We start from the raw sequence: 47,849 nt of genomic DNA on the forward strand, positions 1-47,849 counted from the left end.
GAAATATTTCTTGCCGTACATCGGATCGGTCGGCGCGACTCCGCTTTTCGTGTAGACGCCGAAGCAGTCGTGATTGCCGATCGTGTGATGCACGGGGAGGCTCAGGTCGTCGGCGGTGCGGCGGTAGAGATCCATCAGGGCGTTGGCGCGCCCGGCATTGACGCCGAGCGCGTCGAAGACATGGTCGCCGCCCTGTATCGCGAAATCCGCGTTGATTCGCCGCGCGCGCGCGAAGGCCATGTGGCAGCCCTTCGCCGCGTCGAGTTCCGGCTGGATATGGGTGTCGGTGATGAAGAGGAAGGTGAAGGGCTCATGAGCGAGCAGGGGAGGCCGCGCGGGAACGTCCGCCCGGGCGGCCCCGTTCGCGGCGAGCAGCGTCGCGCCGCCGAGCGAGAGGAAGTGGCGTCTCCTGAGCACTGTCATGGCGGGGCTCCGGTTCTGTGGGAAGGCCGGGAAACTGAGCCCTCATCCGCCGCGCGCGATCAAGATTTCCTGTGGTCGGTCACAAAACTTTAAAGGAATCGTGGGAGCGCCGGACATCGAACCGCAACTCGGAGCCCGACTGTCGCGCGGCCTGGGTCTGGCTCCGAGCCGCGTCATGTATATAAGTCACCTTTCCGCCTCTGGAGCCGTTTCCACAAGGAGGGCCGACAGTGTCGATTCTGCGCCTGCTGCTGGACGCCGCCGTCTGGAGTCCGCGCCGGCAGGACACGGGCCGGCAGAACAAGGGGCGCTCTCGGGGCCTCTCGCTTTTCGTTCTCCAGGCCGGCGGGTGTGACGGGTGCGCCTCGGAGTTCGATACGCTACGGTATGGGGTCTTCGGCGGCGAGGGCGACGCGATCCGCTTCGTCGATACGCCTTGCGATGCCGACCTTCTGCTTGTGACGGGATGCCTGACACGGCCGATGGTCGCCTGGGTTCATGAGATCTGGCAGGCGATGCCGAACCCGAAGGGGCTCGCTCTCGTCGGGGCCTGCGCGCTCGGGGAATGGCCGTTCCTTTCCGACTACGCCGTGAACGGCGGTTCGGCCGAGGATGCGTTCGACGGGATGATCCGATGCGATATGAGCCTGCGCGGCTGCCCACCCGCGCCGGAGGAGATTCTGCACGCGCTTCGCCGTCTCGCCGCGGGGCAGGTCGTGTCGTGACAAGGGCGGGCGCGGGGCGCGGGACAGAATTTTCGTGTCCGGCGCCTTCCATTTGTTGACTTCCCGACGCCTGATCCTGTAGGGAGCGCCACTCGCCCCTCTCCGGAGGGGCCAATAACAAAAAGCGACGGGGCGATGCCGACCGGGGGAGAAACCCTGGCAAAGAATCGCCAAGTGTTCGGACCGAAGAGAGTTTTGACATGTTTGCAGTGATCCGCACAGGCGGAAAGCAGTATCGCGTGGCGCCGCAAGCCACGCTGAAGGTCGAGAAGCTGGAGGCCGAGGCCGGCAGCACCGTGACCTTCACCGACGTGCTCGCGATCGGCGGCGAGACCGGCGTCACCATCGGCGCGCCCCTCGTGGCGGGCGCGAGCGTGACGGCGACCGTCATCGCCCAGGACCGTCTTGCCAAGGTCATCATTTTCAAGAAGCGCCGCCGGCAGAACAGCCGCCGCAAGAACGGGCACCGCCAGCCGGTTACTGTGCTGCGTATCGACGCGATCAACGCGGCCTGATCGGTCCGACAGGGAACTAGGGAGTAACACCCAATGGCACAGAAAAAGGCAGGCGGCTCCAGCCGTAACGGACGCGACAGCGCGGGCCGTCGTCTCGGCGTGAAGAAGTTCGGCGGCGAAGTGGTCGTGGCGGGCAACATCATCGTGCGCCAGCGCGGCACGAAGATGCATGCGGGCACGAATGTCGGCATCGGACGGGACCATACGCTCTTCGCGCTGGTCGACGGCCACGTGAAATTCCAGCGCCGTGCGGAAGGCCGCGTCCACGTTTCCGTGGAACTGGCCCAGGCCGCCGAATAACCACGGCGCGGGAAACGGCGCGGCGGCCCTCCCGGCGGGGGTCGCGCGCCTGTGCGGAGGTCGGCCCTGTCTGGGGTCGGCCTTTTTTGTTCTCCGGCCTTGTTGTATCGGCCCGAGCGGATGACGGACCATGAAATTTCTCGACCAGGCCAAGATCTATGTCCGTTCCGGCGACGGGGGCGACGGTGTCATCGCGTTCCGGCGGGAAAAATATATCGAGTTCGGCGGTCCTGACGGGGGCAATGGCGGCCGTGGCGGCGATGTCGTGTTCCGCGCGGTCGAGAACCTCAACACGCTGATCGATTTTCGCTACACCCAGCATTTCCGCGCGCGCAAGGGCGGCAACGGCGCGGGCTCCGACCGCACTGGCGCGGCTTCGCCGAACGTCGTGATCGACGTGCCCATCGGCACGCAGATCTTTGACGAGGACCGCGAAACGATGCTGGCCGATCTCGACAGGCCGGGCATGGAGATCACGCTCTGCCGCGGTGGCGACGGCGGTTTCGGCAACGCGCATTACAAGACGAGCACCAATCGCGCGCCCCGCCGGGCGGACAAGGGTTGGCCCGGAGAGGAACGCTGGGTCTGGCTGCGGTTGAAGCTGATCGCCGATGTCGGTCTGGTCGGGCTGCCGAATGCCGGGAAATCCACGCTGCTCTCCGTCTGCTCCCGCGCCAGGCCGAAGATCGCCGATTATCCGTTCACGACGCTGCATCCGCAGCTTGGCGTGGTGCGGATCAATGCGACGGAAGAATTCGTCATCGCCGACATTCCCGGCCTGATCGAGGGGGCGAGCGAGGGTGCCGGGCTGGGCGATCGGTTCCTCGGCCATGTCGAGCGCTGCGCCATGCTGGTCCACCTGCTGGACGGCACGCAGAGCCGGCTCGTGGCGCATTACCGCCTGATCCGCAAGGAACTCGCCGCTTATGACGAGGGGCTGGCGACCAAGCCGGAATTCGTCGTGCTGAACAAATGCGACGCGCTGACCCCGGCGCAGATCAAGGCCAAGACGCGCGCGCTGGCCAAGGCGTCGGGCGCGCCGGTCTTTCCCCTGTCCGGCGTCACGCGCGACGGCTTGCCGGAGTTGCTGCGCGCCGTGCAGGACCGGGTGAATGCGGCGCGGGAAAACGCGGCGCAGGACGTAATGCGCGATGATCTCCATGCATGACGAGCCCGCGCAGGCCGGGTCCATGCAGAACGGGACGGACGGCCCGCTGGCTCAGGCGCGGCGTGTGGTCATCAAGATCGGCAGTGCGCTTCTGGTCGATGCGGCGCAGGCGGCCTTGCGCGAAACCTGGCTGGACGGCGTCTGTGCCGATATCGCCCTGCTGCGGTCGCGGGGGACGGAGGTGATCGTCGTTTCCTCCGGCGCGATCGCGCTGGCGCGGGTGACGCTCGGGCTGACGGGGCCGCGCCTGCGTCTGGAGGAGAAACAGGCGGCGGCCAGCGTCGGGCAGATCAGGCTTGCCCAGGCATGGAGTGCGGCGCTCGCGCGGCACGGATTGACCGCCGCCCAGCTTCTGCTGACGCCGGACGACACCGAGAATCGCGCGCGGCACCTCAATGCGCGCGCCACGCTCAAGGCGTTGCTCGGCCTTGGCTGCGTGCCGGTCATCAACGAGAACGACGCCATCGCCACGGCGGAAATCCGCTTCGGCGACAATGATCGCCTTGCCGCGCGCGTGGCCCAGATGGTGGGGGCGGATGTGCTGATCCTGCTCTCCGACATTGACGGGCTCTACACCGCGGACCCGCGTCTCGACCCGGAGGCGCGTCATATCCCCGTCGTCGACTCATTGACCGACGACATCATGAACATGGGCGGCGCGCCGCCGCCGGGATATTCCTCGGGGGGGATGTATACCAAACTCCTGGCCGCGCGGATCGCGACGCGCGCGGGCGCGTCCATGGCGATCGCGGCGGGGCAGGGGGATCGGCCCGTCGCGCGATTGTTGAATGGCGGCCGCTGCACCTGGTTCCGCGCCGTCATCGACGCCGGTTCGGCGCGCAAACGCTGGATCGGCGGCGGATTGCGGGTCCATGGCACGCTGGTCGTCGATGACGGCGCGCGGCTGGCCCTGCTCAGAGGGGCGTCGCTGCTTCCCGCCGGGGTAAGGGCAGTGCGGGGCGACTTCGCGCGCGGCGATCTCGTGGCGGTGCAGGATCTCGCGGGCGCGGAAATCGCGCGTGGCCTCGCGGAATATGATTCGCAGGACGCCGCGCTGCTGGCGGGCCATCAGAGCGAGGAGATGGAGGCGCTCCTCGGCTATCGCGGCCGCCGCAGCCTGATCCATCGGGACAATCTCGTGCTGAACCAGGGCTGAGACAGCTTCTTACTGCCGGGCTCTTACTGTCGGGGCGGCCAGCGAAGGGTCGGTTCGGAGCGGGGCCGGGAGAGGCGCTCCTCCTCCCGGCGTCGCCGTTCCTCCTCCGTGGTCGGACGGGGCGCCATTTCCTCGCGATACCGCAGACGATCGGCGTCCTCCCAGGATGGAGGGGGCGTCGGCCCACGCTCCTTCGACACAGGACCCGACGCCTCGCCGGGCTGATGCGGCGGCTCCTTCCACGGGGCGGGCCGGGGCGGACGCGGCGGTTCGGGCCGGGGCGCGGCGGGAGGATCGAAATGCGTCGGTCGGAGAATCTGGCTGACATGCGGCGGCGCGGCAAGCGGATCGTCCGCGTAATCGGACGTCTCCGCGGCGGGGAAGGGCGATGCCGGGGCCGACGGAGCGGCAGGAGCGTCCTGACGGAGCCAGGCGTCGCGGCTCTTCCGATCCGGGGTGTCGCGCGGGTCGTCGTCCCGAACGGTCTCCCGGGAGGGCGGCGGCGGGGCGGTCTGCGACAGGCGCATGGACAGGCTGCGCAGCTCGGCCCGCAATTCGCCGAGCTGCAACTCCACTTCCTCCAGACGGGGTTTCACCCCGAAGACCGCGAACGGCATCAGCAGGAAGATCAGCCCCAGTCCGAGCCCGACCAGCAGGACGGCGCCTTGCAGCCAGAGGGGGATCGCGGCCAGGAGGCCGCTCATGGCGCGATGCTCGGAAAGGCGGGTTCCGGCGGCAGGGGCGGCGCGGCCATGGCGGGCCTCACATGCCGAGGGCGCGGCGATAGATGTCGAGCAGCGTTTCCTGCTCCTCGACCTCGGCCGGCTCCTGCTTGCGGATGCGGATGATCTGGCGGATCACCTTCACGTCGAAACCGGCGGACTTGGCCTCGGCGAAAATGTCCTTGATGTCGCCCGCGAGCGCCTTGCGCTCCTCTTCCAGCCGTTCGACGCGCTCGATGACCGAGCGCAGACGGTCCGCGGCGATGTTGCCGACGGCGGCGTCCTCGAAGGATGTCTCGTTATCCACTCTGCTTTTCTCCATTTGCCCGTTTCCCGGCCGCTCCGGGGTGGGGGCGTCGTCGGTCGCACCCGCGGGTGTGCTCATCGTGCGGGCTTATCGCGCGATCGTGCGCCCGGTCAACGGTTGGTGTGATCCTCGTCACACTTGACAGCGTATGCTCCTTCGACCGAATTAGAACTATCCCGGACGTCAATCATCGTGTCTCCCGCGCATGCCTGTGCAGGCGCAGGGCTGCCGTGTTTGCCGTCGTTTTTGGGAAAGAGTCGGCCACAGGCCGGCGGCAGGAGTCCAGTCCGGCATGTGGCCGGAACGTCCAGTTTACGAAAGGCTGAAGGATATGAGCGACATAACTCCGGTCAAGCCGTTCGATTACGTGATTTTCGGCGCATCCGGCGACTTGACGATGCGCAAGCTTCTGCCGGCCTTCTATCATCGCTTCCGCACGGGGGAAGTGCCGGGGACTGCGCGCATCATCGGTGTCGCCCGCTCCGCCCTGGAGCGGTCCGCCTTTCAGCAGCGCACGCGAGAGGCGCTCGAAAGCTTCGTCGGAGACGCGTATCACGATCCGGAGACCGTCACGCAATTCCTTGAGCTGGTGCATTACGTCAGTCTCGATGCGGCCGACGAGACTGCGGACTGGAGCGGCTTGTCCGCCCTGCTGGAGGACGGCCGCGTGCGCGTGTTCTATTTCGCCACCGCGCCGAAGCTGTATCGCAAGGTCTGCGCCACGCTCGACGCGCGGGGGCTGATCACGCCGGAAAGCCGCGTCGTGCTGGAAAAGCCCATCGGCATCGATCTCCGGACGGCGCAGGACATCAATGAGGGCGTCGGGCGGTTCTTCAGCGAGGAGAACATCTTCCGCATCGATCATTATCTGGGGAAGGAAACGGTACAGGGCGTGATGGCCCTGCGTTTCGCCAATCCCGTGCTGGAGAACGCCTGGTCGGCGGAGCATATCAGTTCGGTGCAGATCACCGCCGCCGAGGTGGTGGGCGTGGAGAAGCGCGCGGCCTATTACGACACCACGGGCGCGCTGCGCGACATGGTGCAGAATCATCTGTTGCAGGTGTTGAGTCTCGTCGCCATGGAACGGCCCGCATCGCTCGACGCCGATGCGGTGCGCGATGCGAAGGTCGCGGTGTTGCACGCGCTGCGACCGCTGACCGGCGCGGCGGTGGGCGAGAACACCGTCCGCGCGCAGTATCAGGCGGGCGAGGTGAAGGGCGAGGCGGTGCCGGGCTATCTCGACGAACTCGGCCATGCGAGCACGACCGAGACCTATGCCGCCGTTCAGGCGGAGATCGACACGCCGCGATGGAAAGGGGTGCCGTTCTATCTCCGCACGGGCAAGCGTCTGGCGGAGAAGGTGAGCGAGATCGTCATCACGTTTCGTCCGCCGGAAGCGGGCCGTTCTTCGGGGGCCGATCTCTTCCCCTCCCCCCCGCGCGCCAATCTGCTCGTCATCCGCGTTCAGCCTGACGAGGGCGTCACTTGGCGGTTCAATGCCAAGGACCCGGCGGATGACGGGTTCGATCTCCGGTGCGCCACCATGGATGTGCATTTCGAGCGGCAATTCAGGCAGAGATATCCCGACGCCTATGAGCGGTTGCTGCTCGATGCGGTGCGCGGCAACCCGATTCTCTTCATCCGCCGCGACGAGGTCGAGGCGGCATGGCGCTGGATCGAGCCGATTCTGGAGGGGTGGGGGCGGCAGGACGTGCCGATGTGCGGCTATCCGGCGGGCGGCCACGGACCGAAAGAAGCGGACGACCTCCTCGCGCGTCACGGCGATGCGTGGTACAGCGGCGCTGCATAAACCAAGTTTGCAGCGCGACGACGGAGGACAGGGGCAGAGTGACCGGGACGAACAAGACTTCAACGCCGCGCCTGGGTTCCGGGCGGGGCAAGCCGCGCACCATGCGGCAGCATATCATCCGCCGCCTGCTCGTGGTGCTGCCTGCCTCGCTGCTCATGGTGGTGCTGATGAAGACGGGGGTGCTGGACGTCGCCGCGGACCGCATGACCTTCGACAAGCTGGCCTGGTTCGACGACACCAAGCTGGTGGAGCATCTGCGCATTCTCGTCACCCATAACGGCATGACGGACGAGCCGGGCCGCTGTTTGGTCTTCATCGTCAACGGGAACGATCCGCTGAACGCCCAGCGGATCGACGTCATGGCCAAGCACATCAAGGGCTGTCCCGATCCGGACGGCAAGCCGCAGATGCTGTTCACCATCCGTGTGGACAAGGCGGATCGGGAACTTCAGACGGATCACGGCACGCCGGGAGTCTTTCATCCGATGAGGCCGTGAGGCGCTTCGGCCTCTCATCCGATTCGGGCGGGAGATCCTCCGGGACCGTGAGCGGTCAGCCGGGCGTCTGCCCGCTCTTCCGCCCGCGGGCGAGTTCGGTGATGACGCCGTGCATCGTACGCAGTTCCTGCTCCGTCACGTCGCCGCGCTGGAAGAGATGGCGCAGATTGCGCACCATGCCCGGCCGCTTCTGCTCGTTGCGCAGGAAGCCGCAGGCGTCGAGTTCGCGCGTCAGATGGCTCAGGAAGTTTTCCAGTTCGCCCTTGGTGGCCACCCGCGTCTCGTTCGTCATCAGCACGCGCGGCGCGGTCGTGTCCTCGGCCATCCACCATTCATAGGCCATGACGAGGACCGCCTGGGCGAGATTGAGCGACATGAAATCCGGGTTGAGCGGGTATCGGACGAGCGTGTCGGCGCGCGCCATGTCCTCATTGTCCAGCCCCGCGCGCTCCGGGCCGAAGAGGATGCCGGTGCGCAGCCCCTGCGCGGCGCGGGCGCGCAGCTCCGCCGCCGCGCCGCGCGGGGTCATCACCGTCTTGACGATATGGCGCGGGCGCGGGCAGGTCGCCATGACGCGATGCAAATCGGCCACGGCGTCGTCCACCGTGTCATGCACCGTGGCGGCGTCGAGAATCCGATGCGCGCCGGAGGACGCGTACCAGGCGCGCGATTGGGGCCAGCCGTCACGCGGGGCGACGAGGCGGAGGTGAAAGAGGCCGCCATTGGCCATCGCGCGGGCCGTCGTGCCGACATTCTCCGCGAGTTGCGGCCGCACGAGAATCACGACCGGGCTGTTCTCGCCGATCGGGCCGATATCGGCCCCGCCTTCCCGGCCCGTCACGCGCGCCTCCAGCTCGTGCCGTGCGGACCGTCCTCCAGCAGGATTCCCTGCGCCGCGAGTTCGGCGCGGATCTCGTCCGCGCGGGCGAAATCCCGCGTCCTGCGCGCGTCCAGCCGGGCGGCGATCAGGCGTTCGATCGCCGCCTCGTCCGCTCCGGATCGGAACCATTCATCCGCCGTTTGATGGAACAGCCCGAGCAGCGTCCCGCCGGCCTTGAGCGCGGCGGCGGCGGCGGCATCTCCCTGCATGGCCGCATCGGCCAGCGGATGGAGCGCGGCCAGTGCGAGCGGGGTGTTCAGATCGTCGCAGAGCGCGGCCAGCACGGCCTCCGGGACGGGCGCGCCGTCAGCGGGCGGAGACTTCTCGAAGGCGCGATAGAAGCGGTCGAGCGTCTTCTTCGCGTCCTCGAGCTTGTCCCAGGTGAAATCCAGCACCGAGCGGTAATGCGCTCCGAGATAGAGCAGCCGCAGCGCCTGCGCGGGCGCGCGGGTGATGACCTGCCGGATGGTGTAGAAATTGCCGAGGGATTTCGACATTTTCTCGCCGTCGGAGAGCAGCATCGCGTTGTGCAGCCAGTAGCGCGCGAACTGGCTGCCGGGGAAGCAGCAGAGCGACTGCGCGCGCTCGTTCTCATGATGGGGGAAGAGCAGATCGTCCCCGCCGCCATGGATGTCGAAGCTCTCGCCCAGATAGCGGTGCGACATGGCGGAGCATTCGATATGCCAGCCCGGCCGTCCGCGTCCGTAGGGGCTGGGCCAGCCTGGCTGGTCGTCGGAGGAGGGTTTCCAGAGCACGAAATCGCCCGGATCGCGCTTGTAGGGCGCGATCTCGACGCGCGCGCCCGCCAGCATGTCGTCGAGCGAGCGGCCGGAGAGCGCGCCGTAACTCGCGAAATCGCGGACGGAGAACAGCACATGCCCTTCGGCCTCATAGGCATGGCCGTTGGCGATCAGACGGCCGATCATGGCCAGCATCTCGCCGATATGATGCGTCGCGCGCGGCTCGATATCGGGCGGCAGGATGTTCAGCTCCGCCACGTCGGCGTGAAAATCCGCCGTCGTGCGCGCGGTCAGCGTCGCGATCTCCTCGCCATTGGCGCGGGCGCGGTCGGCGATCCTGTCGTCCACGTCGGTGATGTTGCGCGCGAAAGTGACGCGCGGGTAAAGCGCGCGCAGGAGCCGCACCAGCACATCGGCGCTGAGCATGGCGCGCAGATTGCCGATATGCGCGGCGTCATAGACGGTCGGGCCGCAATAATAGACGCGCACATGCTCCGGATCGAGCGGTTCGAACACACGCTTGCGATGCGTCTGGCTGTCGGTCAACAGCAGCGGACGCGCGGAAAGTGACGGGAGGAAAGGCGAATCGACCATGGCCGCCTCTCAATGCGTCAGCCGAAGGTCGCGTGCAACTCCCATTTTGCCCTCCCGTTTGGTGCGATTGCGCGCGGGTCCCGATTTGAGCGAATTCGCGCGGGTGGGCCGTGGCCAGCGTGCCCCCGATCTGCGAGAAGGACGTCATGCACAGTTTAACGGAGTCCCGGACGACGCGCTGGCCTGCCCAGCTTGCCGCCCTGACGCATATCGCCCTGCCGCTCAGCCTCTCGCAGATCAGTGAAATGGCCATGGGCGTGACGGACAATATTCTCCTTGGCGGGATCGGCGCGGCCGCGCTGGCCGTGGGCGGATTGTCCACCGGGCTGTTCTTCGTGACCCTCGTCACCTTCCAGGCCGGGCTCGGCGGGGTGAGCGTCCTGATCGCCAGGGCGCGCGGGGAAGCCGCGGCCGGGCGTGGGGCGCAGGGAAGGAATTTTTCCGGCCTCGTCTCGGCGGGGTTCGCCTGCGCGGTTCTGCTGTGTGTGCCGGTTCTCGCCGTGCTCCTGCCCGTGGAGGCGATTTTTCGCGCCTTCGGCGAGCCGGAGGCGATTCTCGTGCCCGGCACGCGCTTCATGCATATCCTGTTGGGATCGCTCTTTCCGGATCTCGTGGTGATCGGGCTGTTGCGGATCGTGCTGCCCGCTTTCGGCAGCGAGCGGCTGCTTCTCGCTACGATGCCGTTCATGGCCCTGGTCAATGGCGTGATGAACGCAGCGCTCATCCATGGCTGGCTCGGTCTGCCGGCGCTCGGCCTCTGGGGATCGGCGGTTGCGTCCTGCGTGACGGGGTGGCTGATCGCATTCCTGCTGGTGGCGCTCTGCTGGCGGCAGGCGGAGTTGCGGCCCCATCTGCGTCTCGTCCGCCCGCAATGGCCCGTCATGCGGACCATGTTGCGCCTCGGCCTGCCGCTGACCGCCGCGACGGGCGCGGAGGTCGCCGCCTTCCAGATCACCGGCTTGCGCGCGGGGCATTTCGGCACGGATGCGCTGGCCGCGCATCAGGTCGCGGTGAGCGTCACCTCATTGCTGTTCATGATGAGCCTCGCTCTTTCGCAGGCCGCCAATGTGCGCGTCGCCTACTGGCTCGGCGCGGGCGACCGGCGCGCCGCCGGCCGCGCGGCGTGGGGGGCGATGGGGCTGGCGCTGGCGTGGAGCGTGGTGAGCGGGGGCCTGCTGCTGGCGTGTCCGGCAGTGATCGCCGGGGTCTATCTCGATACCACCAGCCCCGGCGGGGCGAGCGCCGCGGCCATCGCCGTCAAGCTCCTGCGGATCGCGGCGGTGTATCAGATCTTCGACGGGTTGCAGGTGACGGCAGCGGGGGCGCTGCGCGCCTGCCATGATACGCTGGTGCCGATGGTGCTGATCGTGGTCAGCTATACGCTCTGCACCTTCATCGGCGGCGGATGGCTCGCCGATGCGCAAGGGCTCGGCGTGGAGGGGCTCTGGTACGGATTGGCCGGCGGGCTGGTGGCGGTCGGTATCCTGCTGCCGATCCGCCTGCGGGCGAAGCTACGCCGCGCGGCCTGATCCCGCATCGGCCCATGTGACGGGGCGCACGCCGCTCTCCCTCACCGCCGCGCGGAACGCGGGGGAGACGAGCGCGGCGAACTCTCCCTCGTGGTCGTATTCCGGCATGAGGGCGCGCAGTCGGGCGTTCCGCGCCGTGGCGGGATGGAAATACATTTCGGAGAGGCCCGGCGGCAGGCGGGACGCCAGGCCCGCCACGCGCGCCGTCGTCATGTGCCCGCTCCAGGCGAGGCCGAAGCACCAGTCATTGGTGGTCATCCCGCCCCGGCGGATCTGACGCCGCAACACGCCGCACCAGCGGCGCAACGCCGCGGCCCCGGGCGTGTCGGGTTCCTCCAGCGGGGCGGGGGGTTCGAGAGGCGTGCGCACATGGCGCAGGCCGACTCCCGCCCCCGTCTCGATCAGCAGGCGTCCCACGGTCGGATGCAGATGCATGTGTTTGTGGGCGTTCGCGTGATCGAGCGTCAGCCCGGACAAGGCGAAGGCGCGGAACTGGGCCTCGATCTCCCGGCGCAGGGCGGACCGGGCGCGCGGCGAGAAGAAATACTGCACGCCGAGGCGAAGCTGATCCGTCCCGAAGCCGTTTTCCGCCGTGGTGATGGCGGGAATCGCCTCATGCGGCAGGGCGGATTCGCCCTCGATCACCACGAGGTGCAGCCCGACCCGCAGGCCGGGCAGGCGCCTGGCGCGGCGCACGGCGTCCATGCTCGCGGGCCCGGCGACCATGAGGCTCGCCGTGGACAGCAGGCCGTCGCGATGCGCGATCTCGACGGCCTCGTTGATCTCCTCGCTCAGGCCGAAATCATCGGCCGAGACGATAAGCCGGCGCTCCGCCATGGCGCGTCAGGCGGCGTGACGGTCCTTGAGGAACTGGAAGAACTCCACGCCCTCGCGCAGGCGGCGCTTCATCATCTGCGGGCTGCGCACCATCTCGTTGACGATGGAGGCGATCTTCGGCGCGCGGAAATAGAACTTGCGGTAGAATTCCTCCACCGAGTTGAAGATCTCCGTATGCGACAGATGCGGATAATGCAGCGGGGCGATCTGGATGCCGTGCTCGTCGATCAGCTCGGCCTCGGCCTCGTTGAACCAGCCGTTCTCCGTCGCCTGCTTGTGCAGGAACGTGCCGGGATAGGGCGCGGCCAGCGAGACCTGCAGGGTGTGCGGGTTGATCTCCTGCGCGAAGCGGATCGTCTCCTGGATCGTCTCCTTCGTCTCGCCGGGCAGGCCGACGATGAAGGTGCCGTGGATCTTGATGCCGAGTTCGTGACAGTTCTTGGTGAATTCGCGGGCGACCTCGACGCGCATGCCCTTCTTGATGTTGTGCAGGATCTGCTGGTTGCCGCTCTCATACCCCACGAGCAGCAGGCGCAGCCCGTTGTCGCGCAGCACCTTCAGCGTGGAATAGGGGACGTTCGCCTTGGCGTTGCAGGACCAGGTGACGCCCATCTTGCCCAGTTCGCGCGCGATCGCCTCGGCGCGGGGCAGGTCGTCGGTGAAGGTGTCGTCGTCGAAGAAGAATTCCTTCACCTGCGGGAAATACTGGCGGGCGAGGCGGATCTCGGCGGCGACGTGCTCGGGGCTGCGCGTGCGGTAGCGATGGCCGCCCACCGTCTGCGGCCAGAGGCAGAAGGTGCAGCGCGACTTGCAGCCGCGTCCCGTATAGATCGAGAGATACGGGTGCATCAGATAGCCGATGAAGTAGTCCTCGATACGCAGGTCGCGCTTGTAGACCTCGGTGACGAAGGGCAGGGAATCCATGTCCTCGATCATCGCGCGGTCGCGGTTGGAGACGACGACGCCCTCGCGGTTGCGCCAGGTGATGCCGTCCACGTCCTTCAGGTCGCGGCCCTCGGCGATTTCCTTGATCGTGAAATCGAACTCGTTGCGCGCCACGAAATCGATCGGGCCGCCCTTGGCCATGCTCTCGTCCGGCTGCACGGCGACCTTCGCGCCGACCATGCCGATCATGAGATTCGGATTCGCATCCTTCAGCATCTGCGCCACGCGCACATCCGAGGCGAAGGACGGGGTGGAGGTGTGCATCACGACCAGATCGCGGTTCATCACGTCCTTGAGGATCGGCTCCATCCCCATCTTCGCGGGCGGCGCGTCGATCAGCCGCGAGCCCTCCACCAGCGCCGCCGGCTGGGCCAGCCAGGTCGGATACCAGAAGGACCGGATCTCGCGCTTCGCCTGGTAGCGCGAGCCCGCGCCGCCGTCGAAACCGTCGAATGAGGGGGGCTGAAGGAAGAGGGTTCGCATCATCGGTGAATATTCCTGGCGAGATCGGCGGCAAGCCGCGCGTTAAGTGGTCCTATCCCGGCGGAGGGGCGATTTCTAGTCGCCCGGTTCCAGAGGGTGTCTTAAATTCGTGACAGGCGTGTGACGCCCTATATGGAGCGTCTGGCCGCGCCACTCAACACGCTGGCCGCGCGCACTGCCGACCATGACGAGGGCGGAGAGCCATTCGCGCAGCGGTTGCAGCAGAATCAGAAGCGGATCGACCTGGCTCACGCACAGATCGACCCAGATCGCGGCCAGCGCCCGGACGAGCCAGATCGCCAGGAAGAGCTGAAACGCCTCCCGGCTGAAATTGAAACACGCCAGCATCACGCTGGCCCAGAAGAGCGGCAACTGGATGGCGGAGAGTCCGTACCCGACCGGCTCGACGTTCTTCACCGTGCGGCCCCAGCGCAATTCATGCTCGAACATCTCGCGGAAGGAGGATTCCGCGGTCGTCGTCCACGTCATGCAGGGGGCGAGTTCGACATCCAGCCCGAGATCGCGCACCGCGCGGCCCAGCACCGCGTCATCGGCCACATGCGTCACGAGGGCGTCCAGTCCGCCGATCCGTTCCAGCGTCTCGCGCCGCAACGCCATGGTCGCGCCGAGGCAATCCCGACGTCCCAGCAGGCGGGACATCATGACTCCGGGCAGGAAATTCTGGTTGATCTGATAGGCGCTCCAGCCGCGCACCAGCGTCCGGCTGGCGGGAAGGCCCGCGTAGAGCGTCGTCACCAGCCCGACCGACGGCTTCCCGAGAGTCGCGACGACATCGCGCAGATAATCCGGCGGCGCGTGAATGTCCGAATCGGAAATCACGAGGATGTCATGCCGCGCGTGGCCGTACATGTTGATGAGGTTGCCGACCTTGTGGTTGATCCCGTGCATCGTCGAATCGATCACGAGATCCAGCGCCAGGGCGGGAAAGCGCTGCTGGAGGCGCCGCACGACGGCGATCGCCGGATCATCGGGGCGCTGCACGCCAAAGATGATCTGGAAATCCGGATAGTCCTGGCGGCAAAAACTCTCCAGCGCCTCTTCCAGCATCGGTTCGTCGCCGTGCAGAGGCTTGAGCACGGTTACGGGCGGCCAGGGCGCGTCCGGCGTGACCGGGCGGCGCTCGGCGCGGCGGAACCGGCCGAGCAGGAACGCGCCGCACACGGCTTGCGCGCATCCGGCGAGAGCCACGCCGCCGGCGAAGCTGCCGAGAAGGGTGGTCAGCACGCTCACCTCGGGCGCGTCCGGCTCATGTTCCTCAAACGCACGGCCTTCCCATTCAGTTCTGCATGAAGGTTTGCGTCTTGCGGTTCATCAGCGCGATCAGCGCGGGAACGCCGCCGCTGTTGAGCGCGCTGCTGAAATCGGCCCGCTGCGTCGCGACCTGGCTGATATGCGCGTCCAGCAGCACGTCCACGATCCGATAGCCGCCGGAGCCTGCCTGCATGACGTAGTCGACGGCGGTCGGCGTGTCGGACGATCCGCCGATCGTCGTGTCCACGATCACGCCGTTGCCGAACGGAGACGGCCGCGTGGCGGGAGCGATCGTGAATTTCGCCCCCGCGCCCGGTTTGAAGTTGGAGACGTAGCGCGCGACGGTATAGTCCCGAAAGGCCCGCAGCAGCTTCGCCTTCTCGTCCGCGGAAAGACCCGCGTAGCGCAGCCCCACGGAATTCCTCAGCACGGTCTCGAGATCGAAGGCCTGATCGACGGCGGGGCCGATCAGCGCGGCCCGCGCCTCCGGCGCTCCGGCGTCCGACGCCTCGGCCCGGGTCAGGGTGGCGTAGAGCGTGGCGATCGGCGCGCTTGCGGCCGACGCGCTTTGGGCCTGGGCGCTCGGGGCCAGGGCGATGTCGGAAACAACCATCGGCAGGGAGGCGGCGGCGATCAGGGCCGAAAGAAGCGCGGCGGACAGGCCCCGGCGCGCGGGAAGTTTCTTCGCAGGCAATACAGTCATCCGGATACCCTTGCTTGAGCGGCTTCGCGCTGGCGGGAGAGGTGGGGTCTCTTTACACCCCCGCGCAAGCGATGCCACGATTCAGATTGGCGGAACGCTCCCGGCCGTGGTAAATTTGCCACATTCATCATTTACTTCCATGCGGGCTTATTGAGGAAGGTTGGGATATTTGCCAAGGATGAGGCATTCTTGACCCTATTGGGAGCCGGGGCATTTCTTTCGCGCCGGGTTCCTTCGAAACATCCTTTCTGACGGAAGTTTATGTTGCCTTTCGGGCGGGAATGTTGCCTGAGGCGCAGGAATGAAGTTGGTTGACGCGCGGGGATGGCATCCGGTTTCCGGCCCGCAGGGCGGAGATATCCGGAGCGTGTCCCCGGCGCAGGAGCAAAGAGATACATGGCCGTTCCCTTGATGCAGGCCGTCCGCGTTGGACGATATGTGCTCAAACAGCACCTTTCCGGTCGGAAACGCTATCCCCTCGTTCTGATGCTTGAACCGCTTTTCCGCTGCAATCTGGCATGCGCCGGCTGCGGCAAGATCGACTATCCCGCGCAGATTCTCAACCAGCGCATGAGTCTCCAGGACTGCCTGGACGCCGATGCGGAATGCGACGCGCCCGTCATCGCCATCGCGGGCGGCGAGCCGCTGCTGCACAAGGAGATGCCCGAGATCGTCAAGGGGCTGGTCGGGCGCAGGAAATATGTCTATCTCTGCACCAACGGCCTGCTGCTCGAGAAGAAGATCGACGATTACGAGCCGTCGCCCTTCTTCTCCTTTGACGTGCATCTGGATGGCGACAAGTCGATGCATGATTCCTCCGTCTGTCAGGACGGCGTGTTCGACCGCGCCGTCGCGGCGATCAAGCTCGCGAAATCGCGCGGTTTCCGCGTCTCCATCAACTGCACCCTGTTCGACGGCGCCGATCCGAAGCGCGTCGCCGCCTTCTTCGACGAGGTGATGGCGATGGGCGTGGACGGCATCATGACGGCGCCGGGCTATGCCTATGAGCGCGCGCCGGACCAGGAGCACTTTCTGAACCGCCAGAAGACCAAGCAGCTCTTCCGCGACATCTTCCGCCTCGGCAAAGGCAAGAAATGGCGCTTCACCCAGTCGCCGCTCTTCCTGAACTTCCTGGCGGGCAACGAGACGTATCACTGCACGCCGTGGGGCAAGCCGCTGCGCACGGTGTTCGGCTGGCAGCGCCCGTGCTACCTGCTGGGCGAGGGCTACGCCAAGACGTTCAAGGAACTGATGGACGATACGGCCTGGGAGCAGTACGGCACCGGAGCATATGAGAAATGCGCCGACTGCATGGTCCATTCGGGCTACGAATCCACCGCCGTCATGGATGCGGTGAAGCGCCCCTGGCACATCGCCAAGGTCGCGCTGACCGGGCCGGAAACCGAGAAGCCGATGGCGCCGGAAATTCCGCTGACCAATCAGCGTCCGGCGGAATATCGCTACGAGAAGCAGGTCGAGGAGCAGATGGCCGTTCTCAGCACCCGTCGTCCGGCGCGCGGGCCGCGTGTGCGCGTGCATGGCAACGACACACCCGCGCGCGAGACGTTCACCGACGCGGCGGACTGAGGCCTGTCCTGAACAGATGAACGGAAGAACCCGGCCGCCCCCGCGCGCCGGGTTCTTTCGTTTTTGGGCGCCGGATTTCGCGCGCGCGCCGCCTCGTCTACTGTGTTCTGAACGTCCGTGATCCCGCGAAAGCCGCAATGTTCGTCTCGATTCTCATCATCATCATTCTGATTCTGCTCAACGGCGTCTTCGCCATGGGCGAACTCGCGCTGATTTCCGCGCGGCGCCCCCGGCTTCAGGCGCTCGCCAAAAGGGGAGGCAAGGGGGCCCAGCGCGCCCTGCGCCTCGCCGAGGAGCCGCATGCCTTTCTTCCCACCGTGCAGATCGGCATGACGCTCGTCTCGATTCTCGAAGGTCTCTTCGGCGGCAACAGCATCGAAGCCAGGGTGGCGGCGCTCGTCGGCCGATCGGCCGTTCTCCTGCCCTATGCGGGGGATATCGCCCTCGTGCTGGTGGTGGTCGTCATCACCTTCGCGATGCTGGTCTTCGGCGAACTCGTGCCCAAGCAGATCGCGTTGCAGCAGCCCGAGCGCATCGCGGCCGGGCTGTCCTTCCCGCTGCTCTGCCTCGCCACCGGCGCGCGTCCCGTCGTCTGGCTGCTCGCGCGCACCGCCGCGCTGACCCTCCGCCTGTTCGGCTTCACCGCGCTGAAGCGCTCCGCCGTGACCGAGGAGGAATTGCGCGCGGTGCTGGCGGAAGGAACGGCGGCCGGGGTGCTGGAAACCGGCGAGCGCATCATGATCGAGCGTCTGTTGCGTCTCGCCGACCGGCCGGTCCGCGCCATCATGACGCCGCGCAACGAGCTTTTCTGGGTGGACCGCCGGGCCGGACGCGAGGCGCTGGTCGCGAAGCTGCGCGCCTCGACCTTCACGCGCATCGTCGTCTGCGAGGGGGATGTGGATCATCCCGTCGGCGTGATTCTGACCAAGGACATCATGGCGCGCCTGCTTCAGGGGCTGCCCGTCTCCATCGACGCCGCGATGCGCGAGCCGCTGGTGGTGCCGGACAGCCTGACGGCGCAGGACATGATCGAGCGGATGCGCGGCAAGACGCTGGGGATCGCCTTCGTTTATGACGAGTACGGCTCGTTCGAGGGGATCGTCACGCCGTCGGATCTCTTCGAGGCCATCGTCGGCGACGAGCAGGCGGAGCGTCGCGTGCTGGAGGAAACGGTCAGCCGCAAGAACGAATACACGCTTGACGGCTTCATGCCGGCGGACGAGGTGCGGGAGATGCTCGAACTGCCGGATCTCCCCTCCCAGGGCAGCTACCATACGCTGGGCGGGGCGATCCTCGCCCTGTTGCGCCGCGTGCCCGCCATCGGCGACAAGGTCGCTTTCGGCGGCTGGATGTTCGAGGTGCTGGAAATGGACCGCCGTCGCGTCATGCGCGTCCGGGCCAGCCGTCAGGTGTTGGCGGAGAACTGACCCCTGCGCGCAATCGCCCGGAGCGTTGTCTCTGCGCGCCTCTTGAACCGGGCCTGTTCAGTGGCGCGTCATGCCCGGCCGGATCGCCTGCTCCTCGGCGAAGAGCGGCCATTCCGCATGGGCAAGGCGTTTCAGCGATGGCGTGGGCAGGTCGAGCTTGTCCGCATAGATCCAGAGATAGGTGAGGGCGCGCTGAACATAATCCCGGGTTTCGGTGTTCGGCAAAGTCTCGATGAACAGCAGCGGGTCCGTCACCGCGTCGTCGGAGAGGGATTTCTCCCAGCTCTGGATCGCGCTCGGTCCGGCATTATAGCCCGCCAGCACGTGCACCAGATCGCTGTCCGTCCTGTTCGCTCCGTTCAGGGACGCGAGATACAGCAGGTAGAGCTGCCCGATTTCAAGATTCACGCCGGGATTATGCAGCCGGTCTATCATGTCGGACGCGGCCCAGCCGGTGACGAAATTCGCCGTCATCGGACGAATCTGCATCAGGCCGTGCGCGCCGTTGCCGGACGCCGCCTTGGCGTCGAAATTCGATTCGAGCCGCGTCAGCGCATAGACCAGAGCGGGATCGACGCGGAAACCGTGGCGCGGGGTGAGGTGAGGGAGGGGGAAGCCTTTGAGATTGGCGGGCTTGTTCTCGCGCGCCGCGAGAATCGTGGCGATCTGCTCGGCCAGGGAGTCCAGCCCCGCCGCCGCGGCGACGAGCTGCACGGAATGGCAGAGCGGCGCGTCATTGAGGATATCCGGCCAGAGACGGCGCAGGAACGCCTCCGCCCGATCCTTTTCCCCGAGTTGCAGCAGGGCGAACAGGCGTGGACCTTGCGGCAGCTCGGCGATCGCCTCCACGTCGGCTTCGCCCAGTGTTTCGGCGGCGCCTGGTTCAGCGGGAGCGGACGAGTCCGGATAAGGCAGGACATCGCGGAGATGATGGTGCTGTTCGCCGAGCACCTGGCCGGCGAGCATGCCATAGAACGTGCCTGACGCGGTCGAGGCGCGGCGCAGCCACAGGCGGGCGTGATCCGGCCGCTCCATGCGTCGTTCCGCGCGCGCCGCCCAATAGGCCGCCGCGGCGATGAGGGAGCCGTCGGTGAGGGGCGCACGGCTTGCCGCGCCGAACAGGGCGAGCGCCTGCTCCGGGTCGCCCAGCCGCCAGGCCGCGAGGCCCGCGATATAGGCCGGCTTGCCCAGGCGACGCCCGGAGCGCTCGAACGCGTCCCGCGCCAGCTTGCCCGCATAGACGGTCTTGCCCTGGCTCAACAGGGTGAGCGCGATCTCCGCCCGCAGCGTCGCGCTGTAGAGCGGCGTCATGCCCGGCGTCGCGTCAATCAGCCGGACGGCGCTGCGCGCGCCCTTCTCTCCCTGCGCCGCCCGTTCGTTGACCGTGTGGTCCAGCAAGGCGTTGCGGGTGAGGAGATGGGCGGCGGGATCGGACTCGTGAAGAGCCGGGGCGGAGGTCGTAGCGGGAGACAGAGGCGTAGGGAAGTTGCGTCGCGCGACGTCGCCGAGACCGGCGAGGCCGATCAGCTTCTCCTGAATCGCGGCGGCGTCGGCGAAACTTTCGTAGCGCGCCAGCCAGTCCCGCAACTCATGGACCTTCGGGTGATAGGCGGGGTTCAGATAACGATCGGCGAGAATGTCGCCCAGCAGCAGCGTGTTCCGCAGCGTGCCGGTCAGGCGTGTCGCGTCGTCGAAACGGCCGGAGCGTTGCAGGAACAGCACCTCGCGCACGGCGGCTGCGTCGGCGGCCGAGAGGGTCCGCGGCAGCGGCGCTCCCCGCCTGTGACCCGGCTCGCGCGGCACGGCGAAGGCGACTTCCTCGCCCTGGCCTGAGTCCCGATCGGATGATGTGTCTCGGTTCGTGTGATCCTGGGCTCGTGCGTGTGACAGAACCGAACCCAGAAACATGGCGCCCAGGACCAGCGCTCTCGCGCCGCCGCCCAGGGAGAACTCACTGGCATTCCCTTGCATGATGGGGTGCTGATAGCCGCCCATATCTCTTTTTGCAAGAGGCGGAAAATGCCGACAAAAGTGGCGCAGCCATAATATGGTCTGATTGTGTCGCGCGCTAGGGGTTTTGTGGAGAATCTGGGCAGGAAATGTCTTTTTTTGAGCGATCAAGGCGGATTCGGGGCGTGCCTATCCGTCCTGTCCCGACTCGTCTCCTGCCGGAGGGTGCGAATCGAGGGTTTCGGCGAGCAGAAGCAGGTCGCGCCATGCCTCCTGGCGTGCGCGGGACGAGGCGGGAAGCTGCATCGGATGGCGGGTCACGAGCGCCGGACGACTCCCGAGTCCCGGGATCTCCACCTCCCGCCATTTCCCGCGGATCTGCGCGAGGGTCACGGCGTCGCCGAGCATCATGCGGGCCGGCGTCAGCCCGAGCAGCAGCAGCCGGTCCGGACGGCAGAGCGCGATCGCCCGATGCAGAAGCGGCCGGCAGAACTGCATCTCGGCGGGCGACACCTCCCGTCCGCCGGGGGGACGCCACGGAATGGCGGGGGCCAGGGAGAGCGCCGCGCGGTCCAGCCCGATCGCGCCGATCATCCGGTCGAACATCGCGTGATCCGCCCCGGAAAGGACGATGCCGCTCCGGTCCTCATCCGCCTGCGGCGTTTCGCCGATGACCATGAGCCTGCTCCCCTCGACATGGACCGGCATCACCGCGTGGGTGGCGGTCCTGGCCAGAGGATGATCGCGCAACGCCGCGAGTCGCGCGCAAAATTCCGCGAGGGTCGTCGCATCGGCGGGCGTCGCGCCCTGAGACGCGGCCGGAATGGGTGGCGTCGGTCTCGGCGCGCGGGAGTCCTGCGGCGCGGCGGCTGCGAAACGATCGATCGGCGTTTCGTCGAGCGTGCAATCGACTCCCCAGTCGCGTTGCAGCGTCAGCGCGGCGAGAAGCGCCTGGAGTCGCGCGGCGGGAAGGGGGGCGGTCGGAAAAGGAAAATCTGGCATGGGCTTCGGTTTGGTGTCCGGCTCGGACCAGTTTAGGGTGCGGCATGATGCGAACCAAGTCGTTTCCTCTACCGGATCTTTCGAGAAAAGAGGCGAGGCCGTTTATCGCCATAGGCGCAGCGGTTCTCGCATGGTTTCCCCTCCCGCTTCGGGCGGAAGCGCCCATCTCCCTGAACGGCGCGTTTCTTGCGGCCATCGTCGCCGTCCACCGTCACGATCTCGCCATGGCGGATCAGGCCTGCGGACTTGCGGTGCAGGCCGGCATGACGGACCCCGCGTTCATCCAGATGGCGGAACGCCTGGCTGCCTCCGATGAGGGAGACGAGGCGGTTGCACGCGCGCTGTCTCTCGCCCGCAAACTTCCCTTTGCCCCCCTTTCCCATCTTCTGCTGGGCGACGAGGCGATGCGGAACAAAAACTGGGCCGATGCGCTCGCCCTCTTCTCCGCGAAGGGGAACGGAGATTTCGTGAGTACCGCCGTGCCGGTGCAGCGGGCCTGGGCGCTGATCGGAGACGGCAAGGCGACGGACGCGCTAGCGGCCCTGCATGACGGCAACGCGCGCGATCTTCTCGCGCCGCTCGGTCTGCTGCAGGCCGCGCGCATCAAGGCCCGGATCGATCTGACGAAGGCCGCGCCCCTCTTCGCCAGGGTACAGGCCTCGCGCAGCGGGTTGCCGCCATTGCTCGATTTTCTCGTCGCCCGCCCGATCGCGGACTGGAAGGCCGCGCAGGGCGATCAGGCCGGGGCGAAGGACGTTCTTGCCGGGCTCGCGGCGCTTCATCCGGCTCTCGCGCCCGTCGCCGCGCGGATGACGCCTGACCCTGACGCGGCCCGCGCGCCGGACCCGCGGCGGGCGCTCGCCGATTTCTATACCGGGCTGGCGCTCCTGCTGGGTAGCGCGCAGCCGCCGGACCAGGCGCATCAGGAGGAATTGCGGCAGGCGCAACTGGTCCTGTTGCGTCAGGCGATCTGGCTTGCCGCGAACGCGCCGCGCGAAACCGCGCCCGCGGTGGTGGCGATCGCCGATGTGCTCGAGTCGGACAAGCAATACGGCGCCGCGCGGTCCGTATTGCGCATGATCGGAGGGGACGATCCGTTCCGTCCGCTGGCCGACCGGATCGAGGCCCAGATCGCACTCCGGCAAAAGGATTATGCGGCCGCGCTCGACGCCTTGCGCCGTGTGACGAAGCTGACGCCCGACGACGCGGCGGCCCAGGCCACGCTGGGCGATGTGCTTGAGGCGCAGAACAGGGATGCCGAAGCCGTCGCCGCCTATGACATCGCGATCGCCGATGACGCGCATCGCTCGGAACCGCTCTGGCCCCTCCTGCTGTCCCGCGCCGTGGCGCTCGACCATCTCGATCGCCGGGCCGCGGCGCGCGCCGATCTCGCGCGGGCGCTGAAACTCGCCCCGCAAGAGCCGGTCCTGCTCAATTATATCGGTTATTCCGGCGTCGAGCACGGCGACCATCCGGACGAGTCGCTTGACCTGTTGCACCGCGCCATGACGCTTGCGCCCGGCGATGCCGCCATTCGGGACAGCTACGCCTGGGGCATTCTGAAACTGCGCGGCGATGCGAAAGCCGCCCTGCCGCTCCTGACCTCGGCGGCAGAAGGCGCGCCGGACGATGCGGAGATCGCTTATCATCTCGGTGTCGCCTATTGGCTGACCGGACGGCATCTCGAGGCGCGGGACCAATGGAACCAAGCCCTCGCGGATACGCCCGAGCCCGATCTGCGCCGTCAGATCGAGACGGCTCTGGTTCACGGCCCCGATCTGGCTCTTCCCACAACGTCGCCCCATATGACGCCATGATGACCTCGTTCGATCAGGCGCGCGCCGCGCATGCCCAAGGCGCTCTGGCCCGACCTGCTCTGGCCCGACATGCCTTGGCCAAGATCAATCTCTTTCTCCACATCACCGGCCGCCGGGAGAACGGCTATCACGAGCTGGACAGTCTCGCGATCTTCGCGCCGGCCGCGGATCGCCTGTATGTCGAACGGACAGGCGCATGCGGCGGCCATGCCATACTGACTCTGAAGGGGCCGTTCGGTGACGGCCTGACGGCCGGTGAGGACAATCTCGTCCTGCGCGCCGTGCATGCCCTGCGTGCGACCGTCGCCGATCCTGCGGCTCTGCCTGATCTGGCGCTCGTTCTCGACAAGAGGCTGCCTGTCGCCTCGGGCATTGGCGGGGGCTCTGCGGATGCGGCGGCCGCGTTGCGTCTGGCGGCCGCCGCGTGGGGTCTGAAGAAAGACGGCCTTGCGCCGATCGCCGCGACCCTGGGCGCGGACGTGCCGGTCTGCCTCGCTCAACGCCCCGCGCGGATGCAGGGAATCGGCGAAATTCTTTCGCCTGCTCCCGCCTTGCCACCCTGCGCCATCCTGCTGGTCAATCCAGGTGTCGCGGTGCCGACGCCGGTCGTGTTCAAGGCGTGGAAGGACTCCGGCGCGCCCTTTCGCCCGCCGGCGCGCCTGCCCGCGCGCTGGGACGATCTGGATGCGATGGCGGCCGATCTGCGCGAGACGGAGAACGATCTCCAGCCTCCGGCCATCGCCCTCTTCCCGGTCATCGAGACGGTGATCGAGGCGATCGCCGCGCAACCCGGCTGCAGGATCGCCCGCATGAGCGGGTCCGGTGCGACGTGTTTCGGTCTTTTCGGCACGGAGGATGAGGCGAAAGCCGCCGCGCGGCGGCTTGCAGTGCGGGAGTGGTGGACAGAGGCGGGCGCTTTGCCGGATGATACGGCGTTCTGATCGGAATTGGAGATCCCGGAACGATGACGGCGAGTCTGGACGTATCACTCGATGAAAGCAGCGGCGACGCCAAGCTCACAGTCAAGGGCGAGGACGGGCGGGAGATCGGTCTCACGCTTTCCGCGGACCGGCTTCTGCATCTGATCGAGGCGCTGGGACAGGCGCGCCGCACCCTGGTGGAATCGGAGTCTCCGCCCGCCATCGAAGGCGTGAAATGCACGCCGGTCTATCGCACCAACTGGGCCTTGCAGATCGACGCGCTGACGGAAGGCTCGCTCTTCGCCTTCCAGCATCCCGCTTACGGTCCGATCGGATTGGTTTTTTCGCCGCCGGACGGTGAACAACTCATCAAGGCGCTTCAGCGCCATCGCGCCATGGTCCATTCCATGCCCGACGCCGCCAGCCGCCCCAGCTAAGGTTTATGGGGAGATAGAGCATGAGGTACGACCAACAGGTAACTATCCGAAAAACCATCAGACGCCATCAGTTGCGTGAGATGGTGCCGCTGGCTGACAGCACGATCTATGAGATGGAGCAGCGTGGCGAATTCCCCCAACGCTTTGCACTCTCGCCACGTTGCATCGTGTGGGACCTCGCCGAAGTCGAGGCTTGGCTGACGGCACGGCGGACTGCTCCGATCCGTCGCGCTCAACACCCCGACGTTACTAAGCGCAAATCCCGTCCGGTCAAAGGGCGGGATCAAGCTCCATCAAGGGCATAGCTGGCGGCAAGAGCGTTGGCACATGCTTCCTACCCTCTACCCAGGCGTCAACGATATCGGCCCACTCCTGCATCATATGGCGGCGCTGCACCTCATATTCCGCCTTGTTGTAAACCCCGCGCGAGGAGCGCCCGTCCTCGTGCGCCAAGCATTTCTCGATCCAGTCTCGATTGAAACCTAACTCGTTCAACAGGGTCGATCCTGTTCGCCGCAGATCGTGGACCGTGAACGGTTCGAGCGGCAGCCCATCTTGCTTAGCCTGCTCCACAACCGAATAGGTGACCCGGTTGAATGTCGCTCGAGACATTGGAGCATCGGCGTCATAGCGCGAGGGCAGCAGAAACCGCGAGTTGCCGGCGCAGGTCTTGAGCGCGATCATGATGTCGAGAGTTTGGCGACACAGATAGACGTTGTGCGCTTTCGACCGCTTCATGCGCTCCTTAGGAATCGTCCAAACGGCGTTTTCGAAGTCGACCTCATCCCATACCGCGTCCTGCAATTCGCTCTTGCGCACCATCGTCAACAGGACCAGCCGCATCCCTAGGCGAATCGTCGGCAGCGTGGCTACCTTTTCCAACTCTTTCAGCATCACCCGGATTTCGGCCGGCGATAGAGACCGATCCTTTGGCGTGAATGCCGCGATCGATGCGGGGCCGACGTCATCAGCCGGATTGGCAACCTTCTCGCCATGCAAGATCGCGAAGCCATAGATTTGCTTCAGGATATCCCGAACATGGATCGCCGTCGCCGTCGCCGTCGCCGGCGCGCCGCGATCAACGATCTTACCGCATTGGGCGCGAAGATCGTCTGGCGTGATCTCCGTGAGAAGGCGGTTGCGCCAGACTGGCAGTAGCTCACGCTCGAAAATGGAGCGACGCATCGCTCGGGTGCTGTCCGCCATCGGTGCATTCACCAGCCATTTTTCGCCGAACTCGCCGAAGCTCTTCGCTTCCTTGATACGACGCTTCTCGCGCTGCTTCTCAATGGCTGGCGACCGACCCTCGCTGATCGCTCGCTTCGCATCCAGGCAGAGCTCCCGGGCTCGCGCCAGCGAGATTCCGTCTCGCCCGTATTTGCCCAGGTAGACCGTCTCGCGCCGCCCATTCAGCCGATAGTCCAGCCTGAACGAAAGGGCGCCTGACGGTGCGACCCGCACATACATGCCGTCGCGGTCCGTCACCTTGTACATTTTCTCTTTAGGTTTCAGCGCCTTGATCGCTGCATCCGTCAACATGCTACGCCACCTCCAAAAAAGTAACGTCACGCGGTTTTGGGGGGGCTCTCGTCGGAAAAGTCTGCGTATTGTCAGCAGCTTAGCGTAAAAAAAGTACCGTCAGGAGCCTCATCTCTCCTGACGGTACTTCCAAATTTCGCCGCGATCAATATGACCAAGGGCCGTCAACGGGGCCGCCGGCTCCGATCTCTGCCCGCCGATAGACATCGATAGATGACGACAGGAAAATTTATTTTTATCAGTCTGTTACGTCGAACTCTGGCGTAGTATCGGATACGCTCGGATACGCCAAAATCATTCCCACTCAATCGTTCCCGGCGGTTTCGACGTGATATCGTAGGTCACGCGGTTGATGCCGCGTACCTCGTTGACGATCCGGCTGGCCACGCGATTGAGGAAACCGAAGTCGAAGGGAAAGACGTCCGCCGTCATCCCGTCGGTGCTGGTCACGGCGCGCAACGCGCAGGCCTGATCGTAGGTGCGGCCGTCGCCCATCACCCCCACAGTGCGGACGGGAAGCAGCACGGCGAAAGCCTGCCAGATCGCGTCATACAGCCCGGCATTGCGAATTTCTTCCAGATAGATCGCGTCCACCTTGCGCAGCAGGTCCAGCTTTTCGCGATCCACCGCACCCGGAATGCGGATCGCAAGCCCCGGCCCGGGGAAAGGATGCCGCCCGACGATGCTTTCGGGAATATCAAGCTCACGCCCGAGCGCACGCACCTCATCCTTGAACAATTCGCGCAGCGGCTCGACGAGCTGCATCTTCATGCGCTCCGGCAAGCCGCCGACATTGTGATGCGACTTGATGGTGACGGACGGACCGCCGGTAAAGCTGACGGATTCGATCACGTCGGGATAAAGCGTCCCCTGCGCCAGGAACTGCGCCCCGCCGAGCTTCGCGGCCTCTTCCTCGAATACCTCGACGAATAGACGGCCGATCGTCTTGCGCTTGACTTCCGGGTCCGTGATTCCCGCCAGCGCGCCGAGAAAGAGATCGGATGCGTCGCGATGCACGAGGTGAATGTTGAACCGACCCCGGAATGTCCTGACCACCTCCTCCGCTTCGCCCGCGCGAAGAATGCCGGGATCGACGAAGATGCATATCAACTGGTCGCCGATCGCTTCATGAATCAGCTTCGCCGCGACGGACGAATCGACGCCGCCGGACAACCCGCAAATCACCCGCCCCGGCCCAACCTGCGCGCGGATGCGCTCGATCTCCATGTCGCGGAAGCCAGCCATGGTCCAAGTGCCCGCGCAGCCCACGACCTCATGTGTGAAGTTCCGCAGCAATGCTCCGCCATGCGGCGTATGCACGACCTCGGGGTGGAACTGCACTCCGTAGAGGCGGCGTCCCTCATCGGCGATGATCGCGTTCGGCGCGCCTTCGGACCACGCCACGGCCCGGAATCCGGGCGGAAGTTTCGTCACCCGGTCGCCATGGCTCATCCAGACCTGCTCACGATGCCCGCGCGACCAGGCACCGCGGAACAGCGCGCAATCCTCGGCGATCTCGATGAAGGCGCGGCCGAATTCGCGATGCTCATGCGTCTCGACGAGGCCGCCAAGCTGCTGGCACATGGCCTGCTGTCCGTAGCAGATGCCCAGCACAGGCACGTTGAGCGCGAACACGATGTCCGGAATGTGCGGCGCGTCCGGGTCATGCACGCTGGCGGGGCTGCCCGAGAGAATGATGCCGCGCGGGCGATAGGCGGCGATCCGCGCCTCGTCGCTCGCAAACGGCCAGATCTCGCAATATACGCCGCTCTCGCGCACGCGCCGCGCGATGAGCTGCGTCACCTGGCTGCCGAAATCGAGAATGAGGATGCGATCCTCATGCAAGGTCTGTTCGAGGTGCGAACTGGCTTCGGAGACCGTCATCGTTTCTCTTTCCTAACCGGATCAGCCGGGTGACGTCGCAAAAAGCGATGAAAGCGGGCATCGTATAAGGTGTTCGACCTTTCACTGTCCATGGGCGTTTTCGGCCATGCGCTCCGCGCATTCCGGCGCCCGAACCATTGAGGACCCGATGACGACCGCGCCGCTTCCCCGAGTCTCCGTTCTCCTCGCAGCCGCCGTGCTGTCCCTCTCCAGCCTCGCCGCCTGCTCAGGCGGTCCGGTCACGCCGGATCGCGATCCCACGGGAATATGGACGGGCGCTCTCGTCACCGATGAGGGCACATGCCCTTCGGAGCGCGACTCGACGCTCCAGATCAACGCCCATGATATCAGCTTCACGCCCGGAGACGGCTCGATCGTACTGAAGGGAAAGCGTCTGCCGGATAACAGCCATTTCCGTGCACGCGCGCAAACCAAGGGCGCGGACGGCAAGCCCTGGCCGATGGTCTTCGATGCCTATCCCGTCGGCCGGGCCATCGGCGGAACCTACGGGACGCCCGCCTGCCGCGCCCATATCACGCTGACACATCCGACTCGCTGAGCACGTCCGCATTTTCCCTCTTGTCGGGGGCGGAAAGAGCCGTTAAGAACCCGCCCCACGACGCACCCGTAGCTCAATTGGATAGAGCACCAGACTACGAATCTGGGGGTTAGAGGTTCGAGTCCTTTCGGGTGCGCCATTTCAGAACAGAACTATGAACGCCGAACGCCGCCGTTTCTACGCTTGAAGCGGCGACCAACGTTCGCAGCAGTTCCGACTTCGATCCCATGATGCGAACCTCGTCGTCGGCAACCTCGACACGCTGCGCCAGCGCGCGTAGATGGTCGCGGCGGTAGCCGCCATCGTTGAGCTTGATCCGTTCACGGGCTTTGCGGGCAAACCCCTTGAGCATATCGGGGGTGACGCCCTGATTGCCTGAACTATCGAGCGCGAGCTGCGTGCGCTCCGCGTCGGCGGCGGCTTGATCCCGCAATGCCTTGAGGCTCACCATGCGTTCCTTTGCCATGGCGTCGTCCTTGTCCACCATGCCCGCTTCGATGGCGTCAAAGAGACGGCCGAGGCGCTGGTCGGCTTCCGTGATTCGCCTTTGAAGCTCGGCAAGATGCTCGCGGCGGCGCTCGGTGCGCTCCTGCCGGCGGTCGATGACGCTGGCGAGCACGGCTTCCAGCCGCTTGGGCTGGAGCAGCCGGTCCCCGATATGATCGGCGACAAGATGGTCCAGCTTGTCCATCGGGATCGTGCGGCCCTTGCAGCCGGTCTTGCCCTGCCGTGCCTTGGTAGAGCAGGTGTAGTAGCGATATGTCTGCCCTGCGCTGCCCCGGCCGGTGCGAAGCGTCATCGCGCCCCCGCATTTGGCGCAGAAGCAGATGCCGGTCAGCAACGTCGGGCCGCTGGAGACACGCGCAGGCGTCACCATGGGATTGCGGGATTTGAGGCGGGCTTGCACCGCATCGTAAATCTCGCGTTCGATCAGGGGCGGCACCGCCATGATGGCGACCTCGCTCTCCGGCTTCTTCTCCCGGTCCTTGTGCGAGCGCGTGTTGAACCTGTGCTCGCCGATATAGGTGGTGCGGGTCAGGATGGCGTGGATTTGCGCCAGACCCCAGCGCCCGCCATCACGGGTGAAGAAGCGGCGCTCGTTGAGATAGGTGGCGATGGCCTTGACGCCCATCGCGCCGCGCGTGCCGTCACCTTCAAGGAACAGGCGATAGATCAACCGCACGGTGTCTGCGTGCAGCGGGTCGATCTCCAGCTTCTTCTTGGTCTTCGATCCCCGCTGTTCGGCCGCAACGATGCGATAGCCGATGGGCGGCCGTGCGCCGTTCCAGAAGCCTTGTCGGGCGTTCTCGTTCATGGCGCGCAGGACGTGCTTAGCGTTCTCCTTCGACTGGTATTCGTCGAACAGCGCCATGATCTGCCGCATCATCTGGTGCATTGGGTCGTCGCCCATCTCCTGCGTGATGGACACCAGCTTGACGCCGTTCTTCGCCAGCTTCCTGACGTAGAACTCCATCTCGAAGTGATCGCGGAAGAAGCGCGAGAAGCTATGCACCACGACTATATCGAAGGGGGCGGGCTTGCTCGTCCCGGCCTCGATCATGCGCTGGAACTCGGGGCGCTTGTCGTTGGTGGCGGTTGCGCCCGGTTCAACATACGTCTCAACGAGCTGAAAGCCGCGTTGCTCGCAATAGGCTTCGCCCTGCCGCTTCTGATCGGGAATGGAAATGTCATGCTCCGCCTGCCGGGCGGTCGAGACGCGCAGGTAGAGGGCGGCACGAGCAGTAACGGTTGGGCTGTGCATGTTCATGGCCGGTCTCCCATAGCCTTCTTCGCCTTGGGGCGGTCGATCAGGGGCAATGCCAGTTCCACGCGATCATGCACTACCTTGGGCGCGAGCTTGCGGCCGTGGCCCGGCTCAAACCGCACAAGGCCGTAGCTCTCCATCGTTTTCAGGGTGCGTGAGAGATTGGAGCCGGCCCGGCCGGTAATTTCCGCCAGTTCCTCCAGTGACGCCGGGGCTTTTTCGGCGATGATGCGCAGCAACTCGCGGTTCCCGGCCGACAACACCTTGGCAAAGGATTCCGTCGAGGTGAACCACACCTTCGGATCGCCGGGCGCAGGCTTTTCCTCGCCTTTGGCGATCCGAATGGTGCGGGCCTTCATTTCTTCGTAGTCGGCAATCCCGACTTTCAATGTAGTCATAGGGCACCTCGCTCCTTTAACACCGCGTCCACCGCCTGCCAGAAGTCGGCCAGCAGCGTGGCCGCATCCTCGTAGGCGTAAGGCTTCACGGTCTGGAGGCGATGCCGATGGTCCATCGGCTCGCCCCTCCTGCCTCGGCCGACCGGATGGGCGTTGTCGAAGCCGATCAGTCGTTCGCCCGAAGGCCCGTGAAGCGTGAGCGAATAATCGAGGCCGTGCGGCTTCTCCGGGGATGCCGGAACGCGGGTGACGACGAACTTCACCCAATGGCCGCCCTCTGGATCGACAAAGAGCATCTGTCCGTCGAGGTCCAGAAGCGTGTCGAGGCCCGGATCACGATCCGCGCTCATGCCTTTTTCCTATCAGTTTGAGATAGGAATTGCAAGCTGTCATCCGGCTTTCCCGGGTTCAAGAGTTCGTCGAACACATCGCCGAACCAGCGCTCGAACACGTCAATCTCGGCCTCGGTAACGGGAATGTCCTCCGGCCAATCGTCGGTAACGCGCATCCTCTGGCCGTCCGGGCCGAGAAGTGGCGTGTTGCCGGCTCGCGTCCGGTCGTCCGGCGTAGGATCGTCGGCGTAGTCGAACAGATCGTCGGGAAGTGGTTCGGGGATCGACTGTCGCGGTCGCCCTTTGCGGGCGCGGCGGCGCTCTGCGCACATGGAATCCTCCTTGGTTCTGGCGGATTCCGGGGCGCTATTGGCCCCGGAATTAAGCGAACCATGGAGGGCAGTCGGCGGCCTGTAGCGTGCCGCATTTGCGCCTATGCGCTGGCGGCACCCCTGCCGGAATGGGGTTAGCTGGAGGCTCGCCGCGCCTTGGCGAAACCGCGATCCGTGGCGATGAAGTGTTGAAGCATCGGAACGATGAGCTTGGCGGGATCGGCAACGGGCTGGCCGCTCTCGCGGGCCAGCACCTCGGCATAGGCGATCAGATCGCGGTGAAGCGGCGCGGGCAGTTCCACCGTCACCTTGACAGGCTTGTCGTCGGGCAGCGGGCCGAGTTTCAGTTTCGTCATGGTCAACCTCCTGCCGGCTCGAACACAAGATCGCGGGTGACGATGATCCTGACCGGAAAGCCCGGCCGGATGGTGAGCGTCGGCGCAACCTGCAACTGGCGCTGGACGATCTGCTGGCCGGCCTGATTGACGGTATCCTGCGCCCCGTCGCGGATGGCGCGGATCAGCCGGTCCTCGTCGCTCGTGGCCAGCTCCGAGCCGACTGCAAGCAGCGTGGATAGCCCTGCGGCCTTCATTAGATCCCACCAATGGTAATCAACACCGTCCTCAAGGCCGGCATAGCCGCTGGCGTCCGCGCCCGGCAGGCGCTCCAGAACGATGGAGCGGCCGCCCGGCAGGATCAGGCGGTTCCACACCAAGAGCACCCTGCGCTGGCCGAAGGTCACGCCGTCATCGTATTGGCCTATGATGCGGGTGCCCTGCGGGATCAGGAGCAGCGAGCCGGTCGGGCTGTCATAGACGTTCTCCGTCACCTGCGCGGTGATCTGGCCCGGAAGGTCGGAACGGATGCCGGTGATGAGCGCGGCCGGGATCACGGCCCCGGCCTGAAGGATATAGGGCGATGCTGGCGGCACAACGCGATCCGGGGCGACGGTCTGCCGGTCCACCGGCCCGTTGAGAAACGCCGCGTGGCGATCCTGTGTCGCGGGCTGCCCGCCGAGGCCAAGACCGGCAAGGCCGGGCATGGCCGTGCCGGCTGGCGCTACCGTGCGCGGGCCGGACTGGAAAAAGACGTTGCTCAAGCGCGCGGCTTCTTCCTCGGCCCTGCGGCGTTCTTCCTCGGGATCGACGGCGGGCGTCGTCATGACGGGCGGCGCGACTGGCTGGCCCCTGTTCTGCGCGTCAAGGATCGGGCGGCCAAGGTCGCCCGGCAGCGCGGGACCGAGCACCGGGCCGCTATAGTCGCTCGGCAGGCCCGCCAGCCCATCGGCGGTTTGCCGGTTGTTGGTCGAGTAAAGTTCGCCGCCGTCCGGCCCTCCGTCGCGGGTCTGGAGCGCGTAGATCAGCGCCCCGCCGAAGCCGAGAAGCGCGACGGCTCCGACGCCTGCCAGCATTTTGCGGGACAGGCGGGTGACGCGGGGCGATTCAGCGCGCAGGCGCATGGGTGCGGCGGTATCGGTATCGCTCATGAGGACGATCCTCCCGTGGTCGCGCTGGCCGGCTGGGCTGCGGCCTGCGTCGGGTTGGTGCGGACGATCCTGACCGTCTGCTGGCGGTTGCCAGAACCAAGGCGCAGTTCGGCCGTGCCGAACAGGCGGTCAACGATCAGGACGTTCTGGTGGACACGGCTGTTGACGATCTGCGGCTCGCCGTTCGCGCCAAGCACGAAGATCGGCGGCATCTCGCCCTGCACGATCCCAGCCGGGAAGACGATATAAACGCGCCTGCCGTCATCGAAGACGGAAACCGGCCGCCATGGCGGGCTATCGCCCTGCACCTGCAACCCATAACGATAGTTCCGCGCTGCCTCGGCGGGAATGATGGGTGCGGCCGGAACGGTCTGGCGCTGGCCGGCAGGCGGTGCGGGATAGGCCCATGCCACGGCCGGCATGTAGAGCGATTCCCGCGCGCGCAGCTCGAGCATGTAAGTGCGCCGGTCGGTGGTGACGACAAGGTTGGTGGAAATGTCGGGGCGCGTCGGCTTCACGAGGATATGGACACGGCGGTTTGCACCGCTGCCGCTCTCTGTGTCGCCGATAATCCACCTTGTCGTATCGCCGGCCGCGATCGGCCCCGCGCCTGTCAGGCTCTCGCCTGGCTCCAGCGCAATGGTCGTGATCTGCCCGACTGCGGCATAGACCTGATAGAGCGCGCCTTCCGACCACGGATAAATCTGGATGGCGTTGTAGTAGCCTTCCCGGCGCGGCTCGACGCGGGCGGCGGCATTTGCGTTCTCGACGCGGCCGGTCGGTGTGCCTGCGGCGGTGCCGCCGCGCGCCACGGTCCATGCCGGGGGCACATGCAGCGGCCGGGGCGTGTTGTCGGTTGCCGCCGCCTGCACGGTCGGCAGCGGCGGAACGCTGGCATCGTAGCTGAATTGCGGTGTCCGGTTGGTCGCGCAGCCTGCCAAAGTAATTGCAAACGCCGTCGCAAAAATCGCATAGGTTAGCGACTTCAGGATCAGTAAGGAGGAATCGACAGAATGGATTCTGTGCCGACGATTGTTGCCCGGTATATCGACGCCTACAACAGGATGAATGTTCAGGCGATGCTCGACTGCCTGTCGGGCGACGTTCGGTTTATCAACAGATCGAACGGAGAGACGACGAACGAAACGCACGGGATCGAGGCATTCCGCGCGCTGGCGGAACAGGGCGTCCAGTTGTTTGCTGAAAGAGAACAGACGATCCTCGACTGTATCGCGATAGACGACCGTGCAGCCGTGCGCATCGGCTATCGCGCCAAGGTCAAGACCGACCTGCCCAATGGCTGGAAGGCCGGGCAGGAGATCGAGATGACGGGCACCTCGTTTTTCATGATCTCCGAGGGAAAGATCAGCGAGGTGATTGATGCAAGCTGAAGTTTTCATTGGCTCATCTCCCGCGACCACGAAATTGCGTTGACGTAGATTCCGAGCGGATTGGCGCGCAGGCGCTCGGCATTGCGAGGCGGCTGGATCACGATGGTCAGGATCGCGGTCCAGCGTTCGGTCGTGGAGAGTTGGCCGTTCTCGAAATGGCGTTCGGTCCACGCCACTCGGAAGCTGTTGGGGGACGCGCGGATGACGCTCGAGACCTCGACGGCGACCTGCTGACGGCCGACGCGGGTGAACGGGTCGTTGGCGCGGGCGTAGTCGTTCAAGGCAGCCGCGCCTCGATCCGTGGTCCACTCATAAGCCCGAAGCCAATTCTGGCGGACAATGATCGCATCGGCCGGGATCGCGCGGACCTGCTCGATGAAGCGGCCGAGGTGGAAAGCGATTTGCGGGTCAGTCGGGCGATAGTCGGCTAGGGCCGGCGCGACGGTCTGCGCCTGCCCGAGATTATCGACCTGAACAACCCAAGGCACCACGGTCCCGCGCGCCGACTGCCAGACCAGCGCCGAGGCGAAGCCGGCCGAAAGGATCAGGGAGCCGAAGGCCATGAGCCGCCAGTTCCTTGCCTGCACGCGGGCAGAGCCGATGCGCTCGTCCCACGCCTGCGCGGCCTTCTGGTAGGGCGTCTCGGGTTCGGGTGATTTGCCGTAATGAGTTGCGGGTCGTTTGAAGATGCTCATGAGCGGTCACTTTCGGAAAGGTTGACGGAGGAACCGGAGCCGTGGCTGTCGCCGGAGCGGACGGCATGGGCTGTCATGGCGGTGCCGTGGTTGAGGGCCTGCCGGCGCTGCATCCGCTGCGCCCAAGCCGGGGGACCATCGGGGGAAGTCGGCGGCGCGGCGGCCGGGGCGGCGCTCGCGCCGCCGACCGTGCTCATGGTCGAGCTGCCGCCAGTCGCGCCGAAGCCGGCCTTTGCGCCAGCGGAGAAGCTGGACTTGACGCTTTCGCTTGCTTGGGATGTTGCGCTGGAGGCTGCGCGCTTGAGCGGCGAGACGGCGGCCGAGCCTGCCGCTCGGGCGACACCGCCGAGGCCGGAGGCAACGCCCGCCGCTCCGGTCTGGCCGAGCGAGCCGAGGTTATAGGCAGCGGTCGCCGCGCCCGCGGCGGTCGCGCCTCCCCGAACGGCCGCGGCTCCACCGGACAGGGCAGCAGCACCACCTTTGGCGGCGAGCATGGCCCCGCCGCCAGCGGCGACGCCTGCACCTGCGACCGCAAGGCCGGTTCCCACGGCTGCGCCCGCGCCGAGTTGCGGGCCGCCAGAGACGATGCCGTTGGCGATACCGGGACCGAAGATGCCGAGGCCGAGCAGAGACAGCGCGGCAAGCACAATCGCCATGGCCTCGTCGATGGTCGGGGTTGCCCCGCCGAAACCGGCCGTGAATTGCGAAAACAAGGTGCTGCCTATGCCGATGATGACGGCGAGCACCAAGACCTTGATGCCGGACGACACCACGTTGCCCAAAACCTTCTCGGCCATGAACGCGGTCTTGCCGAACAGGCCGAAGGGGATCAGCACGAAGCCGGCCAGCGTGGTCAGCTTGAACTCGATCAGCGTCACGAAAAGTTGGATCGCCAAAATGAAAAACGCGAGCACCACAAGCGCCCACGCGAACAGCAGGCACGCGATCTGAATGAAATTCTCGAAGAAGGCGATCCAGCCCATCAGGTCGGAAATGGAATCGAGCAGCGGCCGGCCGGCATCAAGGCCGGTCTGCGCCACGCGGCCCGGCCGCATCAGATCGGAAACGGAAAAGCCGGTACCCGACGCCATGAGGCCGAGGCCGGCGAAGCTCTCGAAGACGATGCGGGCGAGGTTGTTCCAGTTTGAAATGATGTAGGCGAAGACACCGACAAACAGGGTCTTCTTGACCAGCCGCGCGATAATGTCGTCATCCGCGCCCCATGCCCAAAAGAGCGCGGCAAGCGTCACGTCGATGACGATGAGCGTCGTGGCGATGAAGGCGACCTCGCCGCCGAGCAGCCCGAAACCGCTGTCGATGTAGGAGGTGAATACGCCGAGAAAATTGTCGATGACGCCCGTGTTGCCCATGGTCAGCGCGCCTCGCTGCGGTCACGGCCGAGGAAGCGGTCGCGGGATTCAGCCCATGCGGCGAGGCAGTCGGTGTCACTCGCCGCCGCCTCGCCGAGCTGCTGGCAACGGCGCAGGGTTTCGCGCAGGGGATCGGCCGGTGGCTGGAAGGCCGACGCCGGGGGTAGCACGGAAGGTTCGTCCTTCCGCGCCATGTCGATTGCGGTCGCCGTGACGGCGATGGCGATGAACACCACGGCCCCGAGCCGGGCCAGCATCTTGCCGTCCATGGCGAGCCTCCCGTCAGTTGTTGCCGTTGAACATCTGCGCGTTGCCGGGCTGGTATCCGCTGCCCGGCGTCAGGAACCGTTCGCGCTGGATGCGGCCCTGCTCGGCGGCGGTCGCGCGCTCTGCCTCGGTCAGCGCGTCGGCGCGGCCGTTTGCCGAGATGACCGCGATTAGGTCGGAAAGCTGCTGCGACTGGAGCGCGAGAAGCTGGTTGCCGGCCTGCGTCGCCTGCAATGCCCCGGTCGCGCCCTGACTCTGGCCGACAAGCGCGGCCATCTCGGCGCGGTTGCTGTCGATGTTGCCGACCGCACCCGCCTGAACGCGCATCGCGTCCTGCAAGCCGCCAACGGTATTCTCCCAGCGGCCGCGCGCATCGGCGACAAGCTGGGCTTCGGTCGCCGAAAGCGAGACGTTGCCATATTGCTGCTGGAACGCTTGGTCGATCTGCCCGACCTCGAACGCGATGTTCTGCGCTTGGCCGAGAAGCTGCTGCGTGCGCTGGACGTTCTGCTGGAGCTGCTGGAGCGAGGAATACGGCAGGCTCGCCAGATTGCGGGCCTGATTGATGAGCATTTGCGCCTCGTTCTGGAGGCTGGTGATCTGGTTGTTGATCTGCTCCAGAGTGCGCGCTGCCGTGAGCACGTTCTGCGCATAGTTGGACGGGTCATAGACGATGCGGCCGAAACCGAATTGCGCATGGGCCGGGCTTGCCAGCATAGGCGACAACGCGACGGGCACGGCGAGCGCCAGCGCGAGGGCCGAGGCCCCGACGATCTTGGAATAGGTCATGGAAGAATCTCCTGTGTGGGGTGGATATCCGGCGCGGCCGGCGCGGCGGATTCCGGTCGGTCGGCGAGATTGGTGAGGTTCGGGATCAGGTCGGCAGCCCAATCGACGCCGCGCGCCTGTAGCCATGCGGCGAGGAAGCCATCGCGGCCGTGTTCGGCGACAATCTGCGCGATGAGCGTCTGGTCGGATTTGGCGGATGCGGCGCAGAGCGCGAGGCCGACTTCGGACAGGCCAAGCTCGAACAGGCGATTGCCCCTGCGGCTTTGGCAGTAATAATCCCGCTTGGGCGTGGCCCTTGCGAGGATTTCGATCTGCCTGTCATTGAGGCCGAAGCGGCGATAGATGGCCGTGATCTGCGGCTCGATGGCGCGCTCGTTCGGCAGCAAGAGCCGCGTCGGGCAGCTCTCGATGATGGCGGGCGCGATGTTGCTCCCGTCAATGTCGGACAGGCTTTGCGTGGCGAAGATGACGCTGGCGTTCTTCTTGCGCAGCGTTTTCAACCATTCGCGGAGCTGGCCGGCGAAACCCTCGTCGTCCAGCGCGAGCCAGCCTTCATCGATGATGAGAAGCGTCGGCCGCCCGTCGAGCCGGTCGCCGATCCGATGGAACAGGTAGGCGAGCACGGCCGGAGCCGCGCCGGTCCCGACCAGCCCCTCGATCTCGAACGCCTGCACGTCCGCCGATCCCAAATGCTCTGTCTCGGCGTCGAGTAACCGGCCATAGGCCCCACCGACGCAGAACGGCCGGAGCGCCTGTTTCAGATCGTTGGATTGCAGCAGCACGGCAAGGCCGGTGATGGTGCGTTCCTCGACGGGGGCCGAGGCCAGCGAAGTCAGCGCCGTCCAAAGATACTCTTTGACCTCGGGCGTGATGGTTAGCCCCTCGCGCATGAGGATGGCGGCGATCCAGTCCGCCGCCCATGCGCGTTCATAGGTATCGTGGATGCGGGCAAGCGGCTGGAGCGAAACGGACGTCTCGGCCCCTTCCGTGAGGCCGCCGCCCAAATCGTGCCAGTCGCCGCCCATGGCGAGCGATGCGGCGCGGATCGAACCGCCGAAGTCGAAGGCAAAGACTTGGCTGGCCTCATAGCGCCGGAACTGTAAGGCCATGAGGGCGAGCAGCACGGATTTGCCCGCGCCAGTGGGGCCGACGACAAGGGTATGGCCTACGTCGCCGACATGGAGGCTTAGCCGGAACGGGGTTGAGCCTTCGGTCTTTCCAAAGAGCAAAGGGGGCGCACCGAAATGCTCGTCCCGTTCCGGCCCCGCCCACACCGCCGATAGCGGGATCATGTGGGCGAGATTCAAAGTGCTGATGGGCGGCTGACGGACATTCGCGTAGGCGTGTCCGGGCAGGCTGCCGAGCCATGCATCAACCGCGTTGACGCTCTCGGGCATGGCGGTGAAGTCGCGGCCCTGAACGATCTTCTCGACCAGGCGCAGCTTCTCGTCGGCAAGGCGCGGGTCGGCATCCCATACGGTGACGGTCGCCGTGACGTAGGCCATGCCCGCCACGTCCGCCCCAAGCTCCTGCAACGCCATGTCGGCGTCGAGCGCCTTGTTGGCGGCGTCGGTGTCCACAAGCGCGGACGCCTCGTTTGTCATGACCTCTTTCAAGATCGCGGCGACGCTCTTGCGCTTGGCGAACCATTGGCGACGGATGCGGGTCAGCAGCCGGGTTGCATCGGTCTTGTCGAGCAGGATCGCGCGGGTGCTCCACCGATATGGGAACGGCAGCCGGTTCATTTCGTCGAGCAGGCCCGGCGTCGTCGCGGTCGGGAATCCCACGATGGTCAGCACGCGCAGATGCGCGTCGCCAAGGCGCGGCTCCAGCCCGCCGGTCAAGGGCTGGTCGGCGAGCAGCGCGTCGAGGTGCATGGGCACCTCGGGCACGCGCACACGATGCCGGTTGGTCGAGATGGTGGAATGGAGATAGGTCAGCGTCGCGCCGTCATCCATCCAACGGCACTCGGGCATGAAGCCGTCGAGCAATGCCAGCACGCGGTCGGTGCGGTCGATGAAGCCGCGCAGGACTTCCCACGGGTCCACCCCCGTTTTCTCCCGGCCCTCGTAGAGCCATGCCTCAGTGCGGGCGGCTTCCTCGGCCGGGGGCAGCCAGAGGAAGGTGAGGAAGTAGCCGGACACGAAATGCGCGCCCGCTTCCTCGAAACCGGCCTTACGCTCGGCATCGACCAGCGCCGACGCGGGATCGGGAAAGGTGCTGTCGGGATAGGTGGCGGCTTCGCTGCGCTGCGCCTCGACGAAGATGCTCCAGCCGGAGCCGAGGCGGCGCACGGCATTGTTGATGCGGCCGGCGACGGCGACTAGCTCGGCCGCGACGGCGGAATCCAGATCGGGACCGCGAAACTTCGCCGTCCTCTGGAAACTGCCGTCCTTGTTGAGCACAACGCCCTGACCGACCAGCGCGGCCCATGGCAGATAATCAGAGAGGCGCGCGGCGGTGCGGCGGAATTCGGAAAGGTTCATCATGGCTGCACCCTCAAACCGCCAAATGACCGGGGATGCGGAGATGCCGCCGCCCGACCTCGACAAAGAGGGGATCGCGCTTTGCCGCCCATACGGCCGCGAAGTGGCCGATTGCCCAGATGGCGATGCCGATCAGCCAGAGGCGCAGGCCGAGGCCCACGGCTCCGGCCAGCGTTCCGTTCATGATGGCGATGGCGCGCGGAGCGCCGCCGAGCAGGATATGTTCGGTCAGCGCCCGGTGAACCGGGACCGTGAAGCCCGGCACGGCGTCCAGTTGCTCGAACGCGACGGCCATCAAACGAGCGCCCCGCCGCCGAACGAGAAGAACGACAGGAAGAAGCTCGACGCGGCGAAAGCAATCGACAGGCCGAACACGATCTGGATCAGACGGCGAAAGCCGCCGCTGGTGTCCCCGAACGCGAGGGTCAGGCCGGTGGCGATGATAATTATCACCGCGATAATTTTTGCGACGGGTCCCTCAATGGACTGAAGGATTTGCTGAAGCGGTTGCTCCCACGGCATCGACGATCCCGACGCATGGGCGGCCGGGGCGAGCATGAAGCTGATAGCAAGGGTGGATGCGGCGGTCGCGGCGAAGCGATAGCCGCGCGAAATCGTGCGGATCATGAAGATTCTCCTGTGCTGGTTTGGATTGCGGGGGTGATGCGGTAGTCGCCGTCCGGCCTCAGCCCTTCGACGCGGGCAAGCTCGGCAAGCCGGCGCGCGGAACCGCGCCCGGAAAGGACAGCAACAAGGTCGATTGTCTCGGCGATCAGGGCGCGCGGGACGGTGACGACAGCCTCTTGGATGAGCTGTTCAAGGCGACGGAGCGCACCGATGCCGGTGCCTGCATGGATGGTGCCGATGCCGCCGGGGTGTCCCGTTCCCCACGCTTTCAGGAGGTCGAGGGCTTCCGATCCGCGCACCTCGCCGATGGGGATGCGGTCGGGGCGCAGGCGCAGCGAGGAACGCACCAGATCGGAAAGCGTCGCCACGCCGTCTTTCGTCCGCATCGCCACTAGATTGGGCGCGGCGCATTGCAGCTCGCGCGTATCCTCGATGATGACGACGCGATCCGCCGTCTTCGCCACCTCGGCGAGCAGCGCATTGGTCAGCGTGGTCTTGCCGGTGCTGGTGCCGCCCGCCACGAGGATATTTGCGCGGGAGGAAACGGCCGCGCGTAACGTCGCGGCCTGATCGGTGGACATGATCCCCGCCGCCACATAGTCGTCGAGGCTGAACACGGCGACGGCGGGCTTGCGGATGGCGAAGGTCGGGGCGGCGACCACGGGTGGCAGCAGGCCCTCGAATCTTTCGCCAGACTCCGGCAGCTCGGCCGAGATGCGCGGGCTGCGGGCATGAACCTCCGCGCCGACATGATGCGCGACCAGCCGAACGATGCGTTCGCCATCGGCGGCGGACAGGCGCTCGCCCGTATCGGAAAGCCCTTCGGACAGGCGGTCGATCCACAACCGCCCGTCCGGGTTCAACATCACCTCGACCACGGCCGGGTCTTCGAGCAGCCGGGCAATGGCGGGGCCGAGCGCGGTGCGCAACATGCGTGCGCCGCGCGCAATGGCTTCCGGTCTTTGGTGGTTGGTGGTCATGTCGGCCCCGGCTTCTTGCGGGGACGCGACAGGCCATCCCCGGATCGGGGTCGATTAAGAGAGGCCGAAATCTGGCCGGTTCAACAAGTATCTAGCTGCGTGCGGTGATCGGCGGCGAACGGCGGTAAATAGGATGGGTCCGAATACTTATTCTTGATCGCCGTTGCTCTCGGACTCGTCCGGCAACGGATCGTCGGGAAGTGAGTCGAGGTCACGCGACAGCTCTTTGAGGAACCTGTCGCCCGTCGCCAGACGCCGTCCGAGATTCTGCATGAAGCCCTCAAAGCGCTCCGCGCCTTTGGCGCGGGCAGCGGATTGTGCGGCTCCCGTAAGCGGCGGCGTGAGGGTCATCCAGAAATGGATGAACTGCGCGACCGCCTCGCCAAGGACGGCGAGATCTAGGTCGAGCGTGTCGATCTGGCGGCCGAGCTTGTCCAAGCGGCGCGACATGGCGGCTTCAAGCTGGTCGGCGGAATCGCCGGACAGGTAGGACATGACCGCCGCCTCAACGATGGCGGATTTCGAGACATTGCGGCGCAGCGCCACCGAGCGGCGCAGCGCCATCGCCTCGATCTGTGGAATGAGCGCGGGGTCGAAATAGAGATTCAGGCGGGTTCTGGTTGCCATGGGCGTATCCTCAAAGGTCGATTCCATCATCGGGGTTCATCGCCACCTGCCGCGCCACCATCCTCATGCGCTGGCGCATGGCGCGGGCCTTGGCCGCGTCAACGTCCGGCTCGTCGTCCAGAAACTCGAACTCCTGTTCGGGGGATGGCGGCGGGGCGACGATTTCCTCATGCTCGGGCAATTCCGGCTCGCGGCGGATGCCCGCATTGGCCGGATCGCCTTCGGCCTCGCTTCCGCACGTCGCGGAACGGCTTTCCGCCGCGACCACGCGGCCGGACCAATCATCGGCGGATGGGCTGGGCGCCAGCGGAGCGGCGACCAGATCGGGCGGGGTCAGGATGCGTTCCTGCAATCGCGCATCCTCGAAATAGCGCGCCTTGATGGCGCGGATCGGCGGCGTGCCCGCGACCATGACGATTTCGTCGGTGGGTGGAAGCTGCATGATTTCGCCCGGCGTGAGCAGCGGCCGGGCCGTCTCCTGCCGCGACACCATCAAGTGACCTAACCACGGGGCTAGGCGGTGCCCTGCGTAGTTGGTGGAGTCGCGCAGCTCGGTCGCCGTGCCTAATGCGTCTGAAACACGCTTCGCCGTCCTTTCGTCGTTCGTGGCGAAGCTGACGCGGACGTGGCAGTTGTCGAGGATCGCGTTGTTCGGGCCATAGGCGCGCTCGATCTGGTTGAGGCTCTGCGCGATCAGGAAGCCTTTGATTCCGTAGCCCGCCATGAAGGCGAGCGCCGATTCAAAGAAATCGAGCCGGCCGAGCGCCGGAAACTCGTCCAGCATCAATAGCAGCCGATGGCGCTTGCCGGAGGTGGTCAATTCCTCGGTCAACCGCCTGCCGATCTGGTTGAGGATCAGGCGGATAAGCGGCTTTGTGCGGTTTATGTCGGACGGCGGCACGACAAGGTAGAGCGTGACGGGCTGGCGGCTGCCGACCAGATCGGCAATGCGCCAGTCGCATCGCGCCGTCACCCGCGCCACCACGGGATCGCGGTAGAGGCCGAGAAACGACATGGCGGTGGAGAGCACGCCCGACCGTTCGTTCTCGGATTTGTTCAACAGCTCGCGGGCCGACGACGCGATGACGGGATGAACGCCCGCCTCGCCGAGATGCGGCGTATCCATCATGGCGCGCAAGGTCGCCTCGACCGGACGGCGGGGATCGGACAGGAAGTTGGCGACGCCCGCCAAGGTCTTGTCCTTCTCCGCATAGAGAACATGCAGGATCGCGCCGACCAGTAGCGAATGGCTGGTCTTTTCCCAATGGTTGCGCTTGTCGAGACTGCCTTCGGGATCGACCAGAATATCCGCGATGTTCTGCACGTCGCGGACTTCCCATTCCCCCTGCCGCACTTCGAGCAGCGGATTGTAGGCGGACGATCTGGCGTTCGTGGGATCGAACAGCAGGACGCGGCCATGCTGGGCGCGAAAGCCGGCCGTCAGAGTCCAGTTCTCGCCCTTGATGTCGTGGACAATGCAGCTTCCCGGCCATGTCAGCAGCGTGGGTACCACCAGCCCGACACCTTTGCCGCTGCGAGTCGGGGCGAAGCACAACACATGCTCCGGCCCGTCATGGCGCAGATAGTGCCGGTCGTATCTGCCGAGCACCACGCCATCGGGGCCGAGCAGACCGGCGGCGCGGATTTCGCGATCCTCCGCCCATCGCGCCGAACCATAGGTGGCGACGTTGCGCGCCTCCCGCGCCCGGATGATCGACATGAGGATGGCGGCGGCGATGGCGATGAAACCGCCGGACGCCGCGATGATGGCACCTTCGACGAAGATTGCGGGCGCATAGGCGTCAAACGAAAACCACCACCAGAAGAAGGCCGGCGGATAATAGACCGGCCAGCCCGCCAGCTCGAACCACGGATTGCCAAGCTGGAGCTGGAAGCGGAGGCGGAACGCCGTCCATTGCGTCGCTGCCCACACCATCACCAGAACGATGGTGAAGACGACAGCGATTTGACCCCAAAGGATTCGGCCTCCGCGCAATGCAGGCTCCAGTCGGCAAAAGAAACGGAGCCGATCAGAGAGTAGGCAAAACCGGACAGGCAACAGGAAAGGGGGTGCGGGAGGGCTACCGGATACTATCGGCGGCAAATAGGACGGGTTGCGTTCACCGCCATCCGGCCGGGTGATCGCCGCTGCGCAACTGGCCGGGCGAATCGCCGCAACGCCTCATATTGTTTGCAAGGTTGAGCAGGTTTTTCAGGGTGGCGCTGCGATTGAACGGCGACCAGACGGCGGTGAACGCAACCGGCTCTGGCTCATCGGCGAAAGGCAGGAAGACGATGCCGGACGTGGGCAGCAGCGCCGTAGCTGCTCCGACGATGGTGATGCCGAAGCCCTGTCCGACCATGGACAGCAGCGCGCCACGCCCCACGTCGAAGCGCAGGATTGACGGCGCGGGCCAGCGCCCGGCATGGCGCAGCACGATATGGCTATGAACCTGCGGACCTGTGCCGCCATGCCGGACAAGAAACGTCTCGCCTGCCAGATCGGCCCATGTGACGGCCGACTGCCCGGCGAGTGGATGCCCATCCGGCAGCACGGCAACCAACTGTTCGGTCCAGATCGGGTGGGTGTGGCAGTCTGGCAGCTCGGGCGTGCCCGCGACAAACACCACGTCCAGCCGGTCGGCGCGAAGCTGCATCACCGCTTCGCGAGCTGTCCCTTCCGTCATCTCGACTTCAACGCCGGGATGGTCCTCGCGGTATTGGCCGATCAGCTTTGCGAGGAAGCTGTGCGGGATCAGGGCATGGATACCGATACGAAGCCGGCCGCTTTCTCCCGCTGCCGCCATGCCGGCGGTCTTCACTGCATGGTCCAGTTGATCGACGCCGGCCGCTATCCGCTCGACGAAGTGGTGTCCGGCCTCGGTCAGTCGGACGCCGCGCGCGTGACGCTCGAACAGAAGGATACCAAGGTCTTCTTCCAGCGCCTTCACGCGGGCGCTGACGCTGGATTGCGCCACGCCGAGCGCATTGGCGGCGTGGCGGAAGTTCAGATATTCGGCGACGGCGAGTGTCTGGATCAGCGATGCGAGGGGGATACGCGATCCGAGCGTGGTCGGCATACCCCATGGGCAACCATCCATCGGTGCTGATCGCCGCCGCATCGCTCAAATGCCACTACAGTGCTTTGTTCCACGCCGTAGCAGACGCAGGTGCTTGGCTCCCTTAGAATGACGCATTGGATTACCCCTCCTACTATGTCGCCTACTGCGCATAAGTGACTTGCATGATGGAAGTTACACCATTATGGATGTGTCATGCAACGAACAAGCTTTCTGTCATTCGAGTGTCCCGCAGCCCGAGCGCTGGAAAGCGTCGGTGACTGGTGGAGCATCCTGATCCTGCGAGACGCCTTCCAAGGGCTTAGCAAATTCGATGAATTCGAGAAGAATCTCGGTATTTCCGCGAACATTTTGGCGAGGCGATTGAAGCATCTCACGGCGGAAGGACTGTTTGAAAGGCAACGATACAATGATCATCCGCCTCGATTTGAATACGTCCTTACCGACAAGGGGCGAGATTTCTATCCGGTAGCAATCGCCCTGTTCGCATGGGGGAACCGGAACCTTGCGCCCAATGAAATAGCCATGCGCCTTGGTGACAAGAAAACCGGACAGGAGAGGACCGCCGTTATCATCGACGCGAATACAGGAGAAGCAATCACTCCCGAAAACACCGTTCTTCTGGCAGGCCCCGCCGCAACAGAGGAAACGATGCGCGTCATAAATCGCATGAAGCGAATAAGCTCAGAAAAAGAAACGGAATAATCCAATGCGCCGAATTGTTGTAACCGGCATGGGTTTAGTTGGCCCCCTTGGTTCTGGCACTGAAATAAGCTGGAAAAGACTCCTCGACGGGAAATCGGGAATCAGGAATTTGCCTGATGAAATCTCCAATGATCTACCGGTGAAAATCGGGGGAACCGTTCCCAGCCTGATTGAAGATTCCGAAGCCGGTTTTGATCCAGATTTAATCGTTGACACAAAGGATCAACGAAAAATGGATCGCTTCATTCTGTTTGCACTTGCGGCCGCGAAGGAGGCTCTTGAAACGGCAGGATGGCATCCCACGAGCGACTACGAACGTGAGCGCACGGCGACAATTATCGCCTCTGGTATAGGCGGGTTTCCTGCTATCGCTTCGGCAGTTCGCATAACGGATACACGGGGAGCACGGAGGCTCTCACCGTTTACCGTGCCGTCGTTTCTTGCCAACCTTGCAGCAGGACACGTTACCATCAGGCATGGATTTACAGGCCCAATTGGCACGCCTGTAACCGCCTGCGCTGCGAGCGTTCAGGCCATCGGAGACGCCGCGCGGCTGATACGCTCCAACGAAGCCGATATCGCTCTGTGCGGTGGAGCAGAAGCGTGCATTGACAAGGTTAGTCTCGGGGCATTTGCTGCCGCGCGAGCACTATCTACCGGCTACAATACTACACCTGAAATGGCGTCAAGGCCGTTCGACACCGAGCGCGATGGTTTCGTAATGTCCGAAGGGGCGGGTCTGATCGTCATAGAAGAATTGGAACATGCCCTTGCTCGGGGTGCCAAACCCATAGCCGAATTGGTAGGATACGGCACAAGCGCTGATGCACACCATGTGACTGCCGGTCCAGAGGACGGTCGAGGCGCGGCCCGTGCAATGAAAATCGCGCTACAAAGTGCCGGTTTGAAGCCCAACGATGTTCAACATCTGAACGCTCATTCAACCTCCACCCCCGTAGGGGATCGAGGAGAAATAGCCGCGATAAAATCCGTTTTTGGCGATCATGATGTAGCTGTAAGCGCCACGAAGTCAGCGACGGGGCACTTACTCGGTGCCGCTGGCGGCATTGAGGCGATCTTCACGATACTCGCCTTACGGGATCAAATCGCTCCCCCAACGAGAAATTTGGAGAGCCCCGATCCTATTGCCGTAGGTATCGATCTGGTTCGCCAATCTGCACGGCCTGTTCTCATGGAACATGCCATTTCCAACGGATTCGGCTTTGGCGGCGTTAATGCAAGTGTCGCTTTCCGGCGATGGCAATAACAGTCCCGGACGGTGCTTCCGCGACCACTTCGGCTCACGCCCTCGCTATCCGTGGCAGTACTGAATTCGTGCAGACCTGCCGGCCCATGTCGTTGGCGAGGCTGAGCAAGTTACGAAGCGCCGCGCTGCGGTTGGACGGCGACCAGACAGCCGAGAAGGCGACCGGCTCCGGCTCGTCGGCGAAGGGCAAGAAGACAATGCCGTTTGTCGGCAACAGCGCCGTGGCCGCGCCGACGATGGTGATGCCGAAGCCCTGTCCGACCAAGGACAAAAGGGTGCCACGCCCCACGTCGAAGCGCAGGATCGACGGCGCAGGCCAGCGCTCGGCATGGCGTAGCATGATATGGCTATGAACCTGCGGTCCAGTGCCGCCATGCCGGACAAGGAACGTCTCGCCTGCCAGATCGGGCCATGTGACGGCTGACCGCTTGGCGAGCGGATGCCGTTCCGGTAGCACCGCCAAGAGCGGTTCGGTCCATGTGCGACGGGAATGGCAGTCGGGTGGTTGGGGCGTGCCCGCGACG

The 47,849-nt window shown here is 65.4% G+C and carries 50 protein-coding genes and 1 tRNA gene (1 of these 51 cut by a window edge); 19 read left to right on the forward strand and 32 right to left on the reverse strand.

Features of this window, described 5'->3' with window-relative positions:
* Positions 1-423, reverse strand: partial view of a metallophosphoesterase family protein gene (locus EDC31_RS05225; protein WP_042060296.1) — the beginning only. Its footprint begins 522 nt before the window's first position; only the first 423 of its 945 coding nucleotides appear in the window; its start codon is at positions 421-423; its stop codon lies beyond the left edge, outside the window.
* A 230-nt stretch (positions 424-653) separates the two neighbouring features.
* On the opposite strand from EDC31_RS05225, the gene EDC31_RS05230 reads away from it, so the two are divergent.
* The 5 genes from EDC31_RS05230 to proB all read left to right on the forward strand — a co-directional run bounded on the left by EDC31_RS05230 (position 654) and on the right by proB (position 4,287).
* Positions 654-1,148 (forward strand): NADH-quinone oxidoreductase subunit B family protein, encoded by a 495-nt coding sequence (locus EDC31_RS05230; RefSeq protein ID WP_052512043.1) that lies wholly within the window; start codon positions 654-656, stop codon positions 1,146-1,148.
* Positions 1,149-1,348: 200 nt separating this feature from the next.
* On the forward strand, positions 1,349-1,663 hold the full coding sequence (gene rplU / locus EDC31_RS05235; protein ID WP_042060294.1) for a 50S ribosomal protein L21: 315 nt from the start codon (positions 1,349-1,351) through the stop codon (positions 1,661-1,663).
* A gap of 33 nt (positions 1,664-1,696) precedes the next feature.
* A complete protein-coding gene (rpmA, locus tag EDC31_RS05240) occupies positions 1,697-1,963 on the forward strand; it encodes a 50S ribosomal protein L27 (protein ID WP_042060292.1) in 267 nt (88 codons plus the stop codon).
* A gap of 130 nt (positions 1,964-2,093) precedes the next feature.
* On the forward strand, positions 2,094-3,131 hold the full coding sequence (gene obgE, locus EDC31_RS05245) for a GTPase ObgE (protein ID WP_042060289.1): 1,038 nt from the start codon (positions 2,094-2,096) through the stop codon (positions 3,129-3,131).
* Positions 3,132-3,153: 22 nt separating this feature from the next.
* Entirely contained in the window at positions 3,154-4,287 is a 1,134-nt protein-coding gene (proB, locus tag EDC31_RS05250) for a glutamate 5-kinase (RefSeq protein WP_042060364.1), read from the forward strand.
* Positions 4,288-4,310: 23 nt separating this feature from the next.
* Here proB and EDC31_RS05255 read toward each other — a convergent pair whose 3' ends face one another.
* Together EDC31_RS05255 and EDC31_RS05260 are read right to left on the reverse strand one after the other, a co-directional pair.
* Positions 4,311-4,991, reverse strand: a complete 681-nt coding sequence (locus EDC31_RS05255; RefSeq protein ID WP_042060287.1) for a hypothetical protein — start codon at positions 4,989-4,991, stop codon at positions 4,311-4,313.
* 58 nt (positions 4,992-5,049) lie between these two features.
* Positions 5,050-5,331: a DUF2312 domain-containing protein gene (locus EDC31_RS05260; protein ID WP_042060285.1), complete on the reverse strand. Its 282-nt coding sequence runs from the start codon at positions 5,329-5,331 to the stop codon at positions 5,050-5,052.
* 316 nt (positions 5,332-5,647) lie between these two features.
* Here EDC31_RS05260 and zwf point away from each other — a divergent pair, with 316 nt between their 5' ends.
* Entirely contained in the window at positions 5,648-7,126 is a 1,479-nt protein-coding gene (gene zwf / locus EDC31_RS05265; protein ID WP_042060361.1) for a glucose-6-phosphate dehydrogenase, read from the forward strand.
* Positions 7,127-7,227: 101 nt separating this feature from the next.
* Entirely contained in the window at positions 7,228-7,623 is a 396-nt protein-coding gene (locus EDC31_RS05270) for a hypothetical protein (protein WP_042060359.1), read from the forward strand.
* Between the two features lie 55 nt (positions 7,624-7,678).
* On the opposite strand, the gene EDC31_RS05275 is transcribed toward EDC31_RS05270, so the two are convergent.
* The gene (locus EDC31_RS05275; protein WP_042060283.1) at positions 7,679-8,464 is read right to left on the reverse strand and encodes an RNA methyltransferase; all 786 of its coding nucleotides are present in this window, start codon (positions 8,462-8,464) and stop codon (positions 7,679-7,681) included.
* Entirely contained in the window at positions 8,461-9,837 is a 1,377-nt protein-coding gene (gene cysS / locus EDC31_RS05280; RefSeq protein ID WP_042060281.1) for a cysteine--tRNA ligase, read from the reverse strand. Before cysS ends, EDC31_RS05275 begins: the two co-directional genes overlap by 4 nt.
* A 146-nt stretch (positions 9,838-9,983) precedes the next feature.
* Between cysS and EDC31_RS05285 the strand changes: the two genes are divergently transcribed.
* Positions 9,984-11,366, forward strand: a complete 1,383-nt coding sequence (locus tag EDC31_RS05285; protein ID WP_042060357.1) for an MATE family efflux transporter — start codon at positions 9,984-9,986, stop codon at positions 11,364-11,366.
* Here the strand turns inward: EDC31_RS05285 and hpnK are convergent.
* The 4 genes from hpnK to EDC31_RS05305 all read right to left on the reverse strand — a co-directional run bounded on the left by hpnK (position 11,349) and on the right by EDC31_RS05305 (position 15,606).
* Positions 11,349-12,203, reverse strand: a complete 855-nt coding sequence (gene hpnK / locus EDC31_RS05290) for a hopanoid biosynthesis-associated protein HpnK (RefSeq protein ID WP_042060279.1) — start codon at positions 12,201-12,203, stop codon at positions 11,349-11,351. The genes EDC31_RS05285 and hpnK overlap by 18 nt on opposite strands.
* Positions 12,204-12,209: 6 nt before the next feature.
* Complete coding sequence (gene hpnJ, locus EDC31_RS05295) at positions 12,210-13,634, reverse strand: hopanoid biosynthesis associated radical SAM protein HpnJ (RefSeq protein ID WP_042060278.1); 1,425 nt, start codon at positions 13,632-13,634, stop codon at positions 12,210-12,212.
* A gap of 72 nt (positions 13,635-13,706) precedes the next feature.
* On the reverse strand, positions 13,707-14,882 hold the full coding sequence (hpnI, locus tag EDC31_RS05300) for a bacteriohopanetetrol glucosamine biosynthesis glycosyltransferase HpnI (protein WP_042060276.1): 1,176 nt from the start codon (positions 14,880-14,882) through the stop codon (positions 13,707-13,709).
* A 46-nt stretch (positions 14,883-14,928) separates the two neighbouring features.
* On the reverse strand, positions 14,929-15,606 hold the full coding sequence (locus EDC31_RS05305) for an ABC transporter substrate-binding protein (protein WP_042060274.1): 678 nt from the start codon (positions 15,604-15,606) through the stop codon (positions 14,929-14,931).
* 396 nt (positions 15,607-16,002) lie between these two features.
* On the opposite strand from EDC31_RS05305, the gene hpnH reads away from it, so the two are divergent.
* Both hpnH and EDC31_RS05315 read left to right on the forward strand, forming a co-directional pair.
* Positions 16,003-17,193 (forward strand): adenosyl-hopene transferase HpnH, encoded by a 1,191-nt coding sequence (gene hpnH / locus EDC31_RS05310; RefSeq protein WP_042060272.1) that lies wholly within the window; start codon positions 16,003-16,005, stop codon positions 17,191-17,193.
* Positions 17,194-17,330: 137 nt separating this feature from the next.
* The gene (locus tag EDC31_RS05315) at positions 17,331-18,620 is read left to right on the forward strand and encodes a hemolysin family protein (protein WP_042060270.1); all 1,290 of its coding nucleotides are present in this window, start codon (positions 17,331-17,333) and stop codon (positions 18,618-18,620) included.
* A gap of 57 nt (positions 18,621-18,677) precedes the next feature.
* On the opposite strand, the gene EDC31_RS05320 is transcribed toward EDC31_RS05315, so the two are convergent.
* Both EDC31_RS05320 and EDC31_RS05325 read right to left on the reverse strand, forming a co-directional pair.
* On the reverse strand, positions 18,678-20,615 hold the full coding sequence (locus EDC31_RS05320; protein WP_239641709.1) for a lytic transglycosylase domain-containing protein: 1,938 nt from the start codon (positions 20,613-20,615) through the stop codon (positions 18,678-18,680).
* 144 nt (positions 20,616-20,759) lie between these two features.
* Positions 20,760-21,572, reverse strand: a complete 813-nt coding sequence (locus EDC31_RS05325; RefSeq protein WP_042060269.1) for a uracil-DNA glycosylase — start codon at positions 21,570-21,572, stop codon at positions 20,760-20,762.
* A 44-nt stretch (positions 21,573-21,616) separates the two neighbouring features.
* On the opposite strand from EDC31_RS05325, the gene EDC31_RS05330 reads away from it, so the two are divergent.
* From EDC31_RS05330 to EDC31_RS05345, 4 genes are read left to right on the forward strand one after another with little or no spacing between them, the layout of a single operon-like run.
* A complete protein-coding gene (locus EDC31_RS05330; RefSeq protein ID WP_042060267.1) occupies positions 21,617-23,389 on the forward strand; it encodes a tetratricopeptide repeat protein in 1,773 nt (590 codons plus the stop codon).
* Complete coding sequence (locus EDC31_RS05335; RefSeq protein ID WP_081797725.1) at positions 23,389-24,330, forward strand: 4-(cytidine 5'-diphospho)-2-C-methyl-D-erythritol kinase; 942 nt, start codon at positions 23,389-23,391, stop codon at positions 24,328-24,330. The genes EDC31_RS05330 and EDC31_RS05335 overlap by 1 nt, the downstream gene beginning before the upstream one ends.
* A 23-nt stretch (positions 24,331-24,353) precedes the next feature.
* Positions 24,354-24,746: a hypothetical protein gene (locus tag EDC31_RS05340; RefSeq protein ID WP_042060266.1), complete on the forward strand. Its 393-nt coding sequence runs from the start codon at positions 24,354-24,356 to the stop codon at positions 24,744-24,746.
* Positions 24,747-24,766: 20 nt separating this feature from the next.
* Positions 24,767-25,051, forward strand: coding sequence for a helix-turn-helix transcriptional regulator (locus tag EDC31_RS05345; protein ID WP_081797723.1), 285 nt, complete (start codon positions 24,767-24,769; stop codon positions 25,049-25,051).
* Here the strand turns inward: EDC31_RS05345 and EDC31_RS05350 are convergent.
* Together EDC31_RS05350 and guaA are read right to left on the reverse strand one after the other, a co-directional pair.
* A complete protein-coding gene (locus EDC31_RS05350; RefSeq protein ID WP_042060265.1) occupies positions 25,017-26,285 on the reverse strand; it encodes a tyrosine-type recombinase/integrase in 1,269 nt (422 codons plus the stop codon). The genes EDC31_RS05345 and EDC31_RS05350 overlap by 35 nt on opposite strands.
* 294 nt (positions 26,286-26,579) lie before the next feature.
* Entirely contained in the window at positions 26,580-28,169 is a 1,590-nt protein-coding gene (gene guaA, locus EDC31_RS05355) for a glutamine-hydrolyzing GMP synthase (protein WP_042060263.1), read from the reverse strand.
* 148 nt (positions 28,170-28,317) lie between these two features.
* Here guaA and EDC31_RS05360 point away from each other — a divergent pair, with 148 nt between their 5' ends.
* Together EDC31_RS05360 and EDC31_RS05365 are read left to right on the forward strand one after the other, a co-directional pair.
* Positions 28,318-28,728, forward strand: a complete 411-nt coding sequence (locus tag EDC31_RS05360; RefSeq protein ID WP_042060261.1) for a hypothetical protein — start codon at positions 28,318-28,320, stop codon at positions 28,726-28,728.
* 62 nt (positions 28,729-28,790) lie between these two features.
* Positions 28,791-28,867 (forward strand) — tRNA-Arg (locus tag EDC31_RS05365).
* Here the strand turns inward: EDC31_RS05365 and EDC31_RS05370 are convergent.
* The 7 genes from EDC31_RS05370 to trbG all read right to left on the reverse strand — a co-directional run bounded on the left by EDC31_RS05370 (position 28,838) and on the right by trbG (position 34,033).
* On the reverse strand, positions 28,838-30,496 hold the full coding sequence (locus tag EDC31_RS05370) for a recombinase family protein (protein WP_081797721.1): 1,659 nt from the start codon (positions 30,494-30,496) through the stop codon (positions 28,838-28,840). The two genes, EDC31_RS05365 and EDC31_RS05370, sit on opposite strands and share 30 nt — an antisense overlap.
* On the reverse strand, positions 30,493-30,891 hold the full coding sequence (locus EDC31_RS05375; protein ID WP_042060257.1) for an HVO_A0114 family putative DNA-binding protein: 399 nt from the start codon (positions 30,889-30,891) through the stop codon (positions 30,493-30,495). Before EDC31_RS05375 ends, EDC31_RS05370 begins: the two co-directional genes overlap by 4 nt.
* A complete protein-coding gene (locus EDC31_RS05380) occupies positions 30,888-31,241 on the reverse strand; it encodes a toxin-antitoxin system TumE family protein (protein WP_042060255.1) in 354 nt (117 codons plus the stop codon). Before EDC31_RS05380 ends, EDC31_RS05375 begins: the two co-directional genes overlap by 4 nt.
* The gene (locus EDC31_RS05385) at positions 31,238-31,555 is read right to left on the reverse strand and encodes a hypothetical protein (protein ID WP_024353508.1); all 318 of its coding nucleotides are present in this window, start codon (positions 31,553-31,555) and stop codon (positions 31,238-31,240) included. The genes EDC31_RS05380 and EDC31_RS05385 overlap by 4 nt, the downstream gene beginning before the upstream one ends.
* 134 nt (positions 31,556-31,689) lie before the next feature.
* Positions 31,690-31,911, reverse strand: a complete 222-nt coding sequence (locus EDC31_RS05390) for a DUF2274 domain-containing protein (protein WP_024353507.1) — start codon at positions 31,909-31,911, stop codon at positions 31,690-31,692.
* Positions 31,912-31,913: 2 nt separating this feature from the next.
* Positions 31,914-33,041, reverse strand: coding sequence for a TrbI/VirB10 family protein (locus EDC31_RS05395; protein ID WP_024353506.1), 1,128 nt, complete (start codon positions 33,039-33,041; stop codon positions 31,914-31,916).
* Entirely contained in the window at positions 33,038-34,033 is a 996-nt protein-coding gene (gene trbG, locus EDC31_RS05400) for a P-type conjugative transfer protein TrbG (RefSeq protein WP_456304001.1), read from the reverse strand. Before trbG ends, EDC31_RS05395 begins: the two co-directional genes overlap by 4 nt.
* 21 nt (positions 34,034-34,054) lie before the next feature.
* Between trbG and EDC31_RS05405 the strand changes: the two genes are divergently transcribed.
* A complete protein-coding gene (locus EDC31_RS05405; protein WP_024353836.1) occupies positions 34,055-34,432 on the forward strand; it encodes a nuclear transport factor 2 family protein in 378 nt (125 codons plus the stop codon).
* Positions 34,433-34,437: 5 nt separating this feature from the next.
* On the opposite strand, the gene trbF is transcribed toward EDC31_RS05405, so the two are convergent.
* From trbF to EDC31_RS05460, 11 genes are all read right to left on the reverse strand, one after another.
* A complete protein-coding gene (trbF, locus tag EDC31_RS05410) occupies positions 34,438-35,121 on the reverse strand; it encodes a conjugal transfer protein TrbF (protein ID WP_456304000.1) in 684 nt (227 codons plus the stop codon).
* A gap of 2 nt (positions 35,122-35,123) precedes the next feature.
* The gene (trbL, locus tag EDC31_RS05415; RefSeq protein ID WP_042060253.1) at positions 35,124-36,497 is read right to left on the reverse strand and encodes a P-type conjugative transfer protein TrbL; all 1,374 of its coding nucleotides are present in this window, start codon (positions 36,495-36,497) and stop codon (positions 35,124-35,126) included.
* A gap of 2 nt (positions 36,498-36,499) precedes the next feature.
* The gene (gene trbK-alt, locus EDC31_RS05420) at positions 36,500-36,766 is read right to left on the reverse strand and encodes a putative entry exclusion protein TrbK-alt (RefSeq protein WP_024353502.1); all 267 of its coding nucleotides are present in this window, start codon (positions 36,764-36,766) and stop codon (positions 36,500-36,502) included.
* 13 nt (positions 36,767-36,779) lie between these two features.
* Positions 36,780-37,553, reverse strand: a complete 774-nt coding sequence (gene trbJ, locus EDC31_RS05425; RefSeq protein WP_024353501.1) for a P-type conjugative transfer protein TrbJ — start codon at positions 37,551-37,553, stop codon at positions 36,780-36,782.
* On the reverse strand, positions 37,550-40,042 hold the full coding sequence (gene trbE / locus EDC31_RS05430; protein ID WP_042060251.1) for a conjugal transfer protein TrbE: 2,493 nt from the start codon (positions 40,040-40,042) through the stop codon (positions 37,550-37,552). Before trbE ends, trbJ begins: the two co-directional genes overlap by 4 nt.
* Before the next feature lie 10 nt (positions 40,043-40,052).
* A complete protein-coding gene (locus EDC31_RS05435) occupies positions 40,053-40,334 on the reverse strand; it encodes a VirB3 family type IV secretion system protein (protein WP_024353499.1) in 282 nt (93 codons plus the stop codon).
* On the reverse strand, positions 40,334-40,666 hold the full coding sequence (locus EDC31_RS05440; RefSeq protein ID WP_024353498.1) for a TrbC/VirB2 family protein: 333 nt from the start codon (positions 40,664-40,666) through the stop codon (positions 40,334-40,336). The genes EDC31_RS05435 and EDC31_RS05440 overlap by 1 nt, the downstream gene beginning before the upstream one ends.
* The gene (trbB, locus tag EDC31_RS05445) at positions 40,663-41,646 is read right to left on the reverse strand and encodes a P-type conjugative transfer ATPase TrbB (RefSeq protein WP_132126936.1); all 984 of its coding nucleotides are present in this window, start codon (positions 41,644-41,646) and stop codon (positions 40,663-40,665) included. The genes EDC31_RS05440 and trbB overlap by 4 nt, the downstream gene beginning before the upstream one ends.
* A 147-nt stretch (positions 41,647-41,793) precedes the next feature.
* Positions 41,794-42,273 carry a hypothetical protein gene (locus tag EDC31_RS05450; protein ID WP_024353496.1) on the reverse strand — a complete coding sequence of 160 codons (480 nt, stop codon included), beginning with the start codon at positions 42,271-42,273 and terminating at the stop codon, positions 41,794-41,796.
* A gap of 10 nt (positions 42,274-42,283) precedes the next feature.
* Positions 42,284-44,209, reverse strand: coding sequence for a conjugal transfer protein TraG (locus tag EDC31_RS05455; protein ID WP_456304005.1), 1,926 nt, complete (start codon positions 44,207-44,209; stop codon positions 42,284-42,286).
* Positions 44,210-44,393: 184 nt separating this feature from the next.
* Positions 44,394-45,353, reverse strand: a complete 960-nt coding sequence (locus tag EDC31_RS05460; RefSeq protein ID WP_035302746.1) for a LysR family transcriptional regulator — start codon at positions 45,351-45,353, stop codon at positions 44,394-44,396.
* A 195-nt stretch (positions 45,354-45,548) separates the two neighbouring features.
* On the opposite strand from EDC31_RS05460, the gene EDC31_RS05465 reads away from it, so the two are divergent.
* Positions 45,549-46,058, forward strand: coding sequence for a winged helix-turn-helix transcriptional regulator (locus tag EDC31_RS05465; RefSeq protein ID WP_042061242.1), 510 nt, complete (start codon positions 45,549-45,551; stop codon positions 46,056-46,058).
* A 4-nt stretch (positions 46,059-46,062) separates the two neighbouring features.
* Positions 46,063-47,325, forward strand: a complete 1,263-nt coding sequence (gene fabF, locus EDC31_RS05470) for a beta-ketoacyl-ACP synthase II (protein WP_081797832.1) — start codon at positions 46,063-46,065, stop codon at positions 47,323-47,325.
* A 34-nt stretch (positions 47,326-47,359) separates the two neighbouring features.
* Here the strand turns inward: fabF and EDC31_RS05475 are convergent.
* On the reverse strand, positions 47,360-47,849 hold a 490-nt coding region (locus tag EDC31_RS05475), incomplete at its 5' end, for a LysR family substrate-binding domain-containing protein (RefSeq protein WP_132126937.1).

The sequence above is a fragment of the Acidomonas methanolica genome, assembly GCF_004346035.1.
Taxonomy (GTDB): Bacteria; Pseudomonadota; Alphaproteobacteria; order Acetobacterales; family Acetobacteraceae; genus Acidomonas; species Acidomonas methanolica.

Bases quoted from the DNA above. Each gene is read 5' to 3' on its own strand.
- rplU (WP_042060294.1), top strand. From the start codon at position 1,349: ATGTTTGCAGTGATCCGCACAGGCGGAAAGCAGTATCGCGTGGCGCCG.
- rpmA (WP_042060292.1), top strand. From the start codon at position 1,697: ATGGCACAGAAAAAGGCAGGCGGCTCCAGCCGTAACGGACGCGACAGC.
- obgE (WP_042060289.1), top strand. From the start codon at position 2,094: ATGAAATTTCTCGACCAGGCCAAGATCTATGTCCGTTCCGGCGACGGG.
- proB (WP_042060364.1), top strand. From the start codon at position 3,154: ATGCAGAACGGGACGGACGGCCCGCTGGCTCAGGCGCGGCGTGTGGTC.
- EDC31_RS05255 (WP_042060287.1), bottom strand. From the start codon at position 4,991: ATGAGCGGCCTCCTGGCCGCGATCCCCCTCTGGCTGCAAGGCGCCGTC.
- EDC31_RS05260 (WP_042060285.1), bottom strand. From the start codon at position 5,331: ATGGAGAAAAGCAGAGTGGATAACGAGACATCCTTCGAGGACGCCGCC.
- zwf (WP_042060361.1), top strand. From the start codon at position 5,648: ATGAGCGACATAACTCCGGTCAAGCCGTTCGATTACGTGATTTTCGGC.
- EDC31_RS05270 (WP_042060359.1), top strand. From the start codon at position 7,228: ATGCGGCAGCATATCATCCGCCGCCTGCTCGTGGTGCTGCCTGCCTCG.
- cysS (WP_042060281.1), bottom strand. From the start codon at position 9,837: ATGGTCGATTCGCCTTTCCTCCCGTCACTTTCCGCGCGTCCGCTGCTG.
- EDC31_RS05285 (WP_042060357.1), top strand. From the start codon at position 9,984: ATGCACAGTTTAACGGAGTCCCGGACGACGCGCTGGCCTGCCCAGCTT.
- hpnK (WP_042060279.1), bottom strand. From the start codon at position 12,203: ATGGCGGAGCGCCGGCTTATCGTCTCGGCCGATGATTTCGGCCTGAGC.
- hpnJ (WP_042060278.1), bottom strand. From the start codon at position 13,634: ATGATGCGAACCCTCTTCCTTCAGCCCCCCTCATTCGACGGTTTCGAC.
- EDC31_RS05305 (WP_042060274.1), bottom strand. From the start codon at position 15,606: ATGACTGTATTGCCTGCGAAGAAACTTCCCGCGCGCCGGGGCCTGTCC.
- hpnH (WP_042060272.1), top strand. From the start codon at position 16,003: ATGGCCGTTCCCTTGATGCAGGCCGTCCGCGTTGGACGATATGTGCTC.
- EDC31_RS05315 (WP_042060270.1), top strand. From the start codon at position 17,331: ATGTTCGTCTCGATTCTCATCATCATCATTCTGATTCTGCTCAACGGC.
- EDC31_RS05320 (WP_239641709.1), bottom strand. From the start codon at position 20,615: ATGGGCGGCTATCAGCACCCCATCATGCAAGGGAATGCCAGTGAGTTC.
- EDC31_RS05325 (WP_042060269.1), bottom strand. From the start codon at position 21,572: ATGCCAGATTTTCCTTTTCCGACCGCCCCCCTTCCCGCCGCGCGACTC.
- EDC31_RS05330 (WP_042060267.1), top strand. From the start codon at position 21,617: ATGATGCGAACCAAGTCGTTTCCTCTACCGGATCTTTCGAGAAAAGAG.
- EDC31_RS05335 (WP_081797725.1), top strand. From the start codon at position 23,389: ATGACCTCGTTCGATCAGGCGCGCGCCGCGCATGCCCAAGGCGCTCTG.
- EDC31_RS05340 (WP_042060266.1), top strand. From the start codon at position 24,354: ATGACGGCGAGTCTGGACGTATCACTCGATGAAAGCAGCGGCGACGCC.
- EDC31_RS05345 (WP_081797723.1), top strand. From the start codon at position 24,767: ATGAGGTACGACCAACAGGTAACTATCCGAAAAACCATCAGACGCCAT.
- EDC31_RS05350 (WP_042060265.1), bottom strand. From the start codon at position 26,285: ATGTTGACGGATGCAGCGATCAAGGCGCTGAAACCTAAAGAGAAAATG.
- guaA (WP_042060263.1), bottom strand. From the start codon at position 28,169: ATGACGGTCTCCGAAGCCAGTTCGCACCTCGAACAGACCTTGCATGAG.
- EDC31_RS05360 (WP_042060261.1), top strand. From the start codon at position 28,318: ATGACGACCGCGCCGCTTCCCCGAGTCTCCGTTCTCCTCGCAGCCGCC.
- EDC31_RS05370 (WP_081797721.1), bottom strand. From the start codon at position 30,496: ATGAACATGCACAGCCCAACCGTTACTGCTCGTGCCGCCCTCTACCTG.
- EDC31_RS05375 (WP_042060257.1), bottom strand. From the start codon at position 30,891: ATGACTACATTGAAAGTCGGGATTGCCGACTACGAAGAAATGAAGGCC.
- EDC31_RS05380 (WP_042060255.1), bottom strand. From the start codon at position 31,241: ATGAGCGCGGATCGTGATCCGGGCCTCGACACGCTTCTGGACCTCGAC.
- EDC31_RS05385 (WP_024353508.1), bottom strand. From the start codon at position 31,555: ATGTGCGCAGAGCGCCGCCGCGCCCGCAAAGGGCGACCGCGACAGTCG.
- EDC31_RS05390 (WP_024353507.1), bottom strand. From the start codon at position 31,911: ATGACGAAACTGAAACTCGGCCCGCTGCCCGACGACAAGCCTGTCAAG.
- EDC31_RS05395 (WP_024353506.1), bottom strand. From the start codon at position 33,041: ATGAGCGATACCGATACCGCCGCACCCATGCGCCTGCGCGCTGAATCG.
- EDC31_RS05405 (WP_024353836.1), top strand. From the start codon at position 34,055: ATGGATTCTGTGCCGACGATTGTTGCCCGGTATATCGACGCCTACAAC.
- trbL (WP_042060253.1), bottom strand. From the start codon at position 36,497: ATGGGCAACACGGGCGTCATCGACAATTTTCTCGGCGTATTCACCTCC.
- trbK-alt (WP_024353502.1), bottom strand. From the start codon at position 36,766: ATGGACGGCAAGATGCTGGCCCGGCTCGGGGCCGTGGTGTTCATCGCC.
- trbJ (WP_024353501.1), bottom strand. From the start codon at position 37,553: ATGACCTATTCCAAGATCGTCGGGGCCTCGGCCCTCGCGCTGGCGCTC.
- trbE (WP_042060251.1), bottom strand. From the start codon at position 40,042: ATGATGAACCTTTCCGAATTCCGCCGCACCGCCGCGCGCCTCTCTGAT.
- EDC31_RS05435 (WP_024353499.1), bottom strand. From the start codon at position 40,334: ATGGCCGTCGCGTTCGAGCAACTGGACGCCGTGCCGGGCTTCACGGTC.
- EDC31_RS05440 (WP_024353498.1), bottom strand. From the start codon at position 40,666: ATGATCCGCACGATTTCGCGCGGCTATCGCTTCGCCGCGACCGCCGCA.
- trbB (WP_132126936.1), bottom strand. From the start codon at position 41,646: ATGACCACCAACCACCAAAGACCGGAAGCCATTGCGCGCGGCGCACGC.
- EDC31_RS05450 (WP_024353496.1), bottom strand. From the start codon at position 42,273: ATGGCAACCAGAACCCGCCTGAATCTCTATTTCGACCCCGCGCTCATT.
- EDC31_RS05455 (WP_456304005.1), bottom strand. From the start codon at position 44,209: ATGGTGTGGGCAGCGACGCAATGGACGGCGTTCCGCCTCCGCTTCCAG.
- EDC31_RS05460 (WP_035302746.1), bottom strand. From the start codon at position 45,353: ATGCCGACCACGCTCGGATCGCGTATCCCCCTCGCATCGCTGATCCAG.
- EDC31_RS05465 (WP_042061242.1), top strand. From the start codon at position 45,549: ATGCAACGAACAAGCTTTCTGTCATTCGAGTGTCCCGCAGCCCGAGCG.
- fabF (WP_081797832.1), top strand. From the start codon at position 46,063: ATGCGCCGAATTGTTGTAACCGGCATGGGTTTAGTTGGCCCCCTTGGT.